Raw genomic sequence first — 56543 nt, forward strand, 5'->3', positions numbered from 1 at the left:
AAGCGGACCGCCCTCCTTGCCGTACTCCGGGCCGCGGTCGTAGTAGATCTCCGAGCAGGGACCGCACGGGCCAGGCACACCCATGGACCAGAAGTTGTCCTCCATCCCCATGCGCTGGATACGCTCAGCTGGAACACCGACCTCGTTCTCCCAGATGCTGGCGGCTTCGTCGTCGTCGGTGTAGACGGTCACCCAGAGCCGCTCCGGGTCGAGGCCGTACCCGCCTTCTTCCACCGAGCCGGTCAGCAGCGCCCACGCGTGCTTGATCGCGCCTTCCTTGAAGTACTGGCCGAAGGAGAAGTTGCCCGCCATCTGGAAGAAGGTGTTGTGGCGGGTGGTGATGCCGACTTCCTCGATGTCCAGCGTGCGCACGCACTTCTGGATGGAGGTGGCCAGGCCGTTCTCGAACGGCGGGGTCTGCTGACCCAAAAAGTACGGCTTGAACGGCACCATGCCGGCGTTGACGAAGAGGAGTGTCGGGTCGTCGAGGATCAGCGACGCGCTCGGCACCTCGGCGTGACCGGCCTCGACGAAGTGGTTGGTGAACCGTTCCCGAATCTCATGTGTCTGCACGGGGTGTACGTCCTTTCAGCTGATTGGAAAATCCGGCATAACTCTACCCCGCTAGTTCCCGCGCACCATGCGCCGGAGCCTGCCAAGGTACTCGCTGATGCGTTTCTCGGCCCCGTGGTCGGTCGGCTCGTAGTACACGGCGTCTTCCAAACCGTCCGGAACGTACTGCTGCTCCACCACTCCCCGGGGATCGTCGTGGGGGTACTTGTAGCCGACGGCGTGGCCCAGCGCCTTCGCGCCCTCGTAGTGTCCGTCGCGCAGGTGCGGCGGCACCGGCCCCACGCGGCCAGCGCGGACATCCTCCTGCGCCCGCGTGATCGCCTGGATCACCGACGGCGACTTCGGCGCGGTGGCCAGGTGGATCGTCGCCTGCGCCAAGGTGAGACGAGCTTCGGGCATGCCGATGAACTGCACCGCTTGGGCGGCGGCGGCAGCGGTCTGCAGCGCCGTGGGGTCCGCCATGCCGATGTCCTCCGAGGCGTGAATAACTAAGCGCCTGGCGATGAACCGGGGGTCCTCCCCCGCCTCGATCATGCGCGCGAGGTAATGCAGCGCGGCGTCCACGTCCGACCCGCGGATCGATTTGATGAACGCGCTGGTGATGTCGTAGTGCTGGTCGCCGTCGCGGTCGTAGCGCACCACCGCGCGGTTGACGTTTTGCCGCACCACGTCCTCGGTCACGGTGCCGCCCGCGGGCACCGCTTCCGCGGCAGCCTCCAAATATGTCAACGCCCGCCTCGCGTCGCCGCCGGCCAAAAGGGTCAGCTGGTCGAGGGCCTCACCGTCCACCACCACGTCGAGCGCCTCGTCCACGGCGCGACGCAGCACGGCGCGGATGTCGTCGTCGCTCAGCGGCTCCAGCTTCATCAGCAGCGAGCGCGACAACAGCGGCGCCACCACCGAAAAACTCGGGTTCTCCGTCGTCGCGGCGACCAGGAGAACGGTGCGGTTCTCAACCGCCGCAAGCAGCGCGTCCTGCTGGGTCTTAGAGAACCGGTGAACCTCGTCGATGAACAGCACCGTCTTCTCGCCGCGCACAAGGTCGCGCCGGGCCTGGTCGATCACGGCGCGGACTTCCTTCACGCCAGATGACAGCGCCGAGAGCCCGACGAAGTTCTGCCCCATCGTCTTTGCAATCAAAGAGGCGATCGTCGTCTTACCTGTGCCGGGCGGGCCGTAAAGAATCACACTCGCCGCGCCGGATCCTTCCACCAGCCGCCGCAGCGGTTTACCCTCGCCGAGCAGGTGCTCTTGCCCCGCGACCTGTTCCAGGGTCTGCGGCCGCATGCGCGCGGCCAGGGGTGCGTCGCTCGAGACTTCGAAGAAGCTTGAGCCCCGCTGGCTTATCGACGCCCCCTTATCCGCCCCTTCATCCCCAAACAATCCGCCTTGCGTCATCGCCGCGTCTGTCTCCGTCTACGCCAACCGCGCGGCGACCTGGGCCGCAAAATCAGAGATAACCAGGTAGGCGGTGTCGCGCCCGGTGCCCGCGTAGCTGGCGAGCGCGTTGAACGTCTCGCGCAGGTCCTCGCGGACAAGTTGCTCCTCGTCGGTAAACGGCCCCTGAGACGCCGGGCGCAGCACGTCGCCCGAGGCGTCGAAGTCGAGCTGGTCCACCGCTTCGGAGGTCAGCTCGAGGCCAGCGCGGGCGAACTCCGCGGCGAGTTCGGTGTCTGCCTCACTCAACTGCCGGAAAGCCACCGGGTTGAGCATGCTCAGACTAGACAGCGCCCAGCCGATCATCGCGCCTGTGATGCGGGCTTGCAGCGTGTCTTCGTGGTTGAGCAGCGGCCAGGTTTCGCGCACCTCGCGCAACCAAGCGTCGATGAACGCCCCCGCCGCCTCGTCGCTGTAAGGCCGCGGGGAGACGTAGAGCGGGAACCCCGTCAAGACGAAGGCGACGTCGAAAGACGCATCGCGGAAACCTGCCCACTCGTAGTCCAGGAACTGGGTACCGCTCGGTGTGTACAAGACGTTGTCGGGGCTCAGATCGAAGGGGGTAAACGCGCGCAAGCCACCCCGCAGCAGGCGCGACTGCAGGTTCGCCGCCGCGACCGACACCTCCGCCGGAACGTCAAAACCGGCGTTTGCCAGCATCGACAGTCCCAAGCGGATTCGGTGGGACAGCAACCGATCGCGCACGCGCTGCACTTGCTGCGCGTCTGTCTCTGCCCGCGTCATGCGCGCGAACAAGACGTCGAAGGCCTGCTCCTTGCCGGCGGTGCCGGCGTGCATGCGGCCGAGCGCGGTGCCAAGGTTGCGCAGGATGTTGATGTGCTGCTCCTCGTCAGCGCGCTCCAGCATCTCCGCGAGGGTGTCGCAGTCGCCGACGTCGGAGAGCACGATCATCCGCTCGTCCATGTCGTAGGCCAGCAGCACCGGCCCGGGCCGGACATCGCTGCTGAGAGACGTCGCGAATTGATACGACACCACTTCGCGTAGAAACGCAGCGTCGTCAAGCGGGAAGCCCGTTGTCGGCGCGTGCTTGACCACCACCGAACGGTGCTGCAGGAACGGGTTCGTTGCCACCTTGGCCCGGTAGACGGCCGCGACGCCGGAACCGGACAGGCGGGCCACATCCCCCAGTTTCTGCGTGCCGCCGTAGCGGCGGGTCAGGATGTCCTCAGCGACCGCGATCGCCGCGTCCTGGTCCATGTGCGCTACCTACTCGGCGGTGCCTTCAGCCGGCGCCTTCTTCGGCTTGAAGTCCACACCGGTCTCGGCGCGCTGGGCTGCAGGGATCGGGCCCGGTGCGTCGGTCAGCGGGTCGACGCCGCCGCCGGACTTGGGGAACGCGATCACGTCGCGGATCGAGTCGAAACCGCCGAGCAGGCTGACGATGCGGTCCCAGCCGAACGCGATGCCGCCGTGCGGCGGGGCGCCGTACTGGAAGGCGTCGAGCAGGAAGCCGAACTTCTCCTGCGCTTCCTCGGCGCCGATGCCCATCACGTCGAACACGCGCTTTTGCACGTCCGCCTGGTGGATACGGATCGAGCCGCCGCCGATCTCATTGCCGTTGCAGACGATGTCGTAGGCGTAGGCGAGCGCCTCGCCCGGCTCCTTGTCAAAGGTGTCCAGGTACTCCGGCTTCGGCGAGGTGAACGCGTGGTGGACAGCAGTCCACTTGGAGTGGCCCAGAGCCACGTCGCCGGAAGCCGTTGCGTCAGCGGCCGGCTCGAACAGCGGCGCGTCCACAACCCAGGTAAACGCCCAAGAGCCCTCTTCGATCAGGTCCAGCTTGCGGGCGATCTCGCCGCGGGCGGCGCCCAGCAGCGCGCGGGAGGCCTTGGTGTCGCCGGCGGCGAAGAAGATCGCGTCGCCCGGCTTCGCGTCGACGTGCGCTGCGATTCCCGCCTTCTCCTCGTCGGTGATGTTCTTCGCCACCGGGCCAGTCAGCTCGCCGTCCTCCTGCACCAGGATGTACGCCAAGCCCTTGGCGCCGCGCTGCTTCGCCCACTCCTGCCACGCGTCGAGCTGGCGGCGCGGCTGGGAAGCGCCGCCCTGCATTACGACAGCGCCGACGTACTCGGCCTGGAAGACGCGGAACGTGGTGTCCTTGAAAAACTCGGTGCACTCCACCAGCGGGATGTCGAAGCGCAGGTCGGGCTTGTCCGAACCGTAGCGCTCCATGGCCTCCTTGTAGGTCATGCGCGGAATCGGAGTCTGAATGTCGTACCCGATAAGCTTCCACAACTCGACCAGGATCTCCTCCGCCAACGCAATAACGTCGTCCTGGTCCACGAAGGAGGCCTCGACGTCGAGCTGGGTGAACTCCGGCTGGCGGTCAGCGCGGAAATCTTCGTCGCGGTAGCAGCGGGCGATTTGGTAGTAGCGCTCCATGCCGGAGACCATCAGCAGCTGCTTGAACAGCTGCGGGGACTGCGGCAGCGCGTACCAAGAACCCGGCTTCAACCGCGCGGGCACGAGGAAGTCGCGCGCGCCCTCCGGGGTGGAGCGGGTCAGCGTCGGGGTCTCAATCTCCACGAAATCGTGGGAGTCGAGCACCCTGCGCGCTGCCTGGTTCACCTTCGCGCGCAGGCGCATCGCGTTCGCTTGGCGCTCGCGGCGCAAGTCGAGGTAGCGGTACTTCAGGCGGGTCTCTTCGCCCACCTCGGAAGACGATGCGTCCTCGATCTGGAACGGCAGCGCAGCGGACTTGTTCAGCACTTCCAGCTCGGTCGCGTTGACCTCGATCTCGCCGGACGCGAGGTTCGCGTTCGCGGAGCCTTCCGGACGCGGCTCAACCACGCCGGTGACCTTCACCACGTACTCGCTTCGCAGGTCGTGGGCAGCCTCGGCTACCTCGGACTCGCGGAACACCACCTGCGCCAAGCCGGAGCGGTCGCGCAGATCGATGAAGATCACGCCGCCGTGGTCGCGTCGGCGCGCCACCCAGCCGGTAAGGGTGACGGTTTGTCCGTCGAGTTCTTTGTTCAAGTTCCCCGCAAGGTGAGTGCGCAGCACGGCTTAATCCACGTCCTTCCACGTGATGGCAAAAGTTAACGGGCAAGAGTCTACCGCGCTGGGTTACCAACATGCGTTGGGGATGTTTGGCAGAATGCTTGCCATGACGTTTAGAGGCAATGCCAGCCAGGGCGCGAACCGCCGAGTGCAGACCAGTGTCGGCGGTGGCCGCGGAGCCGCGGGAGGCGGCGCGGGCGGACTCCTCGCCCTGCCGTTATTGCTCGGCGGCGGCGGAATCGGGTCCCTGCTTATCGTGCTGCTGCTGTTCTTCCTGTTCTCCGGCGGCGGCAATTCCACCCAGTCGCAGGCGCCGGGTACAGACCAGGGCGGCTACAACTTGGACCACTGCGACACGGCCAACGCCGCCAACGAGTACACCGACTGTCTTGCCGCGGCGACGGTGATCTCCGTCGACGAGGTGTGGTCGCGCGTGCTGCCGGAGCAGGCCAGCCTCGAGTACCGCGAGCCGGGCATGCACATCTTCAAGCGCGACGTCACCACCGGCTGCGGCTACGCCACCGCAGACACCGGCCCGTTCTACTGCCCGCGCGATGAGACCGCCTACCTCGACGTCTCCTTCTTCGACCAGCTGCACCAGCTCGGCGGCAGCTCGGGCCCGCTCGCGCAGGCCTACGCCACCGCCCACGAGATGGGTCACCACATCCAGAACATCGAGGGCACCCTGGGCTTGAGCGATTATAAGAACCCGGGCGAGGATTCCGCCGCCGTGGCCATCGAGCTGCAGGCTGACTGCTACGCCGGCTTGTGGGCGCACTACGCCCAGCAGGACGGCAGCCTCGAGTCTGTCTCTGACCAGCAGTTGAACGAGGCGATCCAAACCGCGCAGGCGATCGGCGACGACAACATTCAACGCCGCTCCGGCGGCGAGGTCGACCCGGACGCGTGGACCCACGGTTCCTCAGAGCAGCGCGGCGAGGCGTTCATGTCGGGCTACCAGACCGGCAAGATGTCCGCCTGCGACACGTTGAACCGCGGCGTCTACAACAGCTAAGCGCCAGCGCGATGGCTACCCAGGAAACTGCCGCGGCCGCCCCTCCCAGCCGGGCTGTCGAGTTCCTCGCCTCGTTCAACGAGATCGAGGGCTTTCTCCGGGACGCACTGGAGGCAAAGAAAACCGACTCATTCAAGTGGATGTGCACCCAGGCGGCCAAGAGCGGCGTGCTGACGCGTGGGCAAGCGGACGACCTGAAGGAGTTCGCTGAACTCCGCAACGCCATTAGCCACGGTGAGTACCGGGACTTCAAACCGATTGCCGAGCCGCTTGCGGAAACAGTTGCGGACATACAGCGCATCCGGGACTCGCTCATCTCCCCCACGACCGCGCTGCAGGTGGTCGGCCAAGATCAGCGGGTGGTGACGTTCTCGCCCGACGCCGCAATCGGCGAGGCGCTCCGAGCGCTCACCGAGACCGGCCACACCCAGTTCCCGATCTACGAGGGCGGCGAGTGCGTAGGACTGCTCACCACGAACGCCATCGCGCGCTGGGTCGCCGCGGAGCTCACTGGCGGCGAGGTGGCGGAATCGACCACCATACGCGAGGCGCTCAAACTCTCCGGCCAGCACGACCAGCCGGTGTTTCTGCCCCGGACAGCACCTGCCGCCGCCGCGGTGGAGGCGCTCACCACCCCCCTTGCATCGGGTGCGCTGCCGCGCCTCGCCATCATCACAGAGCACGGGAACAAGGATCAGCGCCCCATCGCCGTCGTGGGCGCTACCGACATCCCCGCGCTGTCAGCCACGTTCTAGCACCGCCAAAGGAGGGCTCATGACAACTTCGACGAAGCCGGCAAGGAAACGCAACACCGTCAGCGTGATCGACCTTTTCTCCATAGGCATCGGTCCCTCGTCATCGCACACCGTCGGCCCGATGCGCGCGGCGCAGGCGTTGATCGAGGATCTCGGCGTCCAGCCGGCGAAAGTGCGGGTCGAGTTGCGCGGCTCGCTGGCGGCAACCGGTGTCGGGCACGGCACCGACCGCGCAGTGCTGCTCGGTCTTGTCGGCTACACTCCGACGACCACCAGCGCCGACATCGCCCCGAAGCCGGGCGAACCGATCTCGCCGGAAGGCGTGATCGAAGGCCCCACCGGCGAGGTGGCATACGAGATGGTTTTCAACCCACTCCCTGTGGCCGAGCACCCGAACTGCCTCGTGTTCGACGCCTGGGACGCAGACGGCACCCAGCTGGTCAGCGGCAAGGAGTACTTCAGCATCGGCGGCGGGTTCATCCTGGATCGCGCGGGCATGGAGAAGCACCGCAACGAAACCGGTGTCGCTGCCGTCGCGCACACCGACGCAGTGCCCTACCCCTTCGACACGGGCGCCGACCTCGTTCGGATCTGCAACAAGACGGGGCTGACGATCGCGGAGGTGATGCGGGCCAACGAGGAGCACATCCACAGCCGGACTGAGCTCGATGCGCACCTGGACGCCGTGTGGGACGTGATGCAGGAGTGCGTGGCCCACGGCCTGAAAACGGAAGGCACGCTGCCCGGCGGTCTCAATGTCCGCCGCAGGGCCAACCGTCTGCACCGGCTGCTCACCGCCGAGTACGAGGCCTCGACGGCGCGCGGTCTGGATGCGATGGAGTGGGTGAACCTGTACGCGCTCGCCGTGAACGAGGAGAACGCGGCGCACGGCCAGGTGGTCACTGCCCCCACAAACGGCGCGGCCGGCATCATCCCCGCGGTGATGCACTACTGCCGAGATTTCACCGACGATTTTGACCGGGAGCGCGCGCACGAGTTCTTGCTCACCGCCGGCGCGATCGGCGCGATTATCAAAACCAACGCGTCGATTTCCGGCGCTGAGGTCGGCTGCCAGGGCGAGGTCGGCTCGGCGTCTTCCATGGCAGCGGCCGGCATGTGCGCAATTTTGGGCGGCACCCCGGCGCAGGTGGAAAACGCCGCCGAGATCGCGCTCGAGCACAACCTCGGCCTAACGTGCGACCCAGTGGGTGGGCTGGTGCAGGTGCCCTGCATCGAGCGCAACGCCATCGGCGGGGTGAAGGCGATCAACGCGGCCCGCTTAGCCAAGCTTGGCGACGGCACCAACATCGTCACCCTCGACGACGTCATCGAAACGATGGCGTCGACCGGTCACGACATGATGACCAAGTACAAGGAGACCTCGATGGGCGGCCTCGCCGTGCAGCTCGGCCTGCCCGTGAGCATTACTGAGTGCTAATCGCCTCGATCACCGCAGCGGCGTCGAGGGCGACCTGGCGCTGCGAGTGGTCGTGCAGATCCTTGAGCGTCACCTCGCCGCTTTCGAGCTCGCGCTCCCCCAGCACCAGCGCATAGTGCGCACCTGAGCGGTCGGCGCCTTTCATCGCGCCCTTCAAACCTCGCCCGCCGTAGGACATGTCGGCGGCGATGCCGGCGGCCCGCAGGGCGTCGACAAGCAAGCTCATGCGCTCCGAGGCCTCATCGCCGATGGCGACCCCGAAAACGTCGACGCGCGAGTCCACGCCCTCCAACGTCACGCCCTCAGCCTCGAGTGCGAGCACGGTGCGGTCAACGCCGAGTCCGAAGCCGATGCCGGAGAGGTCTTGGCCGCCGATCTGCGCCATCAGACCGTCGTAGCGGCCGCCGCCGCCGATGCCGGACTGCGCGCCGAGCCCGTCGTGAACGAACTCGAAGGTGGTCTTGGTGTAGTAATCGAGGCCGCGCACCATGCGGGCGTTGATGACGTACGCCACGCCCATCGCATCGAGCGTCGCCGTCACGGTGTCGAAGTGGGCGCGGCAACCGTCGCAAAGGTGGTCCAGCATGAGCGGCGCGTCGGCGGTCATCTCGCGGACCTCGGGACGCTTGTCGTCCAGCACGCGCAGCGGGTTGATCTCCGCGCGGTGGCGTGTTTCTTCGTCCAAATCCAGGTCGAAGAGGAACGCCTGCAGCTTCTCGCGGTATGCCGGGCGGCACTCGCCGCAGCCCAGGCTGGTCATCTCGAGGCGGAAGTCGGTCAGCCCAACCGCGCGGTAGCAGCGGTCCGCGAGCGCGATCACCTCGGCGTCGAGCAGCGGGTCGTCAACTCCGATAGCCTCCACGCCCACCTGCTGCAGCTGGCGGTAGCGGCCGGCCTGCGGGCGCTCGTAGCGGAAAAAAGGCCCGTAGTAGTTGAGCTTCACAGGCAAGTAGCCGCGATCTAAGTTGTGCTCGATCACTGCGCGCATGACACCCGCAGTACCCTCCGGGCGCAGGGTGACCGAGCGCTCCCCGCGATCTTCGAAGGTGTACATCTCCTTACTCACCACGTCGGTGGACTCGCCCACGCCGCGGGCGAACAGCGTAGTGTCCTCGAACACCGGTAGCTCGATGTGCTGGTAGCCGGCTAAGCGGGCTTGGCGGGCAAACTCGTCGCGCACGCGGATGAACGTGGCGGATGCCGGCGGGACGTAGTCGGGCACGCCCTTCGGAGCGGAAAGGGCCTGGAACTTCTTCTGCTCAGTCACAACGATTGAGCTTAGCGTCCGCGGTTGGCGGCGCGGAGGTACGGGTTGGACGCCCGCTCAGCGCCGATCGTGGTAGCCGGCCCGTGACCGGGGAGCACGGTCAACGCGTCGTCGAGTTCCCACACCGGGCCGCGGAGCGACTGCGCCATCGCGTCCGGGTCCGAGAACTCCAAGTCGGTGCGCCCCACGGATCCGTTGAAGAGGACATCGCCCGAAAACACCAGCTCCTTACCCACCAGCAGCACGCAGCCGGGCGAATGGCCTGGTGCGTGGCGCACCGAGAGCTCCATCCCGGCGAGCTGAAGCGCCTCGCCGTCGACGATGTCGATCACGCGCGCAGGCGTTTCCATACGGCTGGCGTTGAACGCCGCGCGTCCGGCGCTGGGTACCGACGTTTCTCCGGCGAGCATGAACGCGTCGTCCGGGTGCATATACACGTCCACCCCGAGACCGGCAGCGTCGCGCACATGGTCCAAGTGGCCGTGCGTGCACACGACAGCGGTCAACGTAGCGCCCTGCTCTTCGAACTGGCGGCGCACATGCTCGCCTGCCCCGAGCCCCGGGTCCACCGCGAACCCTTCGCGCGTTTGATCATTAATCACCACATAGCAGTTTGTCTGGTACGGGCCGACGACGAATCCAGCGATGTTCATGCATGCGATACTATTTCACCGTTCAACACCCGTTGGGCGCACGCACAACGCAATCCACGAGGGAATCGAGGTCTGGTCACGGTGGCTACGAATGAAGAGCGCGGCAAGCAGGCGCTTTCGAACCTGGAGAAGGAACTGAACTCGCGAGACCGCAAGCAGCGCCAGCGTCCGTGGGTAACGGCAGCGGCATCGCTGGCTGTCATCGCGGCGCTCGGCGGCGGCATCTACTTTGCGGCTACCCAGAACAGCGACGAGGACGTGACCGCCTCCGAGGAGACCACGGAGTCAACCGCGACCGAGACCGAAGAGTCCACCTTCGACGCGTCCGAGTATGAGGCTCTGTCAACCAAGCGCGCCGTCGCGCTGCCCGCCACGGTGAACTGCACCTACACCGAAGACGGCGACGACGCGAACTTCGTCGGACTCCCGCCGGCCGAGGGTGTTTCCACCGAGGGCACCGTCACCGTGGACCTCGAAACCAACCGCGGCCCGATCGGCATGGAACTCGACCGCTCCGTCTCCCCCTGCACTGTCAACGCCATCGAGTACCTGGCTCAGGACGGTTACTTCAACGACACTGTCTGCCACCGTCTGACCACCTCCGACGGGCTGAAGGTGCTGCAGTGCGGCGACCCGAGCGGCACCGGCGCCGGCGGCCCGGGCTTCCAGTTCCCCAACGAGTTCCCCACCGACGAGGTTATCGACGACGTGGATCTCTCGGCCCTCGGTGTGCCGGAAGATGCCTCCGACGAGGAGAAGCGCCAGTACGCCTCCATGATGTTGCAGGATCCGAAGCGCTACGAGCGCGGCACGATCGCAATGGCGAACGCGGGCATCGACACCAACGGTTCTCAGTTCTTCCTTAACTACGGTGACTCGGTTCTGCCCCCGCTCTACACGTACTTCGGCAAGATCAGCGACGAAGGTCTAGACACCTTAGACGCGATCGCCGAGGTAGGCGTCGAAGGCGGCGCGTCCGACGGCGCCCCGGCAGAAGAAGTCAAGATTCAAAGCGCGGCGGTGAAGTAGCAAGCACGCGAATACGACCCTTGCGGATTCATAAGGGACTGTTAGGATACTCAAGGTCACAAGAAGACGCCGCCAAAAGATTGGACTTCCCATGCAGTACCGTAAGAGCCTCGTCGCTGCCGCCACCGCTGCCGCCGTTCTGACCTCGGGCGTTTCCGTTGCGCAGGCGCAGACCCCGCAGGTGAACAAGGAAACGACGGCCAACCAGACCACGAACAAGAAGAACGAGTCGTCTTCCAGCAACGGCAACAAGCCGACCGCGAAGGAGATCCAGGACTGGATCGCTGTGGCTACCGCGCTTGTCGGTCTGCTCGGCACCATCGCGGCGTTCGCGCAGAAGTACCTGCGCCCGTAGCCACTACGGTTCGCTCGATCGCCCCAGCTCTTAGCTCGGGGCGATTTTGCTTATCGACGCCCCTGCCAAACAGCTAACCCGCCACCCTCTCCTTCGCGGAGACAGTGGCGGGTTAATTGGTTTCTTAAGCTAACGCTTAACGGCCGAGGTAGGCGATCGGGCCGAGCAACTGGTCGATCGGGAACGCGAAGATCAGCGTGAGCACGCTGAGGACACCGACGACCGCGGCGATGATGGCGCCAAGGTTCGCATCCGACGAGCCGGAGGTCTGAGACGGCGCAGCCGAGTCAGACTTCGCAACGGTCACGGGCATCGTGATGCTGGTTTCCTTGTCGGTCGTGATGGTCAGCGTCTGCTCACCGGACACACCCGCCGGGATGTCGATGGTCACGGTAGCGCGCCCCTGCTCGCCGTAGCCCTTGTCGGCGTCGGTGACAGTGTTATCCACCTTGGCCGTCGCTTCAGCGCCGCCGATCTTCACGGTGACGTTCTCAGCCTTCGGCTCACCCTCGGACGAGTACGACAGCGAGGTCAGCTTGATCTCGTTCTTCTGCCCAGCCTTCAAGCCACCTTCCGGCAGCACCACGCCGACATCCTTTTGGCCGGAACGAACTGTTGCGTCGCCCGACTCCAGGTAGTCGACGAACGCCTGGAGGTCGTTGTAGCCGACATCGTTGCGGTCGCGGAAGTTCTCCGCGCCCAAGAAGCCGTCACCCCCGTCGAAGAGGAAGGTGGAACCAGCGACGGTGTAGTCCTTGTTCGGATCGACCTCCTTACCGTTGATGGTGATGCTGGTGATCTTCTCGCCGCGCGGAGCCTCCGGGTTGTAGGTGTAGGCAACGTTGTCCGACAGGCCTAGGTCGAGGCGCGGACGACCGGACTTCGCGGCCGCTTCCTCGCTCTGCCACTGGTTCTCAAGCATCTCCTTGATCGCAGCGCCAGAGACGGTGGCCACGGCAATGTTGTTGCCGAACGGCTGTACGTCAAACGCCTGTTTGTAGGTCACGTCACCTTGGGCGAGGTCCTCACGAACGCCGCCCGCGTTCATGATGCCGAAATCAATGTCCTGAGCGAGGAACTCCGACAGCGCGGCAACCGCAGACTGGGCGATCATGTTGTTCGCAGTCGATTCGGTGCCGCGGTTGGAGCCCGGAGCCGCAGCCGGGTTGGAGCCGCGCTTGAAATCAGCGTCAATCGTCGCCACAACCTGATTGCCAAGAACATCAGCCTGCTCCTTGGCCTTGGCCACGATATCCGCAACCGCTGCGTCAGGCTCGATACCCAGCTCATTCAGGTGCGAAGCGTCGTACTGCTGGGCGTCCTTCTTCACGATCTTCTTCTCGGCCTTGTCGTAGGTGAGAACCAGGTTCGTGACAACCTTGCCGTACTCCTGCGACTGGGCAAAGGGCACCGGAGCCTCGAGGTCAAGACGCTTGATGTGGTCGTCGCCGCCGAAAACGAAGTCAACGTACTGCTCGTTCAGCTTCGCTGCGCTGGTGTGGGCGGGGTCGTGGATGAGCGCGATAACGAGATCAGCCTTGCCATCCTTCTTCAGCTTTTCCGCCTCGACGTTGACCTGCTCAGCAGAGTCAGTGATGTTCAGGTCCTTGACGTTGGCCGGGTTCGACTTCGAAACTGTCAGGTTGGAGGTGGTGCCAACGAGGGCCACCTTGACACCGTCGACGTCAACGATCTCGTAGGGCTTGGTCTCGCGGGTGCCATCGGTCTTGAACACGTTAGCGCCGAGCTGGGTGATGGTGCCGTCAACCTCGGTGCCCGGGACGATTCGGTTCATCAGGTCCGCGTAACCCTTGTCAAACTCGTGGTTACCGATAGCCGTGCCGTTGACCTTGATCGCCTGCAGGAACTCCATCGTGTACTTATCGTCCGAGATGGCCGACACGAACGCGGAGCCACCCTGGTTATCGCCGGAGGTGGTGACGAGCGTGTTGGGGTTCTGCTCGCGGAGGTAGTTGATGATGCCTGCGACGTTTGCGGCACCCATCTCGTCGCCTGCCTTCGGAGTGACTTCCCCGGTTTCCCTGTTCTTGCTCAGGTTCGCCTCGAGGCGGCCGTGGAAGTCGGTGATGTTGGCGATGTTAAAGGTGACCTGGTCGGCCTCAGCGGCGAAGGCGGCCGGAGCGCCGGTCAGGACAACGGCGGTGGCGGTGGTGGCGGCAATCAGGTTGCCAGCGCGACGGAACGAGAACATTGAAACTCCTTGGCAGGTGGTACAGGTGATTCACCTGTCTTTGTAACCTCACAAAAAGTTTCCTGCAGGAAGCTGCCAGGGCCTTGTGATTGCGAGCTGGGGCGCTAACTTCACCGACACGAAAAATTCATGTACCGGCAACCTTTCGGGGGTTGCTGAACGCTACGCCGTCACACGGTAGATGTCGAAGACACCCTCCACGTTGCGGATCTGGTTCATGATCGATCCCAGCTGCTTGACGTCCGACACTTCCACCGTTAGACGGACCGTCGCAATCCGGTCCTCGCTCGCTTGCGACGATAGCGCGACGATGGGCAGCTTCTGCTCGCTGAGCACCCCGGTCATTTCGGCGAGGAGGCCGTGGCGGTCGAGCGCCTCCACTTGGAAGGTGGCGAGGGTGGCGCTGCCGTGGCCGGTGGAGTTGGCCCACGCGACGTCGATAAGCCGCTCCGGCTCCTCCTTCAGCTTCGCCGCGTTCGTGCAATCCGCCCGGTGGACTGAAACTCCCCCACCGCGGGTGACAAAACCGAAGATGGCATCCCCTGGCACCGGCTGGCAGCACTTGGCCAGCTTCGCCATCACATCGGGCGAGCCTTGGACAAGGATGCCCGGGCCGTCGCTGCGGGAGGCGCGGTGAACCAGTTCCGCGATTGGCGTGCGCGAAGCGAGCGCATCGATTGCCTCGTCCTCGTTGCCGAACATCTCCACCAACAGCTTCGACACGTGTTGCGCCGAGACGTTGCCGGCACCGATCGCGGTGTAGAGCGCGTCAACGTCCGGGTAGTGCAGCTGCGTGGCCACGCGACGCATGGATTCAGCCGTGAACAGGCGGTGCATAGGCAAGCCACCGCGCTGCACTTCGGCGGCAAGGGCGTCGCGCCCCGCCTCCAAGTGCTCCTCGCGGCGCTCTTTTGCGAACCACTGGCGGATTTTTGCCTTCGCTCGCGGCGAGACGACGAATTCCTGCCAGTCACGCGACGGACCCGCGTTCTGGTCCTTTGAGGTAAAGATCTCCACCCGGTCGCCGGATTCCAGCTCCGATTCGAGCGCTACCAGCTTGCCGTTTACTTTTGCACCGATGCAGCGGTGGCCGACCTCGGTGTGGACGGTGTAGGCGAAGTCCACCGGGGTCGATCCGGCGGGGAGGTTCACCACATCGCCCTTTGGCGTGAAGGCGAAGATCTGCTGGCTGGTCAGGTCGTAGCGCAATGAGTCGAGGAACTCGTTCGGGTCGGCGGCTTCCTTCTGCCAATCCAAAAGCTGACGCATCCACGCCATCTGATCGACTTCGGCCTGGTCGCCCTTGTGCGAACCCTTAGTCTCCTTGTAACGCCAGTGCGCGGCGACGCCGAACTCAGCGTTGTAGTGCATCTCGTGGGTGCGCACCTGCACCTCGAGCGGCCGACCAGTGTCCGTCATCACCGTGGTGTGCAGTGACTGGTAGACCCCGAACTTGGGGTTGGAGATGTAGTCCTTGAATCGGCCCGGCATTGCTGAGTAGATCGCGTGGACCACGCCGACTGCGGCGTAACAGTCGTGGACGTTGTCCACCAGCACACGGATGCCGACGAGGTCAAAGATCTCGTTGAAATCGTGGCCGCGCACCACCATCTTCTGGTAGATCGACCAGTAGTGCTTCGGCCGCCCCATGACTTCGGCCTCGATGCCGTTGGAGCGTAGCTCGCGCTGCAGCTGCGAGGTGATCTCGTTCAGCGCCCGGTCACGCGAAGGTGCTCGGTCAGCGACGAGGCGGACGATCTCCTCGTATTTCTTCGGGTAAAGAATGGCGAAGGCTAAATCCTCCAGCTCCCACTTCACGCTCGCCATACCGAGGCGGTGCGCCAGCGGCGCGATGACGTCAAGGGTCTCGCGAGCCTTCTTCGCCTGTTTTTCCGGCGGCAAGAACCGCATGGTGCGCATGTTGTGCAGACGGTCGCCGACCTTGATCACCAGCACGCGCGGGTCCTCGGCCATGGCGACGATCATCTTGCGGATGGTCTCCGCCTCCGCGGCCGCGCCCAAGGCCACCTTGTCCAACTTGGTCACGCCGTTGACTAAGCGGGCGACTTCGGGGCCGAACTCCGATTCGAGCTGCTCGAGGCTGTACTCGGTGTCCTCCACCGTGTCGTGCAGCAGCGCTGCCACGATCGTGGTCGTGTCCATACCCAGCTCCCCGCAGATTGTGGCCACGGCAAGCGGGTGCGTGATGTAGGGATCGCCGGATTTGCGGTACACGCCTTCGTGCAGCGTCTCTGCAGTTTCGTAGGCGCGGTTGAGCAGTTCAACGTCGGCCTTCGGGTGGTACCGGCGGTGGATCGACAGCAGCGGGTCCAGCACCGGGTTCGTCTTCGGCCGCCCGCCGCCGGTGAGCGACCGGGCCAACCTTGCCGAAACGCTTCGCACGCTCGGCCCCTGGCGCTTTACAGGACGATCATGCGTCACCGCCGTTTACCCCTCCCCGCCTACTGGCCCAGCACGACAAGCTTGCCGTCGCCGAGCTTTTCGCGCCCGCCGAGACCCTCCACTTCGAGGACGACCACGTAGCCCACGACTTTGCCGCCGGCGCGTTCAATGAGGTCGGTTGCCGCGACGAGGGTGCCGCCGGTGGCCAACACATCGTCGACAAGCACAATGCTCTTTCCCGCAATGTCCATGCCGTCCGAGGGGATCTCGAGCGCCGCGGTGGAGTACTCCGTGGTGTACTCCTGGGTGATCACCGGCGGGGGCAGTTTGCCCTTCTTGCGTATAGCGAGGATGCCGAGGCCCATCTCGTAGGCCACCGCGGAGCCGAGCAGGAAACCGCGCGCGTCGAGACCGCCGACGAGGTCTGCGCCGAGCTCGCGGCTCGCCTGCGCCATTTCGTCGATGACGATGTTCAGCGCGTCCGGGTCGGCCAGCACCGGGGTCAAGTCCTCGAACAGGACGCCCTCCTCCGGGAAGTCCGGCACGCGCCTGATCTTGTCCGCGAGCGCTTCCTTAGCCGACTGGTATTTGTTGGTTTCTAGAGCCATGGCTTTTCTTACGTTTCGTCCTTGTGTGTGGGGTGATCGCCGCGCTGCCAGCGGTTTACGTTCCAACCGATGCCAGACAAACCTGTGTACGCAACTACGTTACTCACCTCGCGGTCGATCGCGAACGTCACGGGCTGGGCAATGAGCGGGATGGTGGGCAAGCGGTCCCAGAGGAAGATCTCCTGCGCGCGCAGCACGCCCAGGTTGTCCGCCTTGTTCAGCGCAGCCGGGAAGCTGGTCATCGGGTCGGCGGGGTAGATAAACGCGTCGATGGTGCCATCTGCCGCGACCTCTTCGCCCCACTCGCCGATCTCGGCGCGGGGCAGGTCTGCGAGCGATTTTCCGTCGCCGGTGGCGTCCACGATTGTCACGCCCGCGGGCTCGCAGCTGCGCCGCATCGCTTCCACCATCGCGGCGTACCGCTTACTCGGATACGCGTAACCGATGCGCACCTCCGCGCCCTCGAGGGCACGCGCCCTCTCCACGTCCACGTCGAGGCGCGGCTGCACAGCGTCGTCGAGGCGTTTCGCCAGCGGGTCGTCGTTCTGCAGAACGTGCAGCGGCGCCACCGGCACCGCTATGCCAGCCGCACTGCTCGCGGCATCCGCAACGGCGCGGGGGTCGATGCAGCGCGACAGCGCCTGTCGGTTCTCCTCGACCGCCCACGTACCCACCTCCGGGAACTGCAGCACCTCGGTCAGCTGCCCCGCGACGGTGGAAACCTCAAGGCGGTTGTCTTCGGCGTTCGAGTCAAACCATTCGGGTGTGTGGTCGCGCAGGTCGCCAACGACGAGTTCCCCGCTTTCGGCGAGCGCCCCGGCGTCAGCCGAACCCGGCCACACCACGATTTCGGGCTCGGCCGGGGCGTCGCCGTAATAGTGCTCGTTGGCGCGCAGCACCACTTCCCCGTCATCGCCGACGCGGTCGATGGTGTACGGGCCAAAGGACGTCTGCAGCTCTTCGTCGAAGTTGTCCAGGTTGAAGCTGCCGCGCCACACGTCCGCGATCGGGCGCAGGCGGTCGGCATCCTCCGATTCAAGCTCTTCGACAAGTTCATCGACGGAGAGCTCAAGTTGCTTTGCGACGGCATGCGCCGGCAACACCGTGCCAGCCTCAAACAATCCGCGCCAACGTGCGCCGCGGCCCTCCTTGAAGATGACCGTGAAGTCTTTGGAGCCGGGCGTGCAGGTCAGTTGAGCGGTGTCGTCGAAAAGCGGCATGCTTGAGCCGAACAGCGCTGGGTGCGTGCCGGCGGTGAACGCCAGAAGGTAGTCGGAACAGGTAACCGGCGTGCCGTCGGAGAACACCGCCTCCTGCGACAGCGAGTAGTTCACGCGCCGCTCGGGGCCCGGCAACTCTTGGGTGGTGACCAGGTCCGTGTTCGGGATCATCTGGCCCTGCGGCCCGGGCACGTACACGCCCGGGTACAGCGCTGTCGAAAGCAGCTGCGCCTGGGTGGACCGGCCCTCGAGAGTACCCGCGTTGGTGGTGACCAGCGGCGTGGAGACGAGGTAGCCGAAGCTTGCCTCGTCTGCGCCGTCGTCGATCCCCGCGCACGCGGTCAAGCTTGTCACTGCGGCGGCCGCGAGCGCGGCTACGCCTTTGCGCATCGTCGTTTTCATCATCCGCCTACCGGGCGTTGGGCCTCCACGTGGTGGAGCCGCCCGGTATCTCCTGGTACGGGGCGATGTCGTCGCTGACGTCCGCGCGGCGCGACACCGGTGCGGTGACGGTTCGCTTCCCGGACCCGCCGCGGCTGTCGCCGTCCGTGTCCACGTCCGCGTCTGCGTCCGGGCCGTCTGCGCGGTAGCGGGCCACGTCCTCGTTGTGGAGCTGGTACTTCCTCTTGCGCTCCATCAAGGTGACCAGAAGCGGCGTAGCGAGGAACAGCGACGAGAACACGCCCTCGATGACGCCGATGAGCTGAATCAGCGCGAGGTCCCGCAGCGTGCCGACACCGAGCATCCACACGGCGACGACCATCAGCGCGACAATCGGCAGCGCCGAGATGACGGAGGTGGAAATCGAGCGCATAACGGTTTGGTTGAGCGCCAGGTTCGCCTCTTCGGCGTAGGTGGAGCGGCGCGAGTCCAGCACGCCGGCGGTGTTCTCCTTCACCTTGTCGAAGACGATGACGGTGTCGTAAATGGAGAACGTCAGCACGGTCAACAGACCGATGATCATCGCCGGAGTGATCTCAAGTGCGAAGAGGGCGTAGATGCCCATGATCACGACGCCGTCGACAAGCAGCGCAACCATGGCTGCGATGGCCATCTCGCGCTGCAGGCGCAGTGCGACGTACACAGCGGCCGCGAGGAGGAACACACCCATCGCGAGCAGCATGCGTTTGGTTATGGTGTCGCCCCACGATTCAGACACGGTCGAGTCACCGATCGCGTCGGGGCTTGCCTGGCCTTCCTGGTCGAGCGGCTGGTGCTTCTCGTAGATCGCCTGCCGGGCCTGATCGATCTGCTCCTGCGTGAGGTGCTGAGAGTTGATTTCCAGCGTGCGCGCGTCGCCCGCGCCGACGATCTGGGTCAGCTCGGGGGTGACTCCGGTGGCCTCGGTGAAGGTCTCCTCCACATCCTCGGCGACCAAGTCGCCGGCCGGCATGGCGATCTTCGTGCCTCCCTCGAAATCGATGCCGAGGTTGAAACCGCGCGCCAGCATCGCCACGATCGAGATCGCGGCCAACGCGAGGGTGATTGCGTACCACGTCTTGCGGCGGCCCACGAAGTCAATCGCGCCCTCACGGGTGTAGATGCGCTCGAAACGGCCGACGTTTACGTCCGGGGTTGCAGCGGTAGTGATTGCGCTAGACATGGCTTAGTGCTCCTCTTCAATCACGTCGGGGGTGCGGGGGGCGCCGGTCGCGCGGGCCGCGGCGCGGTTGCGCTCGCCCACTGCGAACGCCTTGCCCATGCCGTTGACCGCCGGCTTCGACCAGAAGCCGCTACGGGAGGCGATCACGAGAAGCGGCGCCGTGACCAGGAAGGTGACCAAGAGGTCGAACACGGTGGTCAGACCCATGGTGAACGCGAAGCCCTTCACGTCGCCAACGGCTAGGAGGTAGATGATGACGGCGCCGATCAGGGTCACCATGTTGCCGGTGACGATGGTCTCCTTCGCACGGTCCCAGCCGGAGGCGGTGGCGGAGCGGAACGTCTTGCCCCGTCGCACCTCGTCCTTGATGCGCTCGTAGATCACCACGAAAGAATCCGCGGTGGTGCCGATACCGATGACCAAACCGGCGATGCCGGACAGGTCCAGCGAGTAACCGATCCAGCGGCCCAGCAGCACCAGGGCACCGTAGACGAGCAGCCCAGCGGCGGCGAGGGTGACCAGGGAGATCAGGCCGTAGAGGCGGTAGTAAGCGAAGACGAAGATAGCGACCAGCGCGAGACCGACCAAGCCCGCGTAGATGCCGGCCTGCAGCGATGCCAAGCCCAGTGACGGCGGCACAGTCATGGCGGTGCCGCCCGGCTCGCCGTTCTCGCCCGCAAACGACAGCGGCAGGGCGCCGTAGCGGAGGTTGTTGGCCAGCGTCTCAGCCTCCTCCTGGGTGAAATCGCCGGTGATGGATGTGGCAGAACCGACCGGGGTGGCGCCTTGGATCACTGGTGCAGAGATCACCTGCGAGTCGAGCGTGATCGCGATCTGCTGGCCGAGCAGCGACGAGGTCAACTGCGACCACGTCTGGGAACCGTTGTGCTGGCCGTCCTGGCTGAAGGCGAAGCTGATTTCCATCTGCCCTGTCTGCACGTTCGGGCCGCCGGTGATCGGCCTGCTGGTGTCAATCTGCTCGCCGGTCAGTCGCGGGCCGTCGGCGTCGGTGACGCCGGTGAGCAGCGGCACCTCATCAAGCAGCAGCACCTGCCCGTTGGACGGGTCACAGGCGACCAGCGGCAGCGTTTCGTCGTCGGAGCCGGCGAGCTGGTCCACCTGCTGGCCGAAGCACTTCGACTGCAGCAGCACCATGGAGGCGAACTGCTGCGTCGGGTCGGCAGACTGGCGGGTCTCGCGCAGCATCTCAGTCACCTCCTGGCGGCGCTCAGCTGCCCCAACGGGGCCGTTCGGCTCCGGCAGCGGCGTAGCGTCGATTGCGGGTGCCGTGGGAGCTGCGGCGTCCTCGCCCTCGGTCTCGCCCTGGGGTGCGAAGACCTGGTTCACCGCAGCCTGAGCCTCCGCCTGGGTGAGCACGCCCATCTCGACCCATTGAGTCGCGGTGTTGACAAGCACCTGTTCAGCGGTGGCCGGATCACCCGCCGGCGCCTCGAGTACCGGGCGGAACAAAAGCTGGGAGGTCTGACCAATGTTGCGGACCTCGGAGGTGTCGTCGCCCGCGGCGGTGATCACGAGCGTGTTGCCGTCGACCACGACCGACGCACCGGACACGCCCATACCGTTGACGCGGTTTTCCAAGATGTTGCGCGCGTCTTCAAGCTGCTCGCGCGTCGGTTCGGCGCCCTGCGGCACGAGGGTGACGCGGGTACCGCCCTGCAGGTCGATGCCCAGTTTCGGCGACGCTTGCTTGTCGCCGGTGAAAAACACCAGGGAATAGACGGCGATGACGATAAGCGCGAACAGCGCGAGCGCCCGTGCGGGCCACCGGCGCGCCGAGCCGTTAGATCGCCGAGTGTTTGCTGACACTGAGCTTTCTCCTCAACTTTTTCACGTTTTTCTCCTGTCCGGCGCCCATTGACCCGCGGACATGCACAACGGAACATGCTACGGCATGCCCGCGCGACGTTTTAAGCTTGGCCCGCAGCTTCCGCCGGGCCTTCCTTTGCGCCCTCCACCGGGTCGGCAGAAGCGGCGACGGAGTCGCGTTTCAGCACGCCAGCGGAATCCATCGCTACGACAACACCGGGCGCGATCTCGACTTGAAACACCTCGCCGTCGACGCCGACTACCGTGCCGTGCACGCCGGCCACGGTGACAATCGCGTCACCTGGGACGATGGACGCACGCATCTGCTGCACCTCCTGGGCGCGCTTGCGCTGGGAGCGCATGAGAAGAAGCGGGGGCAGGACGAACAGGCCGAGAATAAGCAGCATTGTCAGAAGTTCCATGCCGCATATCCTCTCATGTGCCGGGATGAAGGAGATTTAGAACATACCGAGCTGCCCCGGCGCATCCGGCGGGGGCGTCATGCCGAGGTGGTTCCACGCGCTGGCCGTGGCCACACGGCCGCGCCCAGTACGGGCCATGAGACCGGCGCGCACAAGGTAGGGCTCGCACACCTCCTCCACCGTCGCCGGTTCTTCGCCGACGGCGATAGCCAGCGTGTTCACGCCCACCGGCCCACCCGCGTGCCCGCGGATAAGCGAATCCAGCACGGCGCGGTCGAGGCGGTCGAGCCCCAGTTCGTCCACGTCGAATACCGCCAGCGCGGCGCGCGCCGCAGCGAGGTCCACATGCCCGTCGCCGTTGACGTCCGCCCAGTCGCGGACGCGGCGGAGCAGGCGGTTGGCGATGCGCGGCGTGCCGCGCGAGCGGGAGGCAATCTCAACGGCGGCGTCGCTGTCGATGTTCACGCCGAGGATGCGCGCCGCGCGCGCCACGACTTTGGTCAGATCCTCCACACTGTAAAACTCCATCTGCGCGGTGAACCCGAAACGGTCGCGCAACGGGCCGGTGAGCATGCCCGCGCGGGTGGTCGCGCCAACCAGGGTGAACGGCGGAATCTCCAGCGGAATCGACGTAGCGCCCGGGCCCTTGCCCACAATCACGTCGATGCGGAAATCTTCCATCGCCATGTAGAGCATCTCCTCCGCCGGACGAGCAATGCGGTGGATCTCGTCGATGAAGAGCACGTCGCCCTCCATCAGGTTCGACAGCATCGCCGCGAGATCGCCCGCGCGCTCGAGCGCTGGTCCTGAGGTCATGCGCAATGACGTGCCCAGCTCCTGGGCGATGATCATGGCCATCGTGGTCTTGCCCAGCCCGGGAGGTCCAGAAAGCAAAATGTGGTCCGGTGTCACGCCGCGGCGTTTCGCGCCCGCGAGCACCAAGTTCAGCTGCTCCCGCACCTTCGGCTGCCCGATGAACTCGTTGATCGACTTCGGGCGCAGGGTCTTCTCTACGTCGCGCTCGTCTGCCTGCGCTTGCGCGTCCACAGGCGAATCAACCGGCCGCGTGTAGCCCGCAGGCAGCTCGAACTCGGTCCTTTCCACGTCTGACATCGGCTACTTCTTCCCCAACGACGTCAACGAGGCGCGCAACAGCGCACTTTGGTCCATCTCCGCATTCTCTGCGAGCAGCTGCTCCACGACAGGGCGCGCCGCCTTTTCACCGAAGCCAAGACCAATCAGCGCCTCCACAACTTGTTCGGAGGCAAAGGAGCTGGTGCTGCTTGCCGACGTCGCGCTTCCCGCCGCGCCCGCCCCCTCCGGAGCAACCGCGGCAAGTGCGTCGATCTTGTCCTTCAGCTCGAGAACTATCCGGTCAGCCATCTTCTTGCCCACGCCCGGAATCGTCTGCACCGCCTTCGCGTCGCCCGCGGCGATCCTGTTCGCCAGCTCCCCCGGCTCAAAGACCGCGAGCGCGGCGAGCGCGAGTTTCGGACCGAGCCCCGTCACCGTCTGCAACTTGTGGAACATGGTGCGCGCGTCCGCGTCCGCGAACCCGTAGAGAGTCACGCTGTCGTCCTTGACCACCATGGATGTCAGCACCCTGCGGGATTCCCCGCGAACCAGTTTGCCCAACGTCGGCGGTGTGGCGAGGAAGCGGTAGCCCACGCCTGCGCACTCAATCACCGCATGGTCGAGGCCGATTGCGATAACTTCGCCGTTGAGGGAGTCGATCATGCTGTCGCTGTCCTTTCGCCCTGCGTCCCAAGTGTCGTGCGGGCGATTAAAGGCGCGCGCCAGCAGTGGCACACCGCGATCGCCAGCGCGTCCGCGGCGTCCGCTGGCTTTGGCGGCTCACTCAATCCGAGGATGCGGGTAATCATGTTCGTCATTTGCTTCTTGTCGGCGCGGCCGTTGCCCGAGACGGCCTTCTTCACTTCCGACGGAGTGTACTGGTGCACCGGAATATCTCGCTCCGCGGCGCAGAGCACCATCACACCCACCGCGTGCGCCGTGTGCATCACGGTGGAGACGTTCCCGCGCTCGAAAATACGCTCCATTGCGACGACGTCTGGGCGGTACTCGTCCATCCAGTCCCCTACTGCGCGGGACAACCGCAGGAGACGCTCCGGCAGCTCAGCGGTGGAGGGTGTGCGCACCACACCCACCGAGACCGGCAGGATCTGCCGCCCCCGCCCGGCTTGGACGACGGAGAGACCGCACCGGGTCAAACCCGGGTCGATCCCCATCACGCGCAGCCCTTCGAGATTCACCACACATATGTTCTACCACACGGGTCTCACACGTAGTCGAGGTCGGAGAAACCCTCGATGTCGCGTCTGCCGTGCTGGTAGATCTCGTCGTTTGCCGCTCCGGAAAAATCCCCCACCCAGTCGCCGTCGCTCCAGCGCACCGGAACGCGGCCGACAAGGAGATCTTCGTCCTTGTCCAACTGGTCAGCGGAGAAGAACACCGCGACCTCCACGACGACGTAGTCCGTGTCGCATTCCACGACCCTGTAGGCGACCGGCGCCGGCATCGTGAGGAACCGGTGGCTGGGGTAGCCTGCGGGATCGTTAAACCCGCCTTCGTCGCGCAATGTTGCAGCGAGGGCGGAGGTCTTCGAAAGCTGCTCGTACGACTCGGCCGCAACTTCGTCGCCGCTGTTCGGGTGGAACGTGGCGGTGTTGATCGCGGCGAGCACCGCGCCCGCCGGCGAGTGCGCGTATCCGCGAGGGATGGCCCGGACCGTCTTGGTCGGGCCGGCTTGGTCATTCACCACCATGTAGCGGGCGTTGACGTACTGCTGCTGGGTGGTGCCTTTCAGGCCGTCAAAATCGCCGCACGAACCGGGTCGCAGCGCGGACGCATCGGGCAGGTCGCCGTCGTGCTCAATTGGGGTCCACGCCGGGCGGCCCAGAAACACGTCGGGAGCGTACTCGCCGGGCTTGGCGTGCACGCTGTCGTCGACGCCTCCGGGCCAGCTGCGCTGCCGGTTCCCCACGAGCGCACCCGCATTCACCGGCGGGTCCACCGTGTCTGCTGCTGGGGCAGGTTCTGGGTCAGGGCTCTGCGCAATGCTGGTGAACAAGGCCGGCTGCGCTTCCGGCACACCGCGCCCGCCGTCGGGCACAGAGCACCCGCCCAGCACGGTGGTGGTCAGGACGGCAGCAGAAAAGGCCGCGGCAACGCGGCCCGGGAGGCGAAACCGCAACGCGACCTAGTCCTCCAACTGCTCCGCGACGTCGTCGGAGATATCCATGTTGGTGTAGACGTTCTGGACGTCGTCGGACTCCTCCAGCGCGTCGATAAGCCGCATCATCTTCTTGGCGCCTTCGACGTCCATGCTCACCTGCACATCGGCGCGGAACTCCTGCTCGGAATCTTCGATCTCGATGCCTTCGGCCGCAAGCGCCTCGCGCACGGCGGCAAGGTCGGTCGGCTTGCAGGTGATCTCAAATTCCTCACCCAAGTCGTTGACCTCTTCGGCGCCAGCTTCGAGCACGGCCATCAGCACGTCGTCCTCGGTGAGCTCGCCCTTCTGAATGGTGACCACACCGGTGCGCTCGAACATGTAGCCCACAGAGCCGGACTCGCCCAGGTTGCCACCGTTCTTCGTCATCGCGGTGCGGACTTCGGTGGCCGCGCGGTTGCGGTTGTCCGTCAGGCACTCGATCAAAACCGCGACGCCACCAACGCCGTAGCCCTCGTACATCACCGTTTCCCAGTTGGAGCCGCCGGCGATCTCGCCGGATCCGCGCTTGCGGGCGCGCTCAATGTTGTCGCCGGGCACGGAAGCCTTCTTAGCCTTGCGGATCATGTCATCCAGCGTTGGGTTCGCGGACGGGTCGCCGCCGCCGGTGCGGGCCGCCACCTCAATATCCTTGATCAGCTTCGCCCACAACTTCGAACGCTTCGCGTCGTTCGCAGCCTTCTTGTGCTTCGTAGTCGCCCACTTTGAGTGGCCAGCCATCACGCACCCCTTACTTGCTCGGAGACATGTATCGGCCTGCCAGTATACGCGCGGGCGCTATTTCCCCCGCATCGGAACTTGGGTGGCGCCGGGGCGCAACTGCCGGGCGAGTCCCTCCTGCGCCACCAAGGCGACCAAGTCGCCGCCGGCGTTGAAGAGGCGCCCCTGGGTGAGCGCGCGCCCGCTTGACGCCGAAGGCGAACTTTGCTGGTACAGCAACCAATCGGTCACGCGCACCGGGCGGAAGAACCAGATCGCGTGGTCCAGCGACGCCAGCTGCACTTGCGCGCCGGGGTGCGCCTGCAGGGACGAGTACAGTAGCGTCATATCGGACATGTAGGTCAGCGCGCAGGCGTGGAACGCGTCGGTGTCCAGGGCGGTTGCCGCGCCAGGCACCTCAAGCTCCTCGCGGTAGCGGAACCAGAGGCACCGTCCGCTGACGATCTTGGGGCCGGCTGGCGCCTCCTCTTGGGGCACAACCCGGATGTCCCACTCCCTAAAATCCTTCTCCGCCCCGGGCACTCCCGAGGGAATAGGACCACCGGCCGGAATTGTCTCTGGCCCGGGCACGGGGGGAAACGGCTCGGCGTGCTCGGGTCCGACGTCTGCGTGGTGGTGGAAACTCGCGGTGAGCGTGTAGAGCAACGTGCCGCCCTGGAACGCCTCGACGGTGCGGGAGGAGAAGCTGCGTCCGTCGCGAAGCCGGCGCACCCGGTACAACGTCTCTTGATCAGCCTCCCCTCCGGCAAGGAAGTAGCTGTGCAGCGAGTGCACCGTTTTGCTCCCTTCCACCGTGGCGCTCGCCGCGGCGAGCGCTTGCGCAGCCAAGTGCCCGCCGAAGGTGCGGACGAAGACGTCGGTGTTCATCGCCGGGCCGCGGAAGGTGTCCCCGCCGTCCGCCGCAACGCCAAGCACGCGGCGCAGTTCGGATGTGCTCATAGCTCGGCAGATTACCAGCGGGTCCGCTACTTACCCCGCCGCCATCTGGCCGAGCGCGGCGTACTCAGGCAGGGCCGCTGTGCCGCCCAACCGCAGCGTGCGCACCGCGGGTCGCAGGCGCAGCGCGCGCGTATCAGCCACGGCGTCGTTGTAAAACCGCAGGGCGAGCATCACGCGCGTGTCAGCGTCAGCAATCTCGCGCTGCGCTGCCGCCGCGACCGTGCCCTGATCCAAGGCCGCGGCCACCAAGGCGCCGAGCTCCGTCTCCCGGTCAAGCCTGGAGGCGAGATCGCGCGGACCCATGCGCACCTCCTCCGCCGCCCGCGCCGCGGCTGCGAGCTCCGGCAGCGTTGCCGCGATCACCGCGCAGCGCCTGTCGAGGGCTGCCTGCAGCGCGTCGCGCGAGCGATCCAGGCGGATGTGCAGCCGGTCGAGGCGGGTGGCGGTCGACTGCGCCCACAGCGCGAGCGCTGTCAAAGCCGCTGCGAGGATTACCCACCAGACAGTGCTCACCTTTGCACCGCCACTTTCTCGCCCGTGGCCACGGTCTCGTACACGGCCATGATTTGGTCTGCGACTGTGGACCAGTCGTACTGCTGTGCGCGGCGGGCACCTGCGTCGATGAAGTTGTTGCGGGTGCCGGGGGCGTCGATAAGCAACTGCAACTGGCTCGCCAACGCCGACTCGTCGCCGACCGGAAACAGCAACCCGGCAGGCTGGTGCGCTCCCGCGTCGCACACCGCGGCGAACGCCTCAATGTCGCTCGCCACCACCGCGCAGCCCGCGGCCATCGCCTCCACCAGCACAATGCCGAAGGACTCCCCTCCGAGGTTCGGCGCGACGTAGATGTCCGCGCGGCCGAGGATCGCGGCCTTCTCCTCGTCGGTCACCCGCCCGACAAAATCCACCCCAGCCACGCTGCGCTCCCGGCCCGCACCCATCACCGTCACCCGCGCAGGAGCATCAAGCTTATCGACGCCCCCCAGCATCACATCCAGCCCCTTCCTCGGCTCATCCAAGCGGCCGAGGAAGACGATTTCCACCTCGGACGTATCGTTCCGGGGACCGCGCGCAGCGCTGAAGCGCTCCGTGTCCACCCCGTTCGGGATGACCACCGGGTCCGTGCCCACCTGCTCCACCTGCCACCGCCGAGCCATCTCGGAGACCGCGATGCCCCCGCGGATCTTCTCCAAGTTGCCTCGCAGCACCGGCAGCGCCGCCTTCAACGCCACCGAGGAGGTGGCGGAGGTGTGGTAGGTAGCCACGATGGGCCCGCTTGCCCAGCGCACCGCGGCGAGCGAGTAGCTCGTGGCGTTCGGCTCGTGGACGTGCAGCACGTCGAAGTCGCCGTCCTCGATGAACTGCCGGGTCACCCTTCCTACGTGCGGGCCGATCGAGAGGCGGGCAACGGAGCCGTTGTAGGGCACCGCCACTGCGCCCCCGCCGCGGGTGACGTACGCGGGCAGGCCGGTCCCGGCGGAGGCAGGCCCAAGCACCTGCACGTGGTGGCCGCGGTTGGTCAGCACTTCGGCCAAGTCGAGCACGTGGGCTTGGACTCCCCCGGGTTCGTCGAAGGAGTACGGGCAGACCATACCGATGCGCACGCTTAGACCTTCTTTCGCCTCGGTTTCCAATCGCTCGGCCACACGGGTTGCAGCATATGCCAATCCGCGGGGTGGGCGGCGATGTTAGTTGCGAACGCGTCAGCGACGCGCTGGACGGTTGGCCCAAGCTCGTCCACCTCGACCGGTGGGTCGACTTTCAGACCCCACCCCGGGCCGTTCGCGTCCTCGGTGAACCACGAGTGCACAACCAAAAGCTCAGCGCCAGTCTCGATAGCGAGCTTGGCGGGCCCAACGGGAAAGGTGGTCGCCTCGCCGAAGAAGGTCACGGGCACGCCCTTGCCGCCAAGATCGCGCTCGCCCAACAGACACACGATGCCGTTGTTCTCGAGCACCTCGCGAAGCCGCGGGAACGGCGCCGCGCCTCCGGTCAGTGGCAGCACTTCGAAACCGAGGGACTCGCGGAAATCCACGAACGCGTCGAAAAGCACCTCCGGCTTGAGCCGCTCCGCAACCGTGGTGAACTGCGAATAGTGCTTGGTCAGCCACAGCCCCGCGAAGTCCCAGTTCCCCGAGTGCGGAAGGGTGAGCACCGCACCCTTGCCCTTAGCTAGCGCCGCATCCAGGTACTGGGTACCGCTGACGCCTTCGGTGTAGCGGGTGATAAGCGCCTCGTCCTTCTCGATGCGCGGCAGCCGAAAGGCCTCCAGCCAGTAGCGGGCGTAAGAGCGGACCGATTCCCGCACTAGCTCGCTGGTAACGTGTTCGGCGCCGACGACCCTGGTGAGGTTGCGGCGCAACTGGTCCATGCCCCGGCCGTTGTCGCTCACCTTGTCCGCGGCGAGCCGGAACGCTGGTGCGGTCACGGCGTACGGCAACGCGCCGACGAGTTTCCACCCGGCGATGTAGCCGTACGCGCTCAGCGCGTCCTTGTAATCCACCTACGCCCCCGGCGGCGGAGGGATCTTCACTTGTGCTTTCGGATCGCGCGCTGCGTAGATCAGACGCTGAACAACGGTGAACACCGAACCAGCGAGAAGCAGCCACACCGCAACCTCCACCGCGTGCGCAACGCCGAAGCCCTCGAGCCCGATGCCGACCAGCGCCACGATGAGGCGTTCCGGGCGCTCGACGAGACCGCCGACGATCTTCAAACCGCCGGCCTCAGCGCGCGCTTTGATGTAGCTGATGGTCTGAGACAGAACGAGGACGGCCAGGCTGGCGGCCACGTGCGCGGGGTGGGCGTGGTCGACGTAGATCAGCCACATCGCGATCGCGCCGAAGAGAGCGCCGTCGGTGATCCGGTCGCAGCTCGCGTCGAGCGTCGCGCCGAACGCGGTTCCCCCGCCGGAAAGCCGCGCCATCGTGCCGTCGACCATGTCGAACAAGGAGAACAGGCCAATGAGCACAGCGGCCGTGATCAGGTGGCCGCTGGGAATCAGCGCACACGCCAGCAGCACTGATACCGCGGTGCCGAGCAGCGTGGTCGCGTTTGGGGTCAGGCCGGCGCCGAGCATGCCGCGGGCAACCGGTTCCACGAACCGCTTCGCCGGCTTGCGGCCGTGCACACTGAGCATGTCAGTTGTCCCTTCCGTTCGCGTCCGCGATTTCACGCCATCCGTTTGCAAGCAGCTGCCTCGTCTCGCGCAGCAGCTGCGGAAGTACTTTAGTGCCGCCGATGACCGTCATGAAGTTGGAATCGCCGGCCCACCGCGGAACCACATGCAAATGCAAGTGTTCGGACACCGACCCCCCAGCTGCCTTGCCCAAATTGAGCCCTACGTTGATCGCTTCCGGCTCGGACACGTGCTTGAGCGTGCGGACCGCCATCTTGGCAAAGTCCATGAGCTCCGCCGTCTCCTCAGGCGTCAAGTTCTCCAGCTCAGCTACCTTACGGTAGGGCACCACCATCAGATGGCCGGCGTTGTACGGGAACAGGTTGCACACGGCGTAAACGTGCTCGCCGCGCGCGATGACAAGGCCGTCTTCGTCGTCCATTTCCGGGATGGCGAGGAACGGGTCCTCACTCTTCTGCGGCATTGACGCGATGTAGCTGGAGCGGTACGGCGCCCACAATCGCTGCAGCCGGTCGGTGTCGCCGACGCCGACGTCCTCGTACGGCTCGGCCCCGCTGGCCTGGCCGCTACGCGCGTCGCGCACCGACGTTTTCCTCGTTCGGCTGCTCGTTGTTCTTCTCGGCCGCCCAGTCCGCGATGAGCGCCACCGCTTCATCCACAGGTACGCCGTTGATCTGAGAGCCGTCGAGGAAGCGGAAGCTCACTGCGTTGGCTTCCACGTCGCGCTCGCCGGCGAGCAGCATGAAAGGCACTTTGCCGGTGGTGTGCGTGCGGATCTTCTTCTGCATGCGGTCGTCCGAGTGGTCGACTTCTGCGCGGAGGCCGCGCGCCTTCAGCTGACCGATCACACCCTCGAGGTGGTCGCCGAACGCGTCGGCGACCGGGATGCCCACCACCTGGTGCGGGGCGAGCCACACCGGGAAAGCGCCGGCGTAGTGCTCCAGCAGCACGCCAAAGAAACGCTCGATCGAACCGAAGAGGGCGCGGTGGATCATCACCGGACGCTGCTTCGACCCGTCGGAGGAGGTGTATTCGAGATCGAAACGCTCCGGCAGGTTGAAATCCAGCTGCACGGTGGACATCTGCCACGTGCGGCCGATCGCGTCGCGAGCCTGCACGGAAATCTTCGGGCCGTAGAAGGCCGCGCCTGCCGGGTCCGGCACCAGCTCGAGACCGGACTTGGTGGCAACGGACTCGAGGATGCTGGTGGAGCGCTCCCAGATGTCGTCGTCGCCGATGTACTTCTCCGGGTCCTTGGTGGACAGCTCCAGGTAGAAGTCGTCGAGGCCGTAGTCCTGGAGCAGCGAGATAATGAACTCCAGCACGCTGGTCAGCTCTTCCTCCAGCTGATCCTCGGTGCAGTAGATGTGCGCATCGTCCTGGGTGAAGCCGCGGGCGCGGGTCAGACCGTGCACCACACCCGACTTTTCGTAGCGGTAGACCGTGCCGAACTCGAACAGGCGCAGCGGCAGCTCGCGGTAGGAGCGCCCGCGGGAGCCGAAGATGAGGTTGTGCATCGGGCAGTTCATCGGCTTGACGTAGTAGTCAACCGGCTGCTTGGTCACGTTGCCCTCGTCGTCCACCTCGCCGTCGAGCTTCATCGGCGGGAACATGCCGTCCGCGTACCAATCCAGGTGGCCAGACTTCTTGAACAGGTCGCCCTTGGTCACGTGCGGGGTGTTGACAAAGCTGTAGCCTGCGGCCACGTGGCGCTCGCGGGAGTGCTGCTCCATCACCATGCGAACGATGCCGCCGTCCGGGTGGAACACCGGCAAACCGGAGCCAACCTCATCCGGGAACGAGAACAGGTCCATCTCGTTGCCCAAGCGGCGGTGGTCGCGCTTCTCGGCCTCCTCGAGCATGGTCATGTACTCGTCGAGCTTCTCCTGCGACTCCCACGCGGTGCCGTAGATGCGCTGCAGCCCAGCGTTGGACTGGTCGCCGCGCCAGTACGCCGCGGACGAGCGCGTGAGCGCGAACGCTGGGATGTACTTGGTGGTGGGCAGGTGCGGGCCGCGGCAGAGGTCGAACCACTCCACCTCGCTGGTGCGCGGGTTCAAGTTGTCGTAGTAGGTCAGCTCGCCGGCGCCAACCTCGGTCGCCTCGTCTGAGTTGGGGTCGACGTTGCCCTTGTCTTGGATCAGCTCAAGCTTGAACGGCTCGTCTGCGAGGCGGTCGGCAGCTTCCTCCTGGGAGGCGAAAACGCCCCGGGAGAATTTTTGCCCTTGCTTAATGATCTTCTTCATCCGCTTCTCAAGCGTCTTCAGATCCTCGGGCGTGAACGGTTCTTCTGTATCGAAGTCGTAGTAGAAACCGTCGTTGATGGCGGGGCCGATACCGAGCTTGGTGCCCGGGAACTCAGCCTGCACGGCCTGAGCGAGCACGTGTGCGCACGAGTGGCGAATGACGGCGCGGCCGAGCTCTGTGTTCGCCGCGATCGGCATAAACGTCGCGGTCTCGTCCGGAACGTGCGAGAGGTCTTTCAGGTTCCCCTCTGCGTCCTGAACCACCACGACCGCCTGCTCACCCTTGTTCGGCAGGTTCAGCTCGCGCATTGCGGCGCCGACGGCGGTGCCGGCGGGAACCTCGAACGGCTCGAACTGAATGATTTCGGCGGTTTCAGCTGCTGCTTCTGCCATGGATAAGGTGCGCTCCTTTTGCGCTCGTGGGAAGCGTCATACCTGGACGCGCCCCGTGTACAGTGCGGCCTCAGATTCTACTCCGAGTTCTACCCAAGAACCGACTGGCCCCAGTAGCTGTCGCGCCCGCCACCGGTGCCGGGCGGCACGTAGTACACGCTCGAACCGATGTGGGTGATCCACTCGTTGAGCCGGTCCGCCTCGTCCAAGCGCTCAAGCACCGGGGTGAACTGGGTGTCGGGGTCCTTTTGGAAGGCAATGAAGATAAGTCCCGCGTTCGACAGTTCGCCGGAGCCGGGCACCGGCGGCAGGTTGTAGTTGTAGGGGCGGCGCTTGAAGCGCTGCTCCGGGTGGTCCTCCGGAGCCCTCGAACGGGCCATGTGGGAGTTCCGGTCGATCACGGGAAGCCCGTACTGGTCGACCGCGTCGAAGTTGGGTTCGTCGAACTCCTCGGTGCCGGTAAGCGGCGCCCCGCTAGCAAGCGAACGCCCCACGGACTCCTCCCTTGAGCTGCGGTCGAGCTTTTCCCACTCGTCAAGGTGCATTGCTATTCGACGCACCACCATCGACGTCGAACCGTCATCCCCAAACACCTGCTCGCTGTATTCAGCCTCGGTGTAGGGGTTCACGGTGCCGTCGACTTGACCGAAGAGGTTTCTCGGCGTCTGGCCTTTGGGGATGGCGCCGTAGGCGTTCATGAACCCCTGCTGGACCCAGGCGGTGGTGACGTAATCCGCGGCCGCGCGAGTCATGTGCCGCATCGCCCACGCGCACATCACCGGATCGTCCGCGCAAATCTGCAGCGCAATATCTGTCTGACCCCACGCGGGGTCGAGCTCGTCCCGACCCAGCGCCGGAATATCGTGGAGCCAGGCAGGCTTGTCCACTCCCGCGATGTCAAAGAGACGCTCGCCGAAACCGACGGTGAACGTCAGGTTGGCGGGCCACGTGTTCATCTCGGTTTCGAGGCTACCGAGCGGAGTGCGCCCTGACGCCAGCTCGCGCGCGTCCTCGCTCCACAACCGCATAAGCCGCTGGATGCCAGCGCGGTCCACCCCCTCGTTCAGGTTGAACCCGACCAGGTTCAGGGCAGCCTGCGTGAGGGTTTCAATGCCCGCTTGATGCGGGCCGTCGAAGGCGACAGTGGCCGACTGCAGCGGTTCTCGGTCGGGTTCGGAGTTACTCGGCACCCCGGCGGGCGCATTCGGGTCCTCGCCGGCTGGAGCGCACCCGCTGATCGCACCAGCCTGTGCGACAGCTGCCCCAATACCCGCGATGAACCCCCGCCTAGAAACCGCCATGACGCTCTATCCCTCTAGTGGCTGTGCCCCTCGTGCTTCTGCATCTGGTCGCCGTAGTCCTCCTCGCCGGCGGCCATGGTGCGCACCGCGAGATCCGGTATCTCCACCGCCGACCCGTCTGCGAGCTGGAGGGTGAGGGTAAGCGTGTCGCCTGCGTGAATCGGCTCTGCATAGTCCATCACCATCAAGTGGTCGCCGCCCGGCTCGAGTTCGTGGGAACCCCCGGCGGAAATGGTGATGCCGCCGCCCTTTTCCTGCATCACGCCGTCCTTAACCTCGTGAATCTGGTTCTTGTTTCCGCCGAGCGAGGTGGTGAAGCCGGTGATCGTAATCTCACTGTCGGTGTGGTTACGCAGGGTGCCGAAGATTGAAGTCATGTCGTTGCCGTGCTCGGTACCCGCGTCCGCCTTGGCCCGCACCGTTCCTTTCTCCAGCGTGACCGCGTCACCAGAGGGCGCGGCGTGCTCGCCGCGGTCTTGAGCTGACGTGGCTGCGGTGTCCAGGGTGGTTGCGGTGTCGCTCGCGCCGCACGCCGCAGCGGTGCCGGCGAGCACAGTGGTCAGGGCGACCGCGGCGAATGTCTGCAACGAGTTGGGCAACGATTCTTCCTTCTAGCTGTTGTGGGTGTCGGGATCGGGGTCCAGGATGGTCCGCTCCTCGAGCTTGCGGGCCTGGCGGCGTTTACCCACCGCGGCGATGGCCACGCCAGCGATGACGACGAGGCCGATGATTGACAAAAGCAGGGTGCGGTTGGAGTTCTCTCCCTGGTCGGCAATACTCGGTTCCCCCGAGTTCGCGTCCTCCGCGCTCGCCGCAGCCGTTTCGGTAGTCGCCGAGCCGTCCGGCGCGTAGGTGAAGGTTGTCGTTCCCTTTGTGGCGTGGCCGTCGGAGGACACGATCTGGAACCCGATCTGGTACTCCCCCGGCTCAGCGGCGAAATCGCCCGGCAAATCGAGCACCACGTCCTGGCCGCGGACATCCGGCTCGCCGGTGTAGACGATATCAGCCCCGCCTCCACCAACCCGCGACAGCGCCACCGTGTTGAAACCGTCTTTCGGCTGGCCGGAGAATGTCAGTTCAAGCGTTGAAGGGAATGTCGCCACCACCTCCCCATTCGCTGGCGAGCCGCCGATAACGGCGTCGTGAGCGCCAGCTGCCGGAGCCAGAAGCAGCGCGGCGGCCACCCCGGTCGCCGCGGCCGAGCGCGGGAAGGACACATTCATAAGCGATCTCCTTTTGCGTTGCTAGGTAAGTTAGTCGCCTCTCCCCCGAGGTTAGTTCCCGGGGGTGCAGCCGCCCGGCAACGCAAAACCCCGGACGCCGCAGGCGCCCGGGGCAATGTTTCGTGGTCCTAGCTGGGATCGAACCAGCGACCTTTCCGGTGTGAACGGAACGCTCTTCCACTGAGCCATAGGACCGAACAGGGAAGTACTTTACACAGTGGCCGGCGCGGGACCGAATCGCCTGCTCAACCCGAACATTCCGCGGTCGGACACTAAGTCAGGCCGCACTTTTCACAAGCCTTCGCAACCCTGCTCAGATCACATTCGTGTAATTCACCCGTTACGCCGGTTTTGCTGGCGATTTGTCTATCTCGGGAGCGAACGGTTAATGTTCTATCTCGCACAATGCAGATGCGGATGTAGCGCAGTTGGTAGCGCATCACCTTGCCAAGGTGAGGGTCGCGAGTTCGAGTCTCGTCATCCGCTCCAAGTCCCCTAGCGGGACTTCACCCGCGCGATTAGCTCAGCGGGAGAGCGCTTCCCTGACACGGAAGAGGTCACTGGTTCAATCCCAGTATCGCGCACAGAGATCCCCTGCGGGATCTCGACGCGGATGTAGCGCAGTTGGTAGCGCATCACCTTGCCAAGGTGAGGGTCGCGAGTTCGAGTCTCGTCATCCGCTCAAGTACTTTCCACGTACTTCGGAGCGAAAGCACTCCACCCGGTGGATTGGTCGAGTGGTTAGGCAACGGTCTGCAAAACCGTGTACACGGGTTCGATTCCCGTATCCACCTCAACTAATCTTCATATTCCCCGCGCGATTAGCTCAGCGGGAGAGCGCTTCCCTGACACGGAAGAGGTCACTGGTTCAATCCCAGTATCGCGCACAAAGATCCTTCGCTCGAGGGGTCTTGCCGCTGTTTTCAGGCGCGGCGTGCGGATGTAGCGCAGTTGGTAGCGCATCACCTTGCCAAGGTGAGGGTCGCGAGTTCGAGTCTCGTCATCCGCTCCATCTCACGGGGGTTAAGGTTGCTTCATGCACGGAGCAGACCTTAACCCCCAAATTGATGCCCTGATCGGCCCGGTGCAGGCACCAGCCAGGCGCGAGCTGCGCATCGTCGGCGCCAACACCCTCTTCGGCGGGTTCGCCCGCCGCGGCACCTCCGGAGAGTTGGGCAACGACACCGACGCGGCGCTCATCAAAGGCCTGCGCGAATGGGCCGATGTCATCCTGGTCGGCTCCGGCACCGTGACCGCCGAAGATTACGGCCCGTCGGACACGCCGATGGCCATCGTGACCGAGAACGCCAACCTCGACCCGGGGCTGGGAGTGCTCGGGGGCAAGAAGATCCTCCTCATGGCTCCCGACCGCTCGTTTGCGAGAGAGAAAACCAAGCAGAAGCTTGCACAGCTTGCCAGCGGCAACGTGTCCCCCGTTCCCACCGGCAGCGGGAGCCTGAGCGAGGTCGTCGCGGCGCTGCACGCCCGCGGTTTCAACCGCATTCTCTGCGAAGGCGGTCCGAGCATCTACGCCGATGTCGTTGCCGCTGGCTTGGCGGATGTGCTGCATGTGACGTTGGATCCGTCGATAAGCAGCGCCGACGGCCCCTTCGGCCTGCCTTTCCCCGACTACCCCCGCTTCGAGCACCGCTTCGTGCTGGAGGACGCTACCTTCACCCGCGACTCGATGCTGTTCTGCCGTTACCGGGCGCTAAGGTGAGCGCGTGACTTTCTGGACCGCTCCCGCACCCGTCGGCACGCGCGGCAGCGCCGCGGCTGCGGCCAACGCGATGGCGTGGCCGGCCGCGGTCGTGCTCATCGTGCACCGTTTGGCCGTGCTTGCCCGCACAGGCTCGGTGACCGACGACTTCACCACCGTCTGGTCCGCCGCGCGGCGGTTCGTCGAGCGGGTGCCGGTGTACAGCGAGGTCTACCACCACGTGAACCCGCACTACCTTTACAACCCCGGAGCCACGCTGCTGCTAGCGCCTCTGGGGCTGATCCCGAGCGTCGACGCGGCGCGACCGTGGTTCATCCTCGCCAACGCTGTCGCCATCATCGCCGCGCTGGCTTGGCTGACGCTACTGAGCGGGCGGAGCCTGCGCTCACCTGTGTTCCCCGCGGCGCTGGCGCTCGGATTCGCTACCGAGGCCGTGACCAACACCCTGGTGTTCTCCAACATCAACGGGATTCTGCTGCTCGCGCTCGTGGCGTTCATCGCGAACATGATGCGCGGCAGACAGATCGCCGCGGGTGTGATCATCGGACTCGCCATTACGGTAAAACCGATGTTCCTGCCGCTGCTTGTCTTGCCGTTGATGCGGCTGGAGTGGCGCGCCCTGGTGGCCGGCGCCGCCGTTCCCGTTGCGCTCAACGCGATCGCGTGGCCGGTGACTCCCGGCGCCGGCGACTACCTGACGAAGCTCGTGCCCTACCTCGGCGTCACGCGCGACTACGCCAACTCCTCGCTCGCCGGATTCGCTGTGTACTTCGGTATGCCTGAGATCCTGCACACCGCGCTGTTTCTAGTTTTCGGCGCCTCAGTCGCCGTCGCCGTCGCCGGTTTAGCCCGCTGGCGCTACAGCGACCCGTGGCTCTGGGCCACGATGACGTCGGGCGTGCTGCTCGCCGGAGTGTGCCTTCTCTCCTCGCTGGGGCAGGCGTACTACTCCATGATGCTCTTTCCCGCGCTGTTTACGGTGCTGCACAAGGCTTCTCCGATGCACACACCCGCAGCCTGGCTGGGTGCGATTTTGTGCCTGTCCCCCTTGAGCTGGATCACGCCGCACATGCCCGCTGCCGGTAGGTGGCTGACCACGTTCTTGCCCACCGCCGGCTGGGCGACGTTCATCCTCGCCGCCGCGACATGGGTAGTGTGTGCACATGACCGATTACAAGAATTGGACCAACGACCAGTGGCGCGAGAAGCTCTCCCCTGAGGAGTTCCACGTCCTGCGCGAAGCGGGCACTGAACCGCCGGGAGTCGGTGAGTACACCAACACCACCACCGAAGGCGTCTACCGCTGCCGGGCCTGCGGCGAGGAGCTGTTCCGCTCCACCGAGAAGTTCGAGTCCCACTGCGGGTGGCCGTCCTTCTACTCCCCCGCTGACACCGACAAAGTCATCGAGCGCGAGGACCGCTCCCACGGCATGGTGCGCACCGAGGTGCTGTGCGCGAACTGCGGCTCCCACCTGGGGCACGTGTTTGCCGGCGAGGGCTACAACACCCCCACCGACCTGCGCTACTGCATCAACTCCATCTCGATGACGCTCGAGGAAGCGTAAGCAGACCCGCGCCCTACGGCAGGATCTCGATGATCTCCGCGATGTCGGAGACGCGGCGGCCCGTCTGGAACGGGATTTCCTCGCGGACGTGCAGGCGCGCCTCGGTGTAGCGCATCGTGTGCATGAGCTCCTCGATCCGTGTCAGGGTCGGCGCCTCGAACGCCAGCATCCACTCGTAGTCGCCGAGAGTGAAGGATTCCACGGTGTTGGCGCGCACGTCGGCGAAGTCGCGGGCGGCCATGCCGTGCTCCGCCAAGATGCGGCGGCGCTCCGTCGGCTCGAGCAGGTACCAGTCGTAGGACCGCACAAACGGGTACACCGTGATCCAGTCGCCCGGTTCCTCGCCCATGATGAAGCTGGGCAGGTGCGACTTGTTGAACTCGGCCGGGCGGTGCAGCCCGTTGCCGATCCAGCTCACTTCCACCAGCTGGCCGAGGGTGGTGGTGCGGCGGAAGTCGGCGAACGCTTTCTGGATCTGCGAGAACTCTTCAGCGTGCCACCAGATCATAAAGTCCGCGTCGGCGCGGATACCGGTGTTGTCGTAAATGCCGCGGACGGTGACTTCCCCCTCTTCCTCCAATTTGGCAAAGAAGGCCTGCGCCTCTGCGATCACCTCGGAACGTTCGGCGCCTAGCGCGCCCGGGATCGCCCGGAACACCGCGAACTGGAGGTAGCGCTGGACAGCGTTAAGGGAATCGAAATCGAGCTTGGCCATGGCAGGCATCCTTTCTCCGGTAGCCGGAATCAATCGAAAGTCGTATTCGATACTACCCCGAGCTCGACGGCGCGCCTCCACTGAATCCCGCCTGTGGTGGATAGCTTAAGTTTCTGTGAAGCAATCGGAATCCTCCACTGGCCACGGCCCCGCGCCGGTGAGCACTATAGGCGCCCGCGGCGCGGCACCGGACGACAAGGCTCCCGCGGCGACCCCGGAAGAGTTCAAAGCCGCTGTGGAATCGATGCACGCCGCCCGCCTGCGCCCGGAGATCACCCTCGGTTCGATTCGCCCGCCGCAGCGCCCAGCCCCGTTCAGCCACGCTGTCGGTCTCGAAGTAGACCGCGGCGACGACGCCGATGCGGCTGCCATGAATTCCGAGGGCGACGCGTTCGGCCGCCTGATCCTTTTGCACTCCCCCGATGCCGAGGAAGCGTGGGAGGGCTCCATGCGCCTTGTTGCCTACATCCAGGCCGACATGGACGACGCGGTGGCTGCGGACCCGCTGCTTCCAGACGTGGCCTGGCAGTGGCTTAACGAATCTCTCGCAGACACCGGGGCCGGGTTCACCAACCTGGGCGGCACCGTCACCTCTACGGCGTCCGTGCGCTTCGGCGAAATCGGTGGCCCTCCGCGGGCCTACCAGCTTGAGATGCGCGCCTCATGGACCGCCGACGGACTCGACTTGGCTCCGCACGTCGAGGCGTTTGCAAGCGTGCTGGCCCTCGTGGCCGGCCTGCCGCCGGAGGGCGTCACCGAGCTCGGGCGCCGCTAGCCGCCCGCTTTTTCTCAGCAACCTGTAAAGTAACCCCTCGTGGAGAAACGCCCGGCCTACGAGCTTGTTGACACCCCCGAGGGGTACCGCCGCGCGGCCGCCGCGCTGGCGCAGGGCCGCGGCCCGTTTGCCGTCGACACCGAACGGGCGTCCGCGTACCGCTACGACGACCGGGCGTTCCTCGTTCAGATCCACCGCCGCGGCGCCGGCACCTTCCTCATCGCGCCTGAAGGTCACCGCAGGGAGGTGGAAGCGATCCTTGGCCCCGTGGTCAACGACGGAGACTGGATCATCCACGCCGCCGGCGAGGACTTGGCTAGTTTGGCGCTGCTCGGCCTGCACCCCGGCTCCCTCTTCGACACCGAGCTCGCGGCGAGGTTCGCTGGTTTCGACCGCCCGAACCTGGCCGCGGTGGTGGAGCACTACACCGGTGTGTTGTTGGAGAAAGGCCACGGCAAAGAGGATTGGTCGCTCACCCCGCTGCCTGAGGATTGGCTCGACTACGCCGCCCTCGACGTCGCGTACCTGCACGACCTAGCAGAGTCGCTCGCGGAGGAGTTGGACCACGCCGGCGTCCTCTCCTTCGCCGCGGCGGAGTTCGACCATCTCGTCGAAACGCGCAGCCTGAAGCCCGCACCCCGGCGCACGTGGCGCGACTTGAAAGGAGTCGCCTCGGTGCGCTCGCCGCGCGGCCTGCAGATCGCCCGCACCTTGTACAACGCCCGCGCTCACGAAGCGCGCCGCAGCGACGTTGCCCCCAACTCTGTTCTTCCGTCCCGGGTCGTTGTCGCGATTGCCCGCGCCGAGCCGGCCACACCCGGCCAGCTGGCCCGTATCCCGGGTTTTCCCGCCCGCCGGCGAGGTGCCGCGCAGCACTGGATGAGCTACGTGGAGCAGGCGCTTGCCGACGACCCGACGTCGTTTCCCGCCCCCGCGGTCCGCGACCGCAGCAAACCTCCAACGAAGGCGAACTGGGAGCGCAGCCACCCAGAGAACTTTGCTGCGCTGGAGGAAGCGAAACAGCTGCTTGGCGACGCCTCGCGCGACCTCGGGTTTCCCCCCGAGATCCTCCTCACCCCCGCGATTCTGCGCGAGGTGGTTTGGCGCGCCCATGCGACCGACGACACGCACTCGGTTGTGGCGTCGCTGATGTCAAGCGGGGCGCGCCAGTGGCAGGCCGAAATCGCCGCGCCGCTGATTGCGAAGGCGGTACAAGCGCACCCGCACTAGGAGCAGTTACCGATCAGCCAAACCGGCCGCCCACTGGCGGATCTGCTCCGCGGCGCTGACTGCGTCAAGGCCGTACATGGCGATAATCTCGCCGCGGGAAGCGTGCTGCGGGAAGATGTCAGGAAAGGCAAGGTGGCGAACCGGGGTATCAACCTCGGCGGCGGACAACGCCTCGGCCACGGCCGAGCCGACACCACCTCGAACCACACCGTCTTCGTACACCACAACCATGTCGGCGCCAGCCGCCAGATCGAGCACGGCAGGTGCCACCGGCACCACCCAACGGGGGTCGATGACCGTGCAGCGGATGCCCTCGGCATCCAGCTCCTCGGCTGCGGAGAGCGCGTACTCCGCAAACGTGCCGACCGCGACAATCAGCACTTCCAGGTCGTCCTCGGTGCCCGGTCCCTCCGGGTGCGCGGCCGGGTAGCGCAACACGTCCACACTGCCGGCGATACGCTCGATTGCCGGGATGTCCTCGCTCACGCTGCCCTTGGGAAAACGCACCACGGTCGGTCCGTCCTCAACGGCGATGGCTTCGCGGAACTCCTCGCGCAGGCGCTCCGGGTCGCGCGGCGCCGCCACCTTAATCCCCGGGACGATGGATGTCAGCGCCATATCCCACACTCCGTTGTGGCTCGCCCCGTCTGAGCCGGTCACACCGGCGCGGTCCAGCACCACGGTGACGGGCTGGTTGATCAGGCCGACGTCCATAAGCAACTGGTCAAACGCGCGGTTCAGGAACGTGGAGTACACCGCAACCACCGGGTGCATGCCCCCGAGCGCCAACCCCGCGGCGGAGGCAAGCGCGTGCTGCTCGGCGATGCCGACGTCGAAGAAGCGCTCGGGAAACTGCTCCCCGAAGGGGGCCAGCCCCGTCGGGCCCGCCATCGCGGCGGTGATCGCCACAATGTCGTCGCGCTCGTGGCCGGCCTTGAGCAGCTCCTCTGTGAACACCGACGTCCACCCCGGAGGCGCCTCCGCGAGCGCTTCACCGGTTACGGGGTCGATGACGCCGGTGGAATGCATCTGGTCCGCCTCGTCGTTGACCGCGGGCGCGAACCCGTGCCCTTTTTCGGTGGCTACGTGGATGATCAGCGGGCCCTCGTAGGTGCGAGCGTAAGTGAACGCGTTAACGAGGGCCTTCAAGTCGTGGCCCTCCACCGGGCCGACGTACTTCATTCCGAGCTCGGAGAACATCTCGGTGGGCACCACCTGGTGCTTCACGCCCGCTTTGAGCGCTTGCAGCGCCTCGAACGTGCGCTCGCCAACCCAGCCCATGGACTTCAGCGTCTTCTTGCCGGACTCCATCACCTCGTCGTAACCCGGCTGAATCCTGATCTGCGCGAACTGGTCGCGCAGCCGCCTGAGGTTGGCCGCGAACCCGCCGATGGTCGGCGCGTACGAGCGCCCGTTGTCGTTGACCACGATGACCACGTTGCGGTTGCCCTCAGCGATGTTGTTCAGCGCCTCCCAGCACATGCCGCCGGTCAGCGCGCCGTCGCCGACCACCGCCACCACGTGGTCGCCGCCTTCGCCTTTGAGCTGCTTCGCCTTCGCCAAACCGTCCGCGTAGGACAGCGCCGCCGAGGCGTGGGAGGACTCCGTCCAGTCGTGCTCCGATTCGGCGCGCGACGTGTAGCCGGACAGGCCGTCTTTTTGCCGCAGCGTGTCGAAGTCGCCCGCGCGCCCGGTGAGAATCTTGTGCACGTACGACTGGTGCGACGTGTCGAAAATGATGGGGTCCTGGGGCGAATCGAACACGCGGTGCAGCGCGATCGTCAGCTCAACCACGCCCAAGTTCGGGCCGAGATGCCCGCCGGTGGCCGAAACTTTTTCGATGAGGAGCTGCCGGATCTCATCCGCAAGCTTGCCCAACTGATCCTGAGGCAGGGCTTTGAGCTCCGCCGGCGAACCAATCGTGTCTAGCAATCCCACGGTATCCATGCGCTCCTTCGCTCTCGGTGCTTCCGAACAATCGTACACGCGGAGAAAGCGCGCCTAGGAAACTGGTTCGAGCAGGGCAATTGATTCGAAGTGGTGGGTGTTGGGGAACGCGTCGACAAGCACGATGCTCCCAACGCCGTAGCCGGAAGCCCGCCACGCAGCAAGGTCCCGGGCGAAGGTGGCGGGGTCGCACCCGATGTGGATAACGCGCTCGGGCCGCGCCGCTGCGACGGCGGCCACCACCGGCTCACCCGCACCAGCGCGCGGCGGGTCGAGCACAACAAGCCCAGGGGGCTTCAGCTTGCCGACGCTTGCCTCAACCTTCCCAGCGACCATCTCAACATCGAACGCGGCCAGCCCCCGCTGCTGCGCCGCCGTCGCCGCCGGCGAGTAGTCCACCGACATGATGTGCGCGCCGCCTGTCGCCTCCGCAATCGCGGGGACAAACGCGCCGACGCCGCCGTAGAGATCCCACGCCACCGGGTTGGCGTAGTCGCCGGCGCCCCAGCTGCGAATGATCTCCGAGTAGACCTCGGGCGCGCGCACGTGCGCCTGCCAGAACGCGGTGGCCGGGAAGCGGAACTCCACGCCACCGATGCGCTCGGTCACCTCGCCGGTGCCCTCTACGACGTTTTCGATAGCTTCCACGCGCCGGCCGCGCTGCACACGCGCGGTTTCCACGACGTGGCGCGCACCCGCGGCGTCGATCACGGCAACCACCTCGCTGCCCGGGGTGAAGCGCTGGTCCAGATCCATGAGCCCCGGCACGGGCTGGGTGCAGCGCTGAGACGCGATGACGTCGCCGGAGCGGGCCCGGCGCACGCCCGCGCGGCCCGACTCGTCCACGCCCAAGCGCACGCGGGTGCGCCAACCCAACGTCGGTTGAAGCGTGCGCAGCGCGATCCCGCCGGCGAGGTCGTCATCGCGCACGCCGGCGATGCTGGCCAGCTGGCCGCGCAACACGTCGCGCTTGAGCTCTGGTTGGGCAGCCGGGTTGATGTGGCTGTAGTCGCAGCAACCGGCGCCGGCGGCAGCAGCGGGGCACGCGGGCACGACGCGGTCTTCTGACGCCTCGACAACCTCGGTCAGCTCGGCGCGCGCCCACCGCTTCTTCGACTTGGTGATGTTCGCCTCGACGGTGTCGCCTGGGATGGCGCCGGGGATGAAGACCACGCGGCCGTCCTCAAGCTGGCCTATGCCCTCGCCCCCGTGGGCGATGCGGGTGATGTGGATCGGCACTGACTACCCGTTGTTCTTCGCGTTCTGCTCCAGGATCTGGCGCAGCGCGTCAGACAGCGCGTTCGGGTTGCCCGCCTGCGGAGCCTGCCCCTGCGCACCCTGGCCCTGCGCCGCGCGCGCCTGCACGGCCTGCTGGACCTGGGCAGCGAGCTGCTGCGGCAGGACAACCGGCAGGGAGTTGCCGGCAAGCACCGGGTCCTCGCCGCGGTAGACGAAGGAGCGCGCGATAATCTCGCGGCCCAACTGCGCCATCGCGTCCTCGCGGCCGGTCGGCGCGGCAAGGGTGACGCGGTAGAGCCAGCGCGGGCCCTCCACGCCGATGATGCGGATCACGCCGTTGGAGCCGGTGCCGACGACCTCCATGCCCCACGGGCCTTCCTCGTAGTGCATTGGCATGCCCTCGTTGCGCATGCCCTCGCCGATCTCCTCTGCAGACTCCTCCCACAGCCCGCCGGTGCGCGGAGCCGCGAACGCGACCGGGGTGAAGCGGCCGTGCTGGGTGACGATGTGGACCATCTTCGGGCCCTGGTCCCCCATCTCCACCTGCACCTGGGTGCCCTTCGGCATCGGCACGCGCACCGAGCCGAGGTTCAGGGTGGCGTCGGAGAAGTCGGTGAAGTCGAAGTCGTCGATGTTGACGGTGTCGCCGTCGAAGGGGCCGGTGGAGCCGTTGACCGGATCGTAATCGGTGAGGCGCGAGGTGCCCGGCGCGGCTTCGAGCGGCGCAGCGTCCAGCGGGGCGGCAACCAACTCAGCGGCGGCCTCCTCTACCGGGGCCGCCGGCGCTGCCGGCTCCGCGGGGTCTGCCGGTGCGGTGTCCTCCACCGGCTGCGGGGCCTCAACCGCCTCCGGCTGCTGAGCGTCTTTTTTCTTCTTGCCAAACGGCCAAAATGCCATGGTTTCTCCAAAAATTTTGTTGCTGCTCGCCGATGTGTTGCTGGGTTCGACCTTAGTCGCCCGCTTGCGGCGGGCGGGGGACGTGGTTAGTGCGTGCCGGTGGAGCCGTAGCCGCCTGCGCCGCGGGCAGTGTCGTCAAGCTCGTCGACCTCCACGAAATCCACGAGCTCCACCCGCTGCACCACAAGCTGGGCGATACGCATGCCCCGCGTGATCTCGATAGCGCGCTCGGTGTCCGTGTTCAGCAGGCACACCTTCAGCTCCCCGCGGTACTCCGCGTCCACCGTGCCTGGAGCGTTAACAATGGTCAGCCCGTGCTTGGCGGCAAGACCCGAGCGCGGGTGGATGAGGCCAACGGTGCCCATCGGCAGGGCGACGGCGATGCCGGTGCCGACGAGTGCGCGCTGACCGGGTGCGAGGGTGAGGTCTTCCGCGGAGTGGAGATCCGCCCCGGCGTCGCCGGCGTGCGCGCGGAACGGCAGGGGCATCTCGGGGTCGAGCCGCTTCACGTGCAGGGGCTCGAGGTCGGTCAGGGGGCCAGCTACGGTGTCGTGTTCGTTCACCCGGCCCACCCTACTAAGGTTTGATGCGTGTCCAACAACGTTTCTCCGCAGGTGCTCTACTCGGAGCGGCAGTGGGTGCCGTGGTACTGGTGGGCCGCGGGCCTCGGGCTCGCGCTGCTCATCTCCGCCCAGTTCTCGCTCAACCGGACCTTCGTGTGGTTCATCGTCCCGCTGGTGGTTGTCGGCGGCCTGATCGGCTGGTTCTTGTTCTGGCTGTCCAAAACGGTGGTGCGCGTGGAGCAGGACCCGGACGGCACGCGCTGGCTGAGCGTCGGCGAGGCCAACCTGCCCAGTACCGTGGTCGCCCGCTCAATGGTGGTGCCGGCGTCTGCCCGCCAGAACGCGCTGGGGCGCCAGCTCGACCCGGCGGCCTACCTGGTCACCCACACCTGGGTTCCAGAGCACGTGATCTTGGTGCTCGACGACCCGGAGGATCCGACCCCATATTGGATGGTCTCCGCTCGCGATCCCGAGGCGGTGCTGGCGGCGTTCGTGCCGGGTCAGGTGGATGACGGGCGAAGCGTCTAGCAGGGCGTCGGAAAGCAACCAAAAGCAAACCCCGGCCGCGGATCCGTGAGAAGGATCCGGCCGGGGTTTGCTTGTGGCCCTGGATTACTCGCAGTCGAGGCAGATCATCGAGCCGTCCGGCTCGACGTGCGCCAGGCGCTTGCGCTTTTGCACCAGGAAGCACGATGCGCAGGTGAACTCGTCGTCCTGACGGGGTTTGACCTCAACGTTGAGCTCCTCGCCGGAGAGGTCCTGGCTGGGCAGTTCAAAAGGCTCCACAATTTCGCCGTCATCATCCATGCTGCTGCCGGCGACTTCAGCCGCCTTGAGCCCCTCGAGGGAATCGGTCTCGATGTCGTCGTCCATCCGGCGGCGCGGCGCATCGTAATCAGTAGCCATGGTGAGTGTCCTCCAGCGGTGTGAATCCTTGCGCGAAACTGTGCGTAGCCCGCGCCATTTCAGCGGAATACTAAAACACCGGATTCGTTCTGTCATCACAGCAGGTCAGATCACTGTTAGGGGCAGTGCCGCGACACTTACAGCGCCGCTATAGGGCAGGTTGCGCCCGCGGACTCCAGCAGGTCGAAAAAGTCCTCCCACACCCGCGGCGCCGAGGCGATGACCGGCTCGCCGCGGCCCGCCCCGTCCGCAATGCCCGGGTGGCGCACCACGGCACCAGCCTCGGCCGCGATCACCGCCGCTGCCGCGTAGTCCCAAGGATGGGTGCCGTGCTCGTAGTAGGCGTCGATGCGGCCCTCGGCGAGGTTGCACAGATCGAGCGCCGCCGAGCCGATGCGCCGGACGTCGCGCACCCGCGGCAGGATCAGCCGGAGCATCTCCGCCTGTTTCCCGCGCCACTCGGCGTCGTAGGAGAACCCTGTGGCCACAAGGGCCGTGTCCGTGTCCTGTTTGTTCGACGCGCGCAAGCGCGTGTCCTCGCCGCCCCGGCGCACGAACGCCCCCTCGCCCTTCGCCGCCGAGTAGACGTCGCCGCTGGCCACGTTCACCACGCACCCCGCCACGAACTCTCCGCGCACCGCAGCACCCACCGATACCGCGTACGCGGGCAACCCGTAAAGGAAATTGACTGTGCCGTCGATGGGGTCGATCACCCACTGCACGCTGGTGGTGCCGTCGACATTGGCGCCCTCCTCCCCCACGATCGCGTCGTTGGGCCGAAGCGCCCGCAGCCGGTCGGCGATATGCGCCTCCGCCGCCCTGTCCACGGCCGTGACAGGATCGACAGCAGAAGTCTTCGTTTCAGTCACCTGCGCGATAGATCCGTGCTTGGACAAGAAATCGCGTTGCTGGACCACGAGGTCGGCGGCGCTGACCGCAAGGTCCGCGCAGATGTCCTTCAGTTCTGCTGGGGTCGGGATCGCGTTGGTCTCCATACGCCCATGGTGCCAGGGTTATAGACTTACGTGGCATGACAGGAACCAACCTCGCGGCCGGCGTCGATGTCGGCGGATCCGGCATCAAGGGCGCAATTGTCGATTTGGAAACCGGAGAGTTCATTGGGGACAGGGTGAAAATCGCGACACCGAAGCCCGCCACTCCGGAAGCGGTCGCGGAGGTGGTTGCTGAGGTTGTGGGCCTGCTCGGCTGGGACGGGCCCGTCGGCGTGGCGCTGCCCAGCGTGATCAAAAACCAGATCGCGCAGACCGCAGCGAACATCGACTCCGCGTGGATCGGCACCGACGTCCACCAGCTGCTCGCGCGCCACCTCAAGCGCGAGCGCGTCGCCATCCTCAACGACGCGGACGCCGCAGGCTTGGGCGAGGTTGCGTTTGGCGAGGACACCGCACGCTCCGGCGCCGTCATCTTTCTCACGTTCGGCACCGGCATCGGCTCGGCGTTCTTCGCAAACGGTTCCCTGTTCCCGAACACCGAGCTGGGGCATTTGCTTATCGACGGCCACGAGGCCGAACACCTCGCCTCCTCCGCAGTCAAAGACAACGAGGAGCTGAGCTACACGCAGTGGGCGGCACGCGTCGACACAGTCCTCGCAGAGTTCGACCGCTTGTTTAACCCGTCGGCATTTATCGTCGGCGGCGGTATCTCCCGGAAGGCCGAGAAGTGGGTGCCGAAGCTTACCGTCGACGTGCCCGTGATCCCCGCCAAGCTGCGCAACCGCGCCGGTATCGTCGGTGCGGCAATGGCTGCGTGGGACGACGTGACCCCGTAGTTATAACGACACGCTCCGCGGGTCGGTGGAATAGCCCTATCAGTAACGCTGTTACTATGGCTGTTCTGAGATGCGGGACGTCAATGTGCCGTACCCTGGGTTTCCCAACCCGGTTGGTGGGTGCGGCTGAACGTGAACTATCCGACAGGCGAAAGGGCGTACGTGGTAGCCAAGGAAGCAGCAGGCAACAACACCGTCGACGACACAGAATCAACCACCGGCGACGTGGTTGAGCGTTCTGCGAAGAAGACGGCGAAAAAGACCACCGCCAAGAAGACCGCCGCCAAGAAAACGGCGAAGAAGGCCACCAAGCGGACCACGGGCTCGGCCGCCGACGCGACCGTCGAAGACGTGACCGCAGCAGCGGCCACCGCCAAGAAGACGACGAAGAAGACCACCCGCAAGACCGCGGCGAAGAAAACCACCAAGAAGACGACGAAAAAGACTACGCGCAAGGCCGCCACCAAGCCGGCGGCGGAGGAAGCGGAAGCGCCAGTCGAAGACGTTGACGCGACCGCGGCCGAAGACGATGTCGACTTGGACGATTCCCCGGACATCGACTACGACCCGGAACTCATCGACGAAGACGACGAGTCCTTCGACTCCGACGAGGTGGTTGATGATGTCGACGAGGTAGATGACGTCGACGACGAAGACGGGGACGAGGACGACGAGGAAGAAGACGCAGGCGCTTCCGTCTGGGACATCGAGGATTCCGCGGCCCTGCGCCAGGCCCGCAAGGACGCACAGCTGACCGCTTCCGCCGACTCGGTGCGCGCTTACCTCAAGCAGATCGGTAAGGTGGCGCTGCTCGACGCCGAGCAGGAGGTTTCTCTGGCCAAGCGCATCGAGGCCGGTCTCTACGCGCAGTACCGCCTCGACGAGATGGAACGCGCTGCCAAGGAGGGCGACGCGGAGGCCAAGCTCACCCCGATGATGAAGCGGGACCTGCGCGCTGTCGCCCGCGACGGCCGCAAGGCGAAGAACCACCTGCTCGAGGCAAACCTCCGTCTCGTGGTGTCCCTGGCCAAGCGCTACACTGGCCGCGGCATGGCGTTTCTGGATCTGATCCAGGAAGGCAACCTAGGCCTGATCCGCGCCGTGGAGAAGTTCGACTACTCCAAGGGCTATAAGTTCTCCACCTACGCCACGTGGTGGATCCGTCAGGCAATCACCCGCGCAATGGCTGACCAGGCCCGCACCATCCGAATTCCGGTGCACATGGTCGAGGTCATCAACAAACTCGGCCGCATCCAGCGCGAACTGCTGCAGGATCTTGGCCGCGAACCCACGCCGCTGGAACTTGCGAAAGAGATGGACATCACCGAGGAGAAGGTCCTCGAGATCCAGCAGTACGCCCGGGAACCGATCTCGCTGGACCAGACCATCGGCGACGAGGGCGACAGCCAGCTCGGCGACTTCATCGAGGATTCCGAGGCGGTCGTCGCGGTCGACGCTGTGTCGTTCACCCTCCTGCAGGATCAGCTCCAGGACGTGCTGCACACCCTCTCCGAACGCGAGGCCGGTGTAGTCCGCCTGCGGTTCGGCCTCACCGACGGCATGCCACGCACGCTGGACGAGATCGGCCAGGTCTACGGCGTGACCCGCGAGCGCATCCGCCAGATCGAATCGAAGACGATGTCGAAGCTGCGCCACCCGTCGCGCTCTCAGGTGCTGCGCGACTACCTGGACTAGCAGCACGTTTGCCGCGCCGCGGCCGCTTACCAGTCTCGCAGGTAGTCGATGCGCTGGCGCAGCTGCTCCGCGTTGCACAGCGCGGTCGGCGGCCCCCCGCACGCGTTGCGCGCTTCAGTGTGAATCGCGCCGTGGGGCCGGCCCGTTTTCCCCGCCACAATCGCCACGCGGGCGTTGAGCTCCTTGCGCAGCTCCGGGATCTCGTCTGACGCAACGCTCGGGCCCTGCCCGCCCGCCGCGTCAGGCTGCGTTTTCCCCACCGGTTCTCCGTGCAGGCGCGCCCGCTCACGCTCTTCCCGCTCCGCGGCCTTGCGAGCTTTCTCCTCCGCCTCGCGCGCGTCGAGCTGGTCGCTTTGCCGCTTGCGCAGCAGCGTTTTCACCTGCTCCGCGTCAAGTAAGCCGGGCAACCCGAGGAAATCCTGCTCCTCCTGCGAGCCCGCAACGGTCGGGGTGCCGTAGGTGGAGCCGTCGAAAATCAGCGAATCCAGCTCGGCGGACGCGCCGATCGCCTCGTAGTTGGGCGACTCGTCCGGCTCGTTCTGCGTCCGGTTCGCCTGCTCCAGAAGCTCGTCCGACCAGCCCGACTCCCGGTGGGGTTTGCCAAGCACATGGTCGCGGGAGACTTCCATCTCCTCCGCCAGCTGCAACAGCACCGGCACCGAAGGGAGGAACACAGACGCCGACTCGCCGGGCAGGCGCGAACGCACGAAGCGGCCAATCGCTTGGGCAAAGAACAGCGGTGTGGACGCGGAGGTCGCGTACACACCCACGGCGAGCCGGGGCACGTCGACGCCCTCGGAGACCATGCGCACGGCAACCATCCACTCGTCGGTGGAGTTGGAGAATTCGTCGATCCGCTCGGACGCCCCCGCCTCATCAGAAAGCACGACCGCAACTGGTGTGGAGCTGAGCTTCTCCAGAATCCGGGCGTAGGCGCGCGCCGTGGTTTTGTTCGTCGCGATCACCAACCCGCCCGCGTCGGGCATGTTGGCCCGCAGCTTCAGCAGCCTCGTGTGCGCAGCCGTAAGCACCGCGGCTATCCAGTCGCCCTTCGGGTCCAAAGCGGTGCGCCACGCTTTCGCTGTTTGCTCCGCGTTGAGCGGCTCGCCCAGACGCGCCGAGTACTCCTCGCCCGCCGAATCCTTCCACTGCGCCTCGCCCGAGTAGGCGAGGAAGACCACGGGGCGCACGACACCGTCGCGAAGCGCCTCCGCGTAGCCGTAGGTGTAGTCGGATTCGGACACGAGGTGGCCGGCACCGTCCTCGGCGTAGCGCACGAACGGAATCTGCGAGTCGTCGGAGCGGAACGGCGTACCGGTCAGCGCAAGTCGGTGTTCAACGTCGTTGTACGCCTCGTAGACGCCGTCGCCCCAGCTCTTGGAGTCGCCTGCGTGGTGAATCTCGTCCAGGATCACCAGCGTCCTGCGCGCAGAGGCCACCGCGTGGTGCTTGAACGGGTGCATGCCCACCTGCGCGTAGGTGACCACAACCCCGTCGTACGCCGCGTTGACTGCCGAGGAGTTCGTGAAGTTGGGGTCGAGCGAGAGCCCGAACCGCTTCGCCGCGTCCGACCACTGGTGCTTCAGGTGCTCGGTCGGCACAACGACGATGATGCGCTGCACCTTCTTCGCCTCGTACAAACGGCTGGCGAGCGTGAGCGCAAAGGTTGTTTTACCCGCGCCCGGGGTCGCCACGGCCATGAAATCGCGCGGCATGGTGCGCTCGAACTGGCTCAGAGCCTCCTGCTGCCATGCACGAAGCGTCGGCATGGTCAGGCTCACTTGCGGCGCAGCCCCTTGTAAATGCGCTCGCAGTCAGCGCACACCGGCGAGCCCGGTTTCGCTTGCTTCTTCACCGGGAACGTCTCCCCGCACAGTGCGACGACCATCTTGCCGGAGATGGCGGAGTCCACGATCTGGTCCTTCTTCACGTAGTGGAAGAACTTCGGCGTCCCGTCGTCGGTGGTCGACGATGTGTCTTCTCGTAAATCAGTGCGCTCGAGCGTCTTCGTCGTCGTATTCACGCTCCCCATCATGCCCCACATCCCGTCCGGAAACTAAGCCGGAGGCGCTACGCTGGCAACCTATGAGCGCTTCGGAGGAACACGTCCACGGCCCCGGCACGGTCGACGTCGAAGCAGAACCAACTGCCCCGCGCAAGAAACGGACGCGCCGCGCCAACCGCGCGCTGATCACCGACGCCACGTTCTCCCCCGAGCAGAACCGCCGCTCGCGCGAGTCGCAGTACCTGCTGCTGCAGGGCATCCGCCTACCGTTTATCGCACTATCCATGTTGGCCGCGTTCGTGTGGCACAACTGGTGGCTCGCCGCTGTGTTTTTCGTCGTGAGCATTCCGCTCCCCTGGATCTCTGTCATGGTGGCCAACGGCCAGGGTGAAGTTCGCGACGCCCGGTCGAAAAACGTGTACAAGCCGGCGCTTGTGCGCGAGGAGCAGCGGCTGGAGGAAGCCCGGCGCGCGCAGCTTTCCGCGGGAGGAAAGGCGGGCGCGCCCACTATCATCGACCACGACGAACGCTAGTTTTTGAAGGAGCTTTCATGACTACCGAACCCCCCGCGCCCGAGCTGATGTGCCAGCTTGCGGACGTACTGCTGCAAGCGTCCTTCACCGCGGACGGAATCGCGGCGCACTTGGGCCCCGACGCCACCGACGCGCTCTACCGCGGGGAGCCGGGCGTGGTGCTCCGCGCCACCCGCGGCGGCACCCAACTCGACCAGCTCATCCGCTTCTTTTTGCTGCGCCGCCCGCTTCCCGGTAACCAGGTTGCGGAAATGCTGGGCGCCAAGCTGGGGCTTTCGCTTGTCGACGCCGCCTTTTTCTCCCCCACCGCCTCCGGCGACATCGCCGTCAACTTCGATGTGCGCCCGCACGTGATCGCGGGGCGCGAGCGCCTCGTGGTGTCGGACCGCGACGCGTCGGTCACCGATATCGTTCCTGGGCGCGATCACGTGTTGGGGGTGGGCGCGGCGTCGATAAGCCTGCTCTCCGCCTCGCCCTCAAGCCCTGTCGAGCGGGTGCTTGACCTCGGCACCGGTTCCGGCGTGCAGGCGCTCGCCCAGGCGGACAGCGCGGTGCGCGTAGTCGCGACCGACGTGCACCCGCGCGCCATCGCGCTCGCCCGGGCGACGCTCGCCGCCAACGGCATCGACAACGTTGAGCTGCGCACCGGGGCCTGGTTCGAGCCCGTGGCCGGCGAGACGTTCGACCGGATCGTGGCCAACCCGCCGTTCGTGGTTGGTTTGCCGGAGGTGGGCCACGTCTACCGCGATTCGGGGTTGCCGCTGGACGGGGCCACCGAGCTGGTCGTGGGCGAGGCGCCGAGCTACTTGGCCGCCGACGGGACCGCCTGCATCCTCGGGGCGTGGGTGCACACGCTGGATCAGCCGTGGCAGAACCGGGTGGCGTCGTGGCTGCCGTCGACCGGGGTCAGCGCGTGGGTGCTGCAGCGCGACGTGGTCGACCCCGGCATGTACGTCTCCACCTGGCTGAAGGACGAGTCGCTCGACCCCCGCTCCCGCGCGGCCGTCGAGCGCACCGAGCGCTGGCTCGACCACTTCGACGAGCACAACGTGCACGCAATCGGCTTCGGTTGGGTGCTGCTGCGCAATATCGGCGACGCCCCGTCCGAAATCACCGCTGAGGAGCTGCGGCACCCGTTCACCGATCCCCTCGGCCCCGAGGTGGAGGAGTACTTCCTGCGCGCCGCCTGGCTGCGCGGCCGGGACGCCGACGGGGTGCTGGGCAGCACCTTCCTGGTGCGGCCGGGCGTGGCCGTGGAGGAAGTCAGCGTCACCGACGACGAGACTGGCATGGGTTTTGCGCCCAAGGTGTGCCGTGTGACCCGCACCGACGGGCCGCGGTTCAGCCACGACGTGGACGAAGGCCTGCGCTCCCTGTTGGCCGGCCTGCACCCGCAGGGGCTGCCGTTGCGCGACGTTATCGGCCTCCTCGCCGCCTCCCGCGGTGTGGTGGACGACGCGGATATCGCGTCGCTCGAGGATTCCGCTGTGAGCGCGGTGGTCGATCTGATCCGCCACGGCATTGTCATTCCCGCCGAGATCGCGGAGGTGGTCTGAGCGTGAAAGCTGTTTTAACCCGCGTCTCAAGCGCGTCTGTCACCGTCGACGGCGAGGTCGTCGGCGCCATCGACTGCCCTGAAACCGGCGGCATCCTAGCGCTTGTCGGCGTCGGCGCCGACGACTCCGGCACGGCGTGGGAGACGATGGTTCGCAAGATCGCGGAGCTGAGGATTTTGGACGGCGAACGCTCCGTCGAGGACGCAGGCGCGCCGGTGCTTTTGGTCAGCCAGTTCACGCTTCTCGGACGCACCGCCAAGGGCCGCAGGCCGTCGTGGTCGGACGCCGCGCCGGGGGACGTCGCCGAGCCGGTGATCGCGAAAATCGCTGACGCGCTGCGGGCGAGAAATATCCATGTCGAAGAGGGTCGTTTCGGGGCGAACATGCAGGTAGCAAGTGTCAACGATGGTCCTTTCACGGTGCTTGTCGACGTCTCGTAGACAACCCCAACCCACCGTGGTAAGAAACACATAGCGTTGTTCCCCCGGGAACAAATTTTCTGCCCGGTGCGTTGAACGGGTGGATTTGAAGGACCTGTTTTCGAGGAGGCAGCACCACATGACTCAGCCGGATCATGCCACCGCTACGGATAGTGAGGAAGTTGACCGTGGCAGCCGCCGAAACCAGACAAACGACAACCCGTCGGCGGACTTAGTCCGCGTTTATCTGAACGGCATCGGCAAGACCGCCCTCCTCGACGCAGAGGAGGAAGTGGAGCTGGCACAACAGATCGAGGTCGGTCTGTACGCGCAGCACCTGCTGGATGATCCGGAGGTGCACCTCACCCGCGCGAAGAAGCGCGACTTGAAGATTCTGGCCAAGCAGGGCCGCAAGGCTCGCGCGCACCTACTCGAAGCGAACCTCCGCTTGGTTGTGTCTTTGGCGAAACGCTACACCGGCCGCGGCATGCCGCTTCTGGACTTGATCCAGGAAGGCAACTTGGGCCTGATCCGCGCGATGGAAAAGTTCGACTACACGAAGGGCTTCAAGTTCTCCACGTACGCCACGTGGTGGATCCGCCAGGCGATCACCCGCGGCATGGCGGACCAGTCCCGCACCATCCGCCTCCCGGTCCACTTGGTCGAGCAGGTGAACAAGCTCTCGCGCATCCGCCGCGAGATGTACCAGTCCCTCGGCCGCGAACCGACGAACGAGGAGCTCGCCGAGGAATCGGGCATCCCGGAGTCCAAGATCGAGATGCTGCTGCGCCAGTCCCGCGACCCAGTCAGCCTGGATATGCCGGTTGGCGCCGACGAGGAGGCCCCGTTGGGGGACTTCATCGAGGACGCTGAGGCGACCGACGCGGAGGACGCCGTTGTCTCCACCCTCCGCCACGACGACATCCAGGACATCATCAACGGTCTCGAGCAGCGCGAGCAGGACGTCATCCGCCTGCGCTACGGGCTCACCGACGGTGTGCCGCGCACCCTCGACCAGATCGGCCGCCAGTACGGTCTCTCCCGCGAGCGCGTGCGCCAGATCGAGCGTGAAGTGATGGCGAAGCTGCGCGCCGGCGAGCGCGCCGACCGCCTGCGCGACTACGCCCTGTAAGCAGGTTTTCGCCTTCTCGGCCCGCTGCCTTTTTCGCGGCGGGCCGTTGTCGTGCGCGCCGACCGCCCACCCGAACTTCGCTAAAGTTACCCGTAACCGCCCCACCCTTGATTTTGAGAGGCAGAAGAAGACGCATGCGTGATCTCGTCGACACAACGGAGATGTATCTGCGTACCGTGTACGAACTTGAGGAAGAGGGCATCACTCCCCTGCGCGCCCGCATCGCGGAGCGCCTCGAGCAATCCGGACCGACGGTGTCGCAGACCGTCGCCCGAATGGAGCGCGACGGTCTCATCGTGGTCGAGCGCGACCGCTCCCTTTCCTTGACACCGGCGGGCCGCGAGCTGGCCACCGCGGTGATGCGCAAGCACAGGCTCGCAGAGCGCTTGCTTACCGACGTTTTGCAGCTCGACCTATCCAAAGTCCACGAAGAAGCCTGCCGCTGGGAGCACGTGATGAGCGATGAGGTGGAAGCCCGCGTCGTCGCTGTTCTCGACGACCCCACTCGCTCCCCCTTCGGCAACCCGATCCCGTCGCTTGACCAGATCGGCGGGCCGGCGACTCCGCGCGAGCAGCACGGCACCCGCGCCTCCGATCTCCGTTTGGAGAAGCCCGCCGAAGTCACGGTCGTGCAGATCAGCGAGATCCTCCAGCAGGGCACCGTGGTTCAGCACCCCGTAGTCTCGCTGGGTTCACTCGTCGGCCAGCGGGTCACGCTGACCCCGCTGGACGGCGGCGGCGTCATCGTCACCACCGCCTCGGGTAACGAGGTGGAGCTTGCACCGGAGTTCGCGCACGCCCT

55 protein-coding genes and 7 tRNA genes (2 of these 62 cut by a window edge) are annotated in these 56543 nt (G+C 65.8%); 24 read left to right on the forward strand and 38 right to left on the reverse strand.

Annotated elements, in window-relative coordinates; all coding sequences use genetic code 11:
- The 4 genes in view from alaS to aspS are tightly spaced (at most 51 nt apart) and all read right to left on the reverse strand, a layout consistent with a single transcriptional unit that may run on beyond the window.
- Positions 1 to 573: the start of an alanine--tRNA ligase gene (alaS, locus tag V6D40_RS00865; RefSeq protein ID WP_334265144.1), read on the reverse strand. The gene continues 2097 nt to the left of window position 1, outside the view; the window shows 573 of its 2670 coding nt (coding positions 1–573); it begins with the start codon at positions 571 to 573; the stop codon falls past the left edge of the window.
- A gap of 51 nt (positions 574 to 624) precedes the next feature.
- Positions 625 to 1971, reverse strand: coding sequence for a replication-associated recombination protein A (locus V6D40_RS00870; RefSeq protein ID WP_334265145.1), 1347 nt, complete (start codon positions 1969 to 1971; stop codon positions 625 to 627).
- 18 nt (positions 1972 to 1989) lie between these two features.
- Positions 1990 to 3228 (reverse strand): phosphotransferase, encoded by a 1239-nt coding sequence (locus tag V6D40_RS00875; RefSeq protein ID WP_334265146.1) that lies wholly within the window; start codon positions 3226 to 3228, stop codon positions 1990 to 1992.
- A 9-nt stretch (positions 3229 to 3237) separates the two neighbouring features.
- Positions 3238 to 5037, reverse strand: a complete 1800-nt coding sequence (aspS, locus tag V6D40_RS00880) for an aspartate--tRNA ligase (protein WP_334265147.1) — start codon at positions 5035 to 5037, stop codon at positions 3238 to 3240.
- A 103-nt stretch (positions 5038 to 5140) separates the two neighbouring features.
- Between aspS and ypfJ the strand changes: the two genes are divergently transcribed.
- The 3 genes from ypfJ to V6D40_RS00895 are packed head-to-tail and all read left to right on the forward strand — an operon-like array spanning position 5141 to position 8242.
- On the forward strand, positions 5141 to 6049 hold the full coding sequence (ypfJ, locus tag V6D40_RS00885) for a KPN_02809 family neutral zinc metallopeptidase (protein ID WP_334265148.1): 909 nt from the start codon (positions 5141 to 5143) through the stop codon (positions 6047 to 6049).
- Positions 6050 to 6060: 11 nt separating this feature from the next.
- The gene (locus V6D40_RS00890; protein WP_334265149.1) at positions 6061 to 6804 is read left to right on the forward strand and encodes a CBS domain-containing protein; all 744 of its coding nucleotides are present in this window, start codon (positions 6061 to 6063) and stop codon (positions 6802 to 6804) included.
- Between the two features lie 19 nt (positions 6805 to 6823).
- Positions 6824 to 8242, forward strand: coding sequence for an L-serine ammonia-lyase (locus V6D40_RS00895; RefSeq protein WP_334265150.1), 1419 nt, complete (start codon positions 6824 to 6826; stop codon positions 8240 to 8242).
- Here the strand turns inward: V6D40_RS00895 and hisS are convergent.
- Both hisS and V6D40_RS00905 read right to left on the reverse strand, forming a co-directional pair.
- Positions 8229 to 9509: a histidine--tRNA ligase gene (gene hisS / locus V6D40_RS00900; protein ID WP_334265151.1), complete on the reverse strand. Its 1281-nt coding sequence runs from the start codon at positions 9507 to 9509 to the stop codon at positions 8229 to 8231. The two genes, V6D40_RS00895 and hisS, sit on opposite strands and share 14 nt — an antisense overlap.
- A gap of 11 nt (positions 9510 to 9520) precedes the next feature.
- Positions 9521 to 10162 carry an MBL fold metallo-hydrolase gene (locus tag V6D40_RS00905; protein ID WP_334265152.1) on the reverse strand — a complete coding sequence of 214 codons (642 nt, stop codon included), beginning with the start codon at positions 10160 to 10162 and terminating at the stop codon, positions 9521 to 9523.
- Positions 10163 to 10243: 81 nt separating this feature from the next.
- On the opposite strand from V6D40_RS00905, the gene V6D40_RS00910 reads away from it, so the two are divergent.
- Entirely contained in the window at positions 10244 to 11191 is a 948-nt protein-coding gene (locus V6D40_RS00910; protein ID WP_334265153.1) for a peptidylprolyl isomerase, read from the forward strand.
- Between the two features lie 91 nt (positions 11192 to 11282).
- Positions 11283 to 11546 carry a hypothetical protein gene (locus V6D40_RS00915; protein ID WP_334265154.1) on the forward strand — a complete coding sequence of 88 codons (264 nt, stop codon included), beginning with the start codon at positions 11283 to 11285 and terminating at the stop codon, positions 11544 to 11546.
- Positions 11547 to 11682: 136 nt separating this feature from the next.
- Here the strand turns inward: V6D40_RS00915 and V6D40_RS00920 are convergent, their stop codons facing one another.
- The 23 genes from V6D40_RS00920 to V6D40_RS01030 all read right to left on the reverse strand — a co-directional run bounded on the left by V6D40_RS00920 (position 11683) and on the right by V6D40_RS01030 (position 35250).
- The gene (locus V6D40_RS00920; RefSeq protein ID WP_334265155.1) at positions 11683 to 13758 is read right to left on the reverse strand and encodes a 5'-nucleotidase C-terminal domain-containing protein; all 2076 of its coding nucleotides are present in this window, start codon (positions 13756 to 13758) and stop codon (positions 11683 to 11685) included.
- Between the two features lie 162 nt (positions 13759 to 13920).
- On the reverse strand, positions 13921 to 16200 hold the full coding sequence (locus V6D40_RS00925; protein WP_334265156.1) for a RelA/SpoT family protein: 2280 nt from the start codon (positions 16198 to 16200) through the stop codon (positions 13921 to 13923).
- Between the two features lie 20 nt (positions 16201 to 16220).
- Entirely contained in the window at positions 16221 to 16769 is a 549-nt protein-coding gene (locus tag V6D40_RS00930; RefSeq protein WP_334265157.1) for an adenine phosphoribosyltransferase, read from the reverse strand.
- An 8-nt stretch (positions 16770 to 16777) separates the two neighbouring features.
- On the reverse strand, positions 16778 to 18391 hold the full coding sequence (locus V6D40_RS00935) for an ABC transporter substrate-binding protein (protein ID WP_334265158.1): 1614 nt from the start codon (positions 18389 to 18391) through the stop codon (positions 16778 to 16780).
- A gap of 7 nt (positions 18392 to 18398) precedes the next feature.
- Positions 18399 to 19592 carry a protein translocase subunit SecF gene (gene secF / locus V6D40_RS00940; RefSeq protein ID WP_334265159.1) on the reverse strand — a complete coding sequence of 398 codons (1194 nt, stop codon included), beginning with the start codon at positions 19590 to 19592 and terminating at the stop codon, positions 18399 to 18401.
- Between the two features lie 3 nt (positions 19593 to 19595).
- Positions 19596 to 21419: a protein translocase subunit SecD gene (secD, locus tag V6D40_RS00945; protein WP_334265160.1), complete on the reverse strand. Its 1824-nt coding sequence runs from the start codon at positions 21417 to 21419 to the stop codon at positions 19596 to 19598.
- Positions 21420 to 21520: 101 nt separating this feature from the next.
- The gene (gene yajC, locus V6D40_RS00950; RefSeq protein WP_334265161.1) at positions 21521 to 21841 is read right to left on the reverse strand and encodes a preprotein translocase subunit YajC; all 321 of its coding nucleotides are present in this window, start codon (positions 21839 to 21841) and stop codon (positions 21521 to 21523) included.
- 36 nt (positions 21842 to 21877) lie between these two features.
- Positions 21878 to 22954 (reverse strand): Holliday junction branch migration DNA helicase RuvB, encoded by a 1077-nt coding sequence (ruvB, locus tag V6D40_RS00955; protein ID WP_334265162.1) that lies wholly within the window; start codon positions 22952 to 22954, stop codon positions 21878 to 21880.
- A 3-nt stretch (positions 22955 to 22957) separates the two neighbouring features.
- The gene (gene ruvA, locus V6D40_RS00960; RefSeq protein WP_334265163.1) at positions 22958 to 23578 is read right to left on the reverse strand and encodes a Holliday junction branch migration protein RuvA; all 621 of its coding nucleotides are present in this window, start codon (positions 23576 to 23578) and stop codon (positions 22958 to 22960) included.
- Positions 23575 to 24114: a crossover junction endodeoxyribonuclease RuvC gene (gene ruvC / locus V6D40_RS00965; RefSeq protein ID WP_334288642.1), complete on the reverse strand. Its 540-nt coding sequence runs from the start codon at positions 24112 to 24114 to the stop codon at positions 23575 to 23577. The genes ruvA and ruvC overlap by 4 nt, the downstream gene beginning before the upstream one ends.
- Before the next feature lie 26 nt (positions 24115 to 24140).
- Positions 24141 to 25055 (reverse strand): hypothetical protein, encoded by a 915-nt coding sequence (locus V6D40_RS00970; RefSeq protein ID WP_334265164.1) that lies wholly within the window; start codon positions 25053 to 25055, stop codon positions 24141 to 24143.
- Positions 25056 to 25061: 6 nt separating this feature from the next.
- Positions 25062 to 25814 (reverse strand): YebC/PmpR family DNA-binding transcriptional regulator, encoded by a 753-nt coding sequence (locus V6D40_RS00975; protein WP_334265165.1) that lies wholly within the window; start codon positions 25812 to 25814, stop codon positions 25062 to 25064.
- A gap of 57 nt (positions 25815 to 25871) precedes the next feature.
- The gene (locus V6D40_RS00980) at positions 25872 to 26753 is read right to left on the reverse strand and encodes an acyl-CoA thioesterase (protein ID WP_334265166.1); all 882 of its coding nucleotides are present in this window, start codon (positions 26751 to 26753) and stop codon (positions 25872 to 25874) included.
- 30 nt (positions 26754 to 26783) lie between these two features.
- The gene (locus V6D40_RS00985; RefSeq protein WP_334265167.1) at positions 26784 to 27266 is read right to left on the reverse strand and encodes a hypothetical protein; all 483 of its coding nucleotides are present in this window, start codon (positions 27264 to 27266) and stop codon (positions 26784 to 26786) included.
- On the reverse strand, positions 27263 to 28357 hold the full coding sequence (locus tag V6D40_RS00990) for a glycosyltransferase family 4 protein (RefSeq protein ID WP_334288643.1): 1095 nt from the start codon (positions 28355 to 28357) through the stop codon (positions 27263 to 27265). Before V6D40_RS00990 ends, V6D40_RS00985 begins: the two co-directional genes overlap by 4 nt.
- Positions 28358 to 28359: 2 nt before the next feature.
- Positions 28360 to 29256 (reverse strand): phosphatidylinositol mannoside acyltransferase, encoded by an 897-nt coding sequence (locus tag V6D40_RS00995; RefSeq protein ID WP_334265168.1) that lies wholly within the window; start codon positions 29254 to 29256, stop codon positions 28360 to 28362.
- Positions 29257 to 29892 carry a phosphatidylinositol phosphate synthase gene (gene pgsA, locus V6D40_RS01000; RefSeq protein WP_334265169.1) on the reverse strand — a complete coding sequence of 212 codons (636 nt, stop codon included), beginning with the start codon at positions 29890 to 29892 and terminating at the stop codon, positions 29257 to 29259. It abuts the gene before it with no gap.
- 1 nt (position 29893) lies between these two features.
- Positions 29894 to 30475, reverse strand: a complete 582-nt coding sequence (locus V6D40_RS01005; protein ID WP_334265170.1) for an HIT family protein — start codon at positions 30473 to 30475, stop codon at positions 29894 to 29896.
- Positions 30459 to 32531: a threonine--tRNA ligase gene (thrS, locus tag V6D40_RS01010; RefSeq protein ID WP_334265171.1), complete on the reverse strand. Its 2073-nt coding sequence runs from the start codon at positions 32529 to 32531 to the stop codon at positions 30459 to 30461. The genes V6D40_RS01005 and thrS overlap by 17 nt, the downstream gene beginning before the upstream one ends.
- 89 nt (positions 32532 to 32620) lie before the next feature.
- A complete protein-coding gene (locus tag V6D40_RS01015) occupies positions 32621 to 33832 on the reverse strand; it encodes a Dyp-type peroxidase (protein WP_334265172.1) in 1212 nt (403 codons plus the stop codon).
- A 14-nt stretch (positions 33833 to 33846) separates the two neighbouring features.
- Positions 33847 to 34431: a copper chaperone PCu(A)C gene (locus tag V6D40_RS01020; RefSeq protein WP_334265173.1), complete on the reverse strand. Its 585-nt coding sequence runs from the start codon at positions 34429 to 34431 to the stop codon at positions 33847 to 33849.
- 12 nt (positions 34432 to 34443) lie between these two features.
- Positions 34444 to 35055 carry a copper resistance CopC family protein gene (locus tag V6D40_RS01025; protein WP_334265174.1) on the reverse strand — a complete coding sequence of 204 codons (612 nt, stop codon included), beginning with the start codon at positions 35053 to 35055 and terminating at the stop codon, positions 34444 to 34446.
- A gap of 123 nt (positions 35056 to 35178) precedes the next feature.
- Positions 35179 to 35250: transfer RNA gene (locus V6D40_RS01030), tRNA-Val, on the reverse strand.
- A gap of 218 nt (positions 35251 to 35468) precedes the next feature.
- Here V6D40_RS01030 and V6D40_RS01035 point away from each other — a divergent pair.
- The 9 genes from V6D40_RS01035 (at position 35469) to msrB (ending at position 38340) form a co-directional block, all read left to right on the forward strand.
- Positions 35469 to 35544, forward strand: a tRNA-Gly gene (locus V6D40_RS01035).
- Positions 35545 to 35567: 23 nt separating this feature from the next.
- Positions 35568 to 35639: transfer RNA gene (locus V6D40_RS01040), tRNA-Val, on the forward strand.
- 25 nt (positions 35640 to 35664) lie between these two features.
- Positions 35665 to 35737 (forward strand) — tRNA-Gly (locus V6D40_RS01045).
- 41 nt (positions 35738 to 35778) lie between these two features.
- Positions 35779 to 35849, forward strand: a tRNA-Cys gene (locus tag V6D40_RS01050).
- Positions 35850 to 35870: 21 nt separating this feature from the next.
- A tRNA-Val gene (locus tag V6D40_RS01055) sits at positions 35871 to 35942 on the forward strand.
- 49 nt (positions 35943 to 35991) lie between these two features.
- Positions 35992 to 36067, forward strand: a tRNA-Gly gene (locus V6D40_RS01060).
- Positions 36068 to 36091: 24 nt separating this feature from the next.
- A complete protein-coding gene (locus V6D40_RS01065; protein WP_334265175.1) occupies positions 36092 to 36775 on the forward strand; it encodes a dihydrofolate reductase family protein in 684 nt (227 codons plus the stop codon).
- 4 nt (positions 36776 to 36779) lie between these two features.
- Positions 36780 to 37994 carry a glycosyltransferase family 87 protein gene (locus tag V6D40_RS01070; RefSeq protein WP_334265176.1) on the forward strand — a complete coding sequence of 405 codons (1215 nt, stop codon included), beginning with the start codon at positions 36780 to 36782 and terminating at the stop codon, positions 37992 to 37994.
- A complete protein-coding gene (msrB, locus tag V6D40_RS01075; RefSeq protein ID WP_334265177.1) occupies positions 37939 to 38340 on the forward strand; it encodes a peptide-methionine (R)-S-oxide reductase MsrB in 402 nt (133 codons plus the stop codon). Before V6D40_RS01070 ends, msrB begins: the two co-directional genes overlap by 56 nt.
- Positions 38341 to 38353: 13 nt before the next feature.
- Here msrB and hemQ read toward each other — a convergent pair whose 3' ends face one another.
- The gene (hemQ, locus tag V6D40_RS01080; RefSeq protein ID WP_334265178.1) at positions 38354 to 39055 is read right to left on the reverse strand and encodes a hydrogen peroxide-dependent heme synthase; all 702 of its coding nucleotides are present in this window, start codon (positions 39053 to 39055) and stop codon (positions 38354 to 38356) included.
- 157 nt (positions 39056 to 39212) lie between these two features.
- On the opposite strand from hemQ, the gene V6D40_RS01085 reads away from it, so the two are divergent.
- A complete protein-coding gene (locus V6D40_RS01085; protein WP_334288644.1) occupies positions 39213 to 39830 on the forward strand; it encodes a DUF3000 domain-containing protein in 618 nt (205 codons plus the stop codon).
- A gap of 39 nt (positions 39831 to 39869) precedes the next feature.
- On the forward strand, positions 39870 to 41060 hold the full coding sequence (locus V6D40_RS01090) for an HRDC domain-containing protein (RefSeq protein WP_334265179.1): 1191 nt from the start codon (positions 39870 to 39872) through the stop codon (positions 41058 to 41060).
- A 6-nt stretch (positions 41061 to 41066) separates the two neighbouring features.
- Here V6D40_RS01090 and dxs read toward each other — a convergent pair whose 3' ends face one another.
- From dxs to dut, 4 genes are all read right to left on the reverse strand, one after another.
- Positions 41067 to 43007 (reverse strand): 1-deoxy-D-xylulose-5-phosphate synthase, encoded by a 1941-nt coding sequence (gene dxs, locus V6D40_RS01095; protein WP_442891873.1) that lies wholly within the window; start codon positions 43005 to 43007, stop codon positions 41067 to 41069.
- Positions 43008 to 43061: 54 nt separating this feature from the next.
- A complete protein-coding gene (locus tag V6D40_RS01100; protein ID WP_334265180.1) occupies positions 43062 to 44246 on the reverse strand; it encodes a class I SAM-dependent RNA methyltransferase in 1185 nt (394 codons plus the stop codon).
- A 3-nt stretch (positions 44247 to 44249) separates the two neighbouring features.
- Entirely contained in the window at positions 44250 to 45143 is an 894-nt protein-coding gene (locus V6D40_RS01105; protein ID WP_334265181.1) for a DUF3710 domain-containing protein, read from the reverse strand.
- A gap of 86 nt (positions 45144 to 45229) precedes the next feature.
- A complete protein-coding gene (gene dut, locus V6D40_RS01110) occupies positions 45230 to 45676 on the reverse strand; it encodes a dUTP diphosphatase (protein WP_334288646.1) in 447 nt (148 codons plus the stop codon).
- A gap of 57 nt (positions 45677 to 45733) precedes the next feature.
- On the opposite strand from dut, the gene V6D40_RS01115 reads away from it, so the two are divergent.
- On the forward strand, positions 45734 to 46234 hold the full coding sequence (locus V6D40_RS01115; protein ID WP_334265182.1) for a DUF3093 domain-containing protein: 501 nt from the start codon (positions 45734 to 45736) through the stop codon (positions 46232 to 46234).
- A gap of 84 nt (positions 46235 to 46318) precedes the next feature.
- Here the strand turns inward: V6D40_RS01115 and V6D40_RS01120 are convergent, their stop codons facing one another.
- On the reverse strand, positions 46319 to 46612 hold the full coding sequence (locus tag V6D40_RS01120) for a DUF4193 domain-containing protein (protein ID WP_334265183.1): 294 nt from the start codon (positions 46610 to 46612) through the stop codon (positions 46319 to 46321).
- A gap of 137 nt (positions 46613 to 46749) precedes the next feature.
- Positions 46750 to 47607, reverse strand: coding sequence for an inositol monophosphatase family protein (locus V6D40_RS01125; protein WP_334265184.1), 858 nt, complete (start codon positions 47605 to 47607; stop codon positions 46750 to 46752).
- A 35-nt stretch (positions 47608 to 47642) separates the two neighbouring features.
- Between V6D40_RS01125 and ppgK the strand changes: the two genes are divergently transcribed.
- Positions 47643 to 48401 carry a polyphosphate--glucose phosphotransferase gene (gene ppgK, locus V6D40_RS01130; protein WP_334265185.1) on the forward strand — a complete coding sequence of 253 codons (759 nt, stop codon included), beginning with the start codon at positions 47643 to 47645 and terminating at the stop codon, positions 48399 to 48401.
- 162 nt (positions 48402 to 48563) lie between these two features.
- Positions 48564 to 50096, forward strand: a complete 1533-nt coding sequence (locus V6D40_RS01135) for an RNA polymerase sigma factor (RefSeq protein WP_442891874.1) — start codon at positions 48564 to 48566, stop codon at positions 50094 to 50096.
- A gap of 26 nt (positions 50097 to 50122) precedes the next feature.
- Here V6D40_RS01135 and V6D40_RS01140 read toward each other — a convergent pair whose 3' ends face one another.
- Entirely contained in the window at positions 50123 to 51865 is a 1743-nt protein-coding gene (locus V6D40_RS01140) for a DEAD/DEAH box helicase (RefSeq protein ID WP_334288647.1), read from the reverse strand.
- A gap of 8 nt (positions 51866 to 51873) precedes the next feature.
- Entirely contained in the window at positions 51874 to 52128 is a 255-nt protein-coding gene (locus V6D40_RS01145) for a DUF3039 domain-containing protein (protein WP_334265187.1), read from the reverse strand.
- A gap of 53 nt (positions 52129 to 52181) precedes the next feature.
- On the opposite strand from V6D40_RS01145, the gene V6D40_RS01150 reads away from it, so the two are divergent.
- The 5 genes from V6D40_RS01150 to V6D40_RS01170 all read left to right on the forward strand — a co-directional run.
- Complete coding sequence (locus V6D40_RS01150) at positions 52182 to 52634, forward strand: DUF3099 domain-containing protein (protein WP_334265188.1); 453 nt, start codon at positions 52182 to 52184, stop codon at positions 52632 to 52634.
- Positions 52635 to 52651: 17 nt separating this feature from the next.
- Positions 52652 to 54190 (forward strand): DUF7782 domain-containing protein, encoded by a 1539-nt coding sequence (locus V6D40_RS01155; RefSeq protein ID WP_334288519.1) that lies wholly within the window; start codon positions 52652 to 52654, stop codon positions 54188 to 54190.
- A 2-nt stretch (positions 54191 to 54192) separates the two neighbouring features.
- Positions 54193 to 54630 carry a D-aminoacyl-tRNA deacylase gene (dtd, locus tag V6D40_RS01160; RefSeq protein WP_334288520.1) on the forward strand — a complete coding sequence of 146 codons (438 nt, stop codon included), beginning with the start codon at positions 54193 to 54195 and terminating at the stop codon, positions 54628 to 54630.
- Between the two features lie 118 nt (positions 54631 to 54748).
- A complete protein-coding gene (locus tag V6D40_RS01165) occupies positions 54749 to 55741 on the forward strand; it encodes a sigma-70 family RNA polymerase sigma factor (RefSeq protein ID WP_334288521.1) in 993 nt (330 codons plus the stop codon).
- A 134-nt stretch (positions 55742 to 55875) separates the two neighbouring features.
- Positions 55876 to 56543 carry the 5' portion of a metal-dependent transcriptional regulator gene (locus V6D40_RS01170; RefSeq protein ID WP_334288522.1) on the forward strand. 22 nt of this gene lie beyond the right edge of the window, so the window shows 668 of its 690 coding nt (coding positions 1–668); it begins with the start codon at positions 55876 to 55878; its stop codon lies beyond the right edge, outside the window.

It is taken from the genome of Corynebacterium sp. Marseille-Q4381, assembly GCF_036881695.1.
Taxonomy (GTDB): Bacteria; Actinomycetota; Actinomycetes; order Mycobacteriales; family Mycobacteriaceae; genus Corynebacterium.

Bases quoted from the DNA above. Each gene is read 5' to 3' on its own strand.
- V6D40_RS01165 (WP_334288521.1), top strand. From the start codon at position 54,749: ATGACTCAGCCGGATCATGCCACCGCTACGGATAGTGAGGAAGTTGAC.
- V6D40_RS01025 (WP_334265174.1), bottom strand. From the start codon at position 35,055: ATGAATGTGTCCTTCCCGCGCTCGGCCGCGGCGACCGGGGTGGCCGCC.
- V6D40_RS01145 (WP_334265187.1), bottom strand. From the start codon at position 52,128: ATGGGGAGCGTGAATACGACGACGAAGACGCTCGAGCGCACTGATTTA.
- V6D40_RS00890 (WP_334265149.1), top strand. From the start codon at position 6,061: ATGGCTACCCAGGAAACTGCCGCGGCCGCCCCTCCCAGCCGGGCTGTC.
- yajC (WP_334265161.1), bottom strand. From the start codon at position 21,841: ATGGAACTTCTGACAATGCTGCTTATTCTCGGCCTGTTCGTCCTGCCC.
- V6D40_RS00930 (WP_334265157.1), bottom strand. From the start codon at position 16,769: ATGGCTCTAGAAACCAACAAATACCAGTCGGCTAAGGAAGCGCTCGCG.
- V6D40_RS00980 (WP_334265166.1), bottom strand. From the start codon at position 26,753: ATGAGCACATCCGAACTGCGCCGCGTGCTTGGCGTTGCGGCGGACGGC.
- msrB (WP_334265177.1), top strand. From the start codon at position 37,939: ATGACCGATTACAAGAATTGGACCAACGACCAGTGGCGCGAGAAGCTC.
- V6D40_RS01105 (WP_334265181.1), bottom strand. From the start codon at position 45,143: ATGGCATTTTGGCCGTTTGGCAAGAAGAAAAAAGACGCTCAGCAGCCG.
- V6D40_RS01125 (WP_334265184.1), bottom strand. From the start codon at position 47,607: ATGGAGACCAACGCGATCCCGACCCCAGCAGAACTGAAGGACATCTGC.
- ruvB (WP_334265162.1), bottom strand. From the start codon at position 22,954: ATGTCAGACGTGGAAAGGACCGAGTTCGAGCTGCCTGCGGGCTACACG.
- V6D40_RS01120 (WP_334265183.1), bottom strand. From the start codon at position 46,612: ATGGCTACTGATTACGATGCGCCGCGCCGCCGGATGGACGACGACATC.
- V6D40_RS00935 (WP_334265158.1), bottom strand. From the start codon at position 18,391: ATGAAAACGACGATGCGCAAAGGCGTAGCCGCGCTCGCGGCCGCCGCA.
- thrS (WP_334265171.1), bottom strand. From the start codon at position 32,531: ATGGCAGAAGCAGCAGCTGAAACCGCCGAAATCATTCAGTTCGAGCCG.
- dxs (WP_442891873.1), bottom strand. From the start codon at position 43,007: ATGGATACCGTGGGATTGCTAGACACGATTGGTTCGCCGGCGGAGCTC.
- ruvA (WP_334265163.1), bottom strand. From the start codon at position 23,578: ATGATCGACTCCCTCAACGGCGAAGTTATCGCAATCGGCCTCGACCAT.
- V6D40_RS00975 (WP_334265165.1), bottom strand. From the start codon at position 25,814: ATGGCTGGCCACTCAAAGTGGGCGACTACGAAGCACAAGAAGGCTGCG.
- V6D40_RS01015 (WP_334265172.1), bottom strand. From the start codon at position 33,832: ATGGCGGTTTCTAGGCGGGGGTTCATCGCGGGTATTGGGGCAGCTGTC.
- V6D40_RS01140 (WP_334288647.1), bottom strand. From the start codon at position 51,865: ATGCCGACGCTTCGTGCATGGCAGCAGGAGGCTCTGAGCCAGTTCGAG.
- ppgK (WP_334265185.1), top strand. From the start codon at position 47,643: ATGACAGGAACCAACCTCGCGGCCGGCGTCGATGTCGGCGGATCCGGC.
- V6D40_RS00875 (WP_334265146.1), bottom strand. From the start codon at position 3,228: ATGGACCAGGACGCGGCGATCGCGGTCGCTGAGGACATCCTGACCCGC.
- V6D40_RS00915 (WP_334265154.1), top strand. From the start codon at position 11,283: ATGCAGTACCGTAAGAGCCTCGTCGCTGCCGCCACCGCTGCCGCCGTT.
- pgsA (WP_334265169.1), bottom strand. From the start codon at position 29,892: ATGCTCAGTGTGCACGGCCGCAAGCCGGCGAAGCGGTTCGTGGAACCG.
- V6D40_RS00895 (WP_334265150.1), top strand. From the start codon at position 6,824: ATGACAACTTCGACGAAGCCGGCAAGGAAACGCAACACCGTCAGCGTG.
- V6D40_RS00905 (WP_334265152.1), bottom strand. From the start codon at position 10,162: ATGAACATCGCTGGATTCGTCGTCGGCCCGTACCAGACAAACTGCTAT.
- V6D40_RS00870 (WP_334265145.1), bottom strand. From the start codon at position 1,971: ATGACGCAAGGCGGATTGTTTGGGGATGAAGGGGCGGATAAGGGGGCG.
- secF (WP_334265159.1), bottom strand. From the start codon at position 19,592: ATGTCTAGCGCAATCACTACCGCTGCAACCCCGGACGTAAACGTCGGC.
- hemQ (WP_334265178.1), bottom strand. From the start codon at position 39,055: ATGGCCAAGCTCGATTTCGATTCCCTTAACGCTGTCCAGCGCTACCTC.
- V6D40_RS01155 (WP_334288519.1), top strand. From the start codon at position 52,652: ATGACTACCGAACCCCCCGCGCCCGAGCTGATGTGCCAGCTTGCGGAC.
- V6D40_RS00920 (WP_334265155.1), bottom strand. From the start codon at position 13,758: ATGTTCTCGTTCCGTCGCGCTGGCAACCTGATTGCCGCCACCACCGCC.
- V6D40_RS01065 (WP_334265175.1), top strand. From the start codon at position 36,092: ATGCACGGAGCAGACCTTAACCCCCAAATTGATGCCCTGATCGGCCCG.
- ypfJ (WP_334265148.1), top strand. From the start codon at position 5,141: ATGACGTTTAGAGGCAATGCCAGCCAGGGCGCGAACCGCCGAGTGCAG.
- V6D40_RS01150 (WP_334265188.1), top strand. From the start codon at position 52,182: ATGAGCGCTTCGGAGGAACACGTCCACGGCCCCGGCACGGTCGACGTC.